This is a genomic window from Gelidibacter sp. (genome assembly GCF_035515035.1).
In the GTDB taxonomy this organism is placed as follows: Bacteria; Bacteroidota; Bacteroidia; order Flavobacteriales; family Flavobacteriaceae; genus Gelidibacter.
The window spans coordinates 1-43,452 of the sequence record NZ_DATJCA010000115.1 but is presented as its reverse complement, the minus strand read 5'-3'; the positions used below and the strand labels follow the sequence as shown (position 1 = coordinate 43,452).

Annotated in this window: 24 protein-coding genes and 1 pseudogene; 19 read left to right on the top strand and 6 right to left on the bottom strand. The window is 39.4% G+C overall.

Going from position 1 to position 43,452, the window contains the following annotated elements; translation table 11 throughout:
* The 18 genes from VLZ86_RS09915 to VLZ86_RS09830 form a co-directional block, all read left to right on the top strand.
* Positions 1 to 2,114, top strand: a 2,114-nt coding sequence (locus VLZ86_RS09915; RefSeq protein WP_325450860.1) for a GH92 family glycosyl hydrolase, incomplete at its 5' end; no start/stop codon positions are given.
* Positions 2,115 to 2,120: 6 nt separating this feature from the next.
* Positions 2,121 to 3,998: a sodium:solute symporter family protein gene (locus VLZ86_RS09910; RefSeq protein ID WP_325450858.1), complete on the top strand. Its 1,878-nt coding sequence runs from the start codon at positions 2,121 to 2,123 to the stop codon at positions 3,996 to 3,998.
* Between the two features lie 236 nt (positions 3,999 to 4,234).
* Positions 4,235 to 5,200, top strand: a complete 966-nt coding sequence (locus VLZ86_RS09905) for a glycoside hydrolase family 130 protein (RefSeq protein WP_325450856.1) — start codon at positions 4,235 to 4,237, stop codon at positions 5,198 to 5,200.
* Positions 5,201 to 5,299: 99 nt separating this feature from the next.
* Positions 5,300 to 6,370 carry a carbohydrate-binding family 9-like protein gene (locus VLZ86_RS09900; RefSeq protein ID WP_325450854.1) on the top strand — a complete coding sequence of 357 codons (1,071 nt, stop codon included), beginning with the start codon at positions 5,300 to 5,302 and terminating at the stop codon, positions 6,368 to 6,370.
* A 93-nt stretch (positions 6,371 to 6,463) separates the two neighbouring features.
* The gene (locus tag VLZ86_RS09895; RefSeq protein ID WP_325450852.1) at positions 6,464 to 7,627 is read left to right on the top strand and encodes a glycoside hydrolase family 18 protein; all 1,164 of its coding nucleotides are present in this window, start codon (positions 6,464 to 6,466) and stop codon (positions 7,625 to 7,627) included.
* Between the two features lie 24 nt (positions 7,628 to 7,651).
* Positions 7,652 to 8,767 carry a family 10 glycosylhydrolase gene (locus VLZ86_RS09890; protein ID WP_325450850.1) on the top strand — a complete coding sequence of 372 codons (1,116 nt, stop codon included), beginning with the start codon at positions 7,652 to 7,654 and terminating at the stop codon, positions 8,765 to 8,767.
* Positions 8,768 to 8,773: 6 nt separating this feature from the next.
* Positions 8,774 to 11,020: a GH92 family glycosyl hydrolase gene (locus VLZ86_RS09885; RefSeq protein ID WP_325450848.1), complete on the top strand. Its 2,247-nt coding sequence runs from the start codon at positions 8,774 to 8,776 to the stop codon at positions 11,018 to 11,020.
* 12 nt (positions 11,021 to 11,032) lie between these two features.
* Entirely contained in the window at positions 11,033 to 12,052 is a 1,020-nt protein-coding gene (locus VLZ86_RS09880) for a N(4)-(beta-N-acetylglucosaminyl)-L-asparaginase (RefSeq protein WP_325450846.1), read from the top strand.
* A gap of 69 nt (positions 12,053 to 12,121) precedes the next feature.
* Positions 12,122 to 14,452 carry a family 20 glycosylhydrolase gene (locus VLZ86_RS09875; protein ID WP_325450844.1) on the top strand — a complete coding sequence of 777 codons (2,331 nt, stop codon included), beginning with the start codon at positions 12,122 to 12,124 and terminating at the stop codon, positions 14,450 to 14,452.
* Positions 14,453 to 14,454: 2 nt separating this feature from the next.
* Positions 14,455 to 15,801, top strand: coding sequence for an alpha-L-fucosidase (locus VLZ86_RS09870; RefSeq protein WP_325450842.1), 1,347 nt, complete (start codon positions 14,455 to 14,457; stop codon positions 15,799 to 15,801).
* 334 nt (positions 15,802 to 16,135) lie between these two features.
* Positions 16,136 to 18,469 (top strand): GH92 family glycosyl hydrolase, encoded by a 2,334-nt coding sequence (locus tag VLZ86_RS09865; RefSeq protein ID WP_325450841.1) that lies wholly within the window; start codon positions 16,136 to 16,138, stop codon positions 18,467 to 18,469.
* The gene (locus tag VLZ86_RS09860; protein ID WP_325450839.1) at positions 18,466 to 20,688 is read left to right on the top strand and encodes a GH92 family glycosyl hydrolase; all 2,223 of its coding nucleotides are present in this window, start codon (positions 18,466 to 18,468) and stop codon (positions 20,686 to 20,688) included. Before VLZ86_RS09865 ends, VLZ86_RS09860 begins: the two co-directional genes overlap by 4 nt.
* A 94-nt stretch (positions 20,689 to 20,782) precedes the next feature.
* On the top strand, positions 20,783 to 21,961 hold the full coding sequence (locus tag VLZ86_RS09855) for a PNGase F N-terminal domain-containing protein (protein WP_325450837.1): 1,179 nt from the start codon (positions 20,783 to 20,785) through the stop codon (positions 21,959 to 21,961).
* A gap of 222 nt (positions 21,962 to 22,183) precedes the next feature.
* On the top strand, positions 22,184 to 25,540 hold the full coding sequence (locus VLZ86_RS09850) for a glycoside hydrolase family 2 TIM barrel-domain containing protein (RefSeq protein WP_325450835.1): 3,357 nt from the start codon (positions 22,184 to 22,186) through the stop codon (positions 25,538 to 25,540).
* A 26-nt stretch (positions 25,541 to 25,566) separates the two neighbouring features.
* On the top strand, positions 25,567 to 28,683 hold the full coding sequence (locus VLZ86_RS09845) for a glycoside hydrolase family 2 TIM barrel-domain containing protein (protein ID WP_325450833.1): 3,117 nt from the start codon (positions 25,567 to 25,569) through the stop codon (positions 28,681 to 28,683).
* Positions 28,684 to 28,771: 88 nt separating this feature from the next.
* A complete protein-coding gene (locus VLZ86_RS09840; RefSeq protein ID WP_325450832.1) occupies positions 28,772 to 29,434 on the top strand; it encodes a sulfatase-like hydrolase/transferase in 663 nt (220 codons plus the stop codon).
* A 56-nt stretch (positions 29,435 to 29,490) separates the two neighbouring features.
* Positions 29,491 to 30,345, top strand: coding sequence for a sulfatase-like hydrolase/transferase (locus tag VLZ86_RS09835; RefSeq protein ID WP_325450830.1), 855 nt, complete (start codon positions 29,491 to 29,493; stop codon positions 30,343 to 30,345).
* A gap of 18 nt (positions 30,346 to 30,363) precedes the next feature.
* Complete coding sequence (locus tag VLZ86_RS09830; RefSeq protein WP_325450828.1) at positions 30,364 to 31,968, top strand: sulfatase; 1,605 nt, start codon at positions 30,364 to 30,366, stop codon at positions 31,966 to 31,968.
* 24 nt (positions 31,969 to 31,992) lie between these two features.
* On the opposite strand, the gene VLZ86_RS09825 is transcribed toward VLZ86_RS09830, so the two are convergent.
* From VLZ86_RS09825 to VLZ86_RS09800, 6 genes and pseudogenes are all read right to left on the bottom strand, one after another.
* The gene (locus VLZ86_RS09825; RefSeq protein ID WP_325450826.1) at positions 31,993 to 32,613 is read right to left on the bottom strand and encodes a hypothetical protein; all 621 of its coding nucleotides are present in this window, start codon (positions 32,611 to 32,613) and stop codon (positions 31,993 to 31,995) included.
* Between the two features lie 219 nt (positions 32,614 to 32,832).
* Positions 32,833 to 35,025 carry a beta-N-acetylglucosaminidase gene (locus VLZ86_RS09820; RefSeq protein ID WP_325450824.1) on the bottom strand — a complete coding sequence of 731 codons (2,193 nt, stop codon included), beginning with the start codon at positions 35,023 to 35,025 and terminating at the stop codon, positions 32,833 to 32,835.
* 96 nt (positions 35,026 to 35,121) lie between these two features.
* Positions 35,122 to 36,855: pseudogene (locus tag VLZ86_RS09815) on the bottom strand (glycoside hydrolase domain-containing protein).
* Positions 36,856 to 37,003: 148 nt separating this feature from the next.
* Positions 37,004 to 39,301: a family 20 glycosylhydrolase gene (locus VLZ86_RS09810; protein ID WP_325450822.1), complete on the bottom strand. Its 2,298-nt coding sequence runs from the start codon at positions 39,299 to 39,301 to the stop codon at positions 37,004 to 37,006.
* 129 nt (positions 39,302 to 39,430) lie between these two features.
* A complete protein-coding gene (locus VLZ86_RS09805; RefSeq protein ID WP_325450820.1) occupies positions 39,431 to 41,077 on the bottom strand; it encodes a beta-N-acetylhexosaminidase in 1,647 nt (548 codons plus the stop codon).
* 183 nt (positions 41,078 to 41,260) lie between these two features.
* Positions 41,261 to 42,217, bottom strand: coding sequence for a M20/M25/M40 family metallo-hydrolase (locus VLZ86_RS09800; protein WP_325450818.1), 957 nt, complete (start codon positions 42,215 to 42,217; stop codon positions 41,261 to 41,263).
* A 392-nt stretch (positions 42,218 to 42,609) separates the two neighbouring features.
* Between VLZ86_RS09800 and VLZ86_RS09795 the strand changes: the two genes are divergently transcribed.
* On the top strand, positions 42,610 to 43,452 hold an 843-nt coding region (locus VLZ86_RS09795; protein WP_325450816.1), incomplete at its 3' end, for a kelch repeat-containing protein.

Here is a 43,452-nt window from a genome sequence, read left to right as displayed (position 1 = left end):
CTGTGCCTTTTGGAATGTTGCAAGTAAGTCCGGTAAACGGGGTAAGTGCATGGGATTGGTGCTCAGGTTATCATTATTCTGATGATACTGCCATTGGTTTCAGCCATTTGAGTTTGAGTGGAACGGGAATAGGTGATTTGGCCGATATTATTTTTATGCCCATCAATAAGGCGGTCGATTTAACCCTAAATCCAATCTCAAGAGATAGTATTGCCTATAGATCTACATACAATCATAACAACGAAACTGCATCACCTGGATATTATCAAGTTTTTTTGGAATCCCATGATATCAATGTAGAATTGACTACTTCAGAAAGGACAGCTTATCATAAATATACTTTTAAAGAGGGCGATGAGCAAGCAGTGGTGATCGACTTAGGTTTCGCTATTAATTGGGACAAAGCGGTAGCGACGTCGTTGAAAGTTGAAGACCGATACACCATTAGCGGCTACCGCCATAGTACAGGTTGGGCGCATAACCAAAAAGTGTTTTTCGTTGCTAAATTCTCAAAGCCAATTTCGGATTATAAGATCTATGTGGATGGAGAAGTCTTTGAAGAAGGCGAAAATGCAGGTGTTAAAACTTCGGCCCAATTATTCTTTGATCCTGCAGAAAAGAGCACCGAATTATTTGCCAAAGTAGCTTTGTCATCTGTAAATATTGAAAATGCAAAAGACAATATGGGCCTTGACGGTTTTGATTTTGATAAAACTAAGGCAGCCGCCAATAAGTTATGGGAATCCGCATTGTCAACCATCGTTGTTGAAACACCAACCGATTCGTTAAAGACTATTTTCTATACGGCACTTTACCATGCGCAATTGGCGCCAGTGACTTTTAGTGATAAAAACGGCCAATTCCGAATGGAAAATGACAGCATTGTTACTGCCAAAAATTATACTGCTTATTCCACCTTGTCACTTTGGGATACCTTTAGAGCAGAGCATCCACTTCTGACTTTTATAGCCAAAGACCGGGTTTCAGATATGATCAACTCCATGTTGGCGTATTATGAAGTCAGAAAGATATTGCCTGTTTGGACGTTATACGGAAATGAAACCAACACCATGACTGGCTACCATTCCATTCCGGTGATTGTTGAAGCTTACAAAAAGGGAATTCGCGGCTTCGATGTTGAAAAAGCCTATGAAGCGATGAAAAATACCATGATGCAGGATGAACGTGGACTGGATCATTATAAGAAATATGGCTATATTCCATACAGCTTATTGGATGAATCCGTGACCATCACCTTAGAATATGCTTATAACGACTGGTGTGTGGCCGAAATGGCTAAGGCATTAGGGAAAGAAGAAGACTATCACTATTTCTTAAACCGATCAAAAGCCTACCAGTATTTATTTGATGCCGGATCCGGATTTATGCGTGGAAAATCGGTAGATGGGAAGTCATGGAACGAACCTTTTGATGCTAAACATTCCAACCATAGGGAGCAAACTGATTATACTGAGGGTAACGCTTGGCAACACAGCTGGTTTGTGCCTCAGGATGTGGATGATTTGATCAAAATCCACGGCGGAAATGACGCCTTTACAAAACGATTGGAGCAATTATTTACGGAAAGTTCTGAAATTACAGGCGATAATATTTCCGTAGATATCACTGGTCTTATCGGCCAATACGCACACGGGAATGAACCAAGCCATCATATTGCCTACATGTTCAATCATGCTGACCAGCCGTGGCGTACACAATATTGGGCGCGCCAGATTATGGATACCCAATACAACACTACGCCTAACGGTTTGAGTGGCAATGAAGATTGCGGACAAATGAGTGCGTGGTACGTATTGAGCTCCATAGGCTTGTATCCTATGAATCCTGCATCGGCAGAATACGAAATAGGAACACCAATTTTTGAAAAAGCAACGATAAAATTATCAGAAAATAAGACTTTTGTGATTGAAGCAGAAAACGTTTCGGATAAAAACTTCTATATCCAATCTGCAACCTTTAATGGAAAAGATTTTAATCAGACAAGAATCTCACATGAAGATATCTTAAAAGGCGGCACGCTACATTTTGTGATGGGTGACCAACCCAATAAAAATTGGGGAGTTAAAAAAAGTATACAACCATCCAATAACTAGCGGCAAATGGATATCATTGACGTATCAATTATTGCAGTCTATATTGTATTAACATTAGGCGTAGGAATTTGGATGTCTAAAAGAGCTTCTAAAGGCTTGGATTCTTATTTCCTTGGTGGCAATTCCATAAAATGGTATTATTTAGGATTGAGCAATGGCTCTGGAATGTTTGATATTTCTGGAACCGCCTTAATGGTGGGTTGGCTATTCCTTTATGGCACGAAGAGTTTTATGCTCATGTGGCTTTGGCCCATATGGAATCAGATTTTCATTATGATGTTTTTGGCCGTTTGGATCCGACGTTCTAATATCATGACCGGATCTGAATGGATCCTCACGCGATTTGGCGATGATAAAGCCGGACGGGCATCCCACAAAATCGTGGCGCTTTTTGCAGTCATTGCATCCATTGGGTTTATTGCTTATTTCTTTGAAGGCGTAGGTAAATTCCTGACCGTTATTTTACCTTGGGATTTGGCCTTGCATGTGGGGACTTCAGAACTATTGACTTCTGAGCAATCTTATGCTTTGATCATCATTTTTTTAACCACTATTTATACCATTAAAGGCGGAATGTTTTCCGTCGTGGCCACAGAGGTATTACAATATGGGATTATGGTGTTGGCAGGAATTTTGGTTGCTGCCTATTCGTTTTTTGCGTTTACCGACATTGAAGTCACAAGCGTGCTCACGGATGAGTGGAAAAGTATTTTTTTCGGTTGGGAATTGGATACCCATTGGAGTGAAAAATACCAGGCTTTTAATGATTTAGTCGATTCAGAAGGCTATAAAATGTTTGGCGCTTTGATTGGTATGAGCCTTTTTAAAGGATTTTTTGCCAGTATTGCAGGACCAACACCAAGTTTTGACATGCAGCGTATCCTCTCAACCAAAACGGTTAAAGAAGCAGCATATATGAGTGGTTTTACCAATCTCGTTCTGTTTATCCCGCGGTATTTATTGATTGGAGGCGTGGTCGTTATTGCTTTGGTCGTTTTGGCACCTGAGATGGCTGCAAATCCTAATTTGGATTGGGCTGATTTGGAGATTTTACTGCCTCAAGTGGTAAATTTCCATGTTCCTGTTGGAATCAAAGGATTGCTTTTGGCGGGATTATTGGCAGCATTTATGTCCACTTTTTCTGCTTTCGTCAATGCTGGACCGGCGTATATTGTAAATGATATTTATAAAAAATATTTTAAGCCAGAAGCAACGGATAGGCATTATATAAAAGCCAGTCATATTGCATCTTTCGCCGTGGTTGGACTTGGTGTATTTATGGGCTTCTTTGCCGATTCCATCAACTCATTGACCTTATGGATTACCAGTTCGCTGTTTGGAGGTTACGTGGCGGCCAATTTCTTGAAATGGATTTGGTGGCGTTTCAACGGTTGGGGTTATTTCTGGGGCATGCTCTCGGGGTTGATTATTGCCAGTCTGCAATTTTTATTGGATCAAAACAAAGGGCAATTTACAGAAGGCACTTTGCTTTATGATCTGTTACATGTATCGGCAATATATTTGTTTCCGGTCATTTTTGGAGTATCACTTTTAGGTTCTTTCTTGGGCACCTATCTTACAAAACCAACAGATATGGCCGTGCTGAAATCCTTCTATGCCAACGTTCATCCGTGGGGCTTCTGGAAACCTGTTTTAAATGAATTAAAGAAGGATAATTCAGAAATTGAACGCAATTCTGAATTTTGGTCGGATATGTTAAATTGTGCCATTGGGATTGTATGGCAATCCAGCATGATTGTACTGCCCATTTACTTTATTATCCGCGATTATCCTAAGGCTTTTGTTTCTTTAGGCGTATTTTTGATAACCTCGATAATTTTAAAGTTTACGTGGTTGGATAAGGTGCGGAAGATTCCGAATTAGGGATGATAGGAATTAGGGATTTGGCATGAGGGATTAGGTTTAGTTATGATTGGTGAGTGGTGTGTATGAGTGGAGAGAGAGAGAGAACTACATGGCCAATGCTGGAAGACCGATGATCGATGGAAAACTGAGGACTGCTGACCGTTGACTGCCGACTGAGGACTTACAAAGTAGTAAGAACAAAAATTAGTGGATTAGAATAATAATAAAAAATAAAAAATAATCAATATAAACTTATGAGTACATTTCCTTGGCAAGATAAACCGGAAGGCTGCAATGATGTAGTTTGGAGATATTCTGAGAATCCTATCATCAACAGATACGATATTCCATCCTCCAACAGTATTTTTAATAGTGCCGTAGTGCCTTTTGGCGATGGCTATGCTGGTGTTTTTAGATGTGATAACAAAGCGGTGCAAATGAATATTTTTGCTGGTTTCAGTAAAAACGGGATCGATTGGGAAATCAATCACGATCCAATAGTGATGCAAGCAGGAAATACAGAAATGATCGAATCCGATTATAAATATGACCCACGCGTTGTATGGATTGAAGATCGTTATTGGATTACTTGGTGTAACGGCTATCACGGACCAACCATCGGGATTGCTTATACCTACGATTTCAAAGAGTTTTTCCAATGCGAAAACGCCTTTTTGCCTTTCAATAGAAACGGGGTTTTGTTTCCAAAGAAAATAAACGGCAAATTCGCGATGTTGAGTCGCCCAAGTGATAATGGCCATACACCATTTGGCGATATCTACATCAGCTATAGTCCGGATATGAAATATTGGGGAGAACACCGTTGTGTCATGAAAACCACTGCCTTTGTAGATAGTGCTTGGCAATGTACCAAAATTGGTGCAGGTCCGATTCCTATCTTAACGGATGAAGGTTGGTTGATGATCTATCATGGGGTAATTACTACCTGTAACGGTTTCCGTTATGCCATGGGTGCTGCACTTTTAGATGAACACCAACCCGATAAAGTAAAATACAGAACCCAACCGTATTTATTGGGACCTGCTGAACTTTACGAAACAACCGGCGATGTGCCCAACGTGGTATTCCCTTGTGCGGCGTTACATGATATAGAAGAGGATAAATTGGCCATTTACTATGGTGCGGCAGATACTGTGGTCGCCATGGCATTCGGGAAATTGAGTGAAGTCGTTCAGTTTACAAAGGATAATAGTTTATAAGTTCATTAGACCTGTAAGGTTTTCAAAACCTTGTAGGTCTAAATATACTCGAAGGAAAACGAGGCTAAAAACCATCAGTTATTAAAACTAGGACATGAAATGATTTTAAAGATTAATTTATTGACTCTATTATGCGCAGTTGCCACTATGACAACTTTTGCGCAATCACAGACCACCATCATTCCAGAAAGCTATATCGCTTATCATTGTCCTGAACCTATTGAAATAGACGGGAAGGATACCGATGCCTCTTGGAATAAAGTAGATTGGACCAACCTCTTCATCGACATTGAAGGCATAAAAAAACCAACCTACGACACGCAAGTCAAAATGTTATGGGATGCTACTTATTTCTATATTTTAGTGAAAATGGAAGAACCACACGTTTGGGCAGACATTACCGAACATGACGCCATTATTTTCTACAATAACGATTTTGAAGTGTTTATAGATCCTGATGGCGATACCCATAATTACTATGAAATCGAGGTAAATGCGATCAACACAGTTTGGGACTTGTTTATCAACAAACCCTATCGTGAAAACAATGTGGTTTTAAACGATTGGACCGCAACAGGAATGAAAACTGCCATCACCATCGATGGCACCTTGAACAATCCGAAGGACACTGACAAAGGTTGGATGCTTGAAATGGCAATTCCGTGGGATGTTTTCAAAAAAGCTTATTTCGAAGAAAATGTGCCTAAAGACGACTTTTGGCGGGTCAACTTTTCAAGAGTCAATTGGGACCATGACATTACCGAGGGAACATACGGACGAAAAAAAGATGCCAAAGGCGATTATCTTCCAGAATACAATTGGGTCTGGTCTTCACAAGGCGTCATCAATATGCACGAACCTGAAAAATGGGGCTATGTGTATTTCTCATCAAAAGAAGCTGGCGAAAAAGATACGTTTGAAATCCCCAACGATGAAAAAATCAAATGGGAAATGTACAACCTATTCCGAGCTCAAAAGAAACATTACGAAACAAATAAACAATGGGCGACTTCGGTTGAACAACTGTACTCATCCCCAATAGTTGTTGAAGGAAAAACCATCCGTCCAAAAATTGAAACCCATAGTTTTGGATGGACCATTTCAGCTAAAAGTCCGTTTACAGATAAAACGCTGATCATAAAAGAGGATGGCGAATTTCTAAGTCAATAAACTGAGTATTGACGAAACCTCTCAGGTTTTTACTTGTCCGCCGAAGCTTCAGTGTAGGAGGAAAACCTGAGAGGTTTAAAAAGGTAAAACATTATGAAACTAATCAAATACATTTTTTTAATCCCGCTTTTTTTCGCGTGCAACACCTCTGAAAAAAAGGAAGAAACAAATAAGGAGGTCTCAAATCAGGAGCAAACTATTGAAAAAAGATCTGACGTAGATTTAAAAATCATTGGTTATGCCGCAGGATACGAAGATTACGATTTTTCAAAAATTGACGCCACAAAACTCACGCATATTAATTTTGCTTTTGCCAATATAGTAGACGGTAAAGCAGCCTTTGAATTGGAAACGGATGCTGCTAAAATCGCCACATTGATTGGTCTTAAAGAGCAAAACCCCGATTTAAAAGTCCTGTATTCTGTGGGCGGATGGGTTTGGTCTGATCAGTTTTCAACTATGGCAGCTTATGACGAATCACGAAAGAAGTTCGCGGAAAGCTGTGTGGAACTTTTAAAGAAACATGACTTTGATGGCGTGGATTTAGATTGGGAATATCCAGGTCAACGTGCAGAAGACAATGATTTCCGTCCCTCCGATAAAGATAATTTCACCTTGCTCTTGGCTGAAATCCGTCAAGCATTGGATGTGCAGGGCGAAAAAGACAAGACACATTACCTTTTGACCATAGCCACTGGAGCTGATCAAGCCTATATCGATCACACTAATTTGGGCGAAGCGCATAAGCATCTCGATTTTATAAATGTGATGTGCTACGACTTTTACCAAGGGTGGATGTTCCAAACGGGTCACCACGCCAATTTATACCCATCAGACAAAGAAAAGTACGGCGGGAATAGTGGGGTAGAAGCCATTGACCGACATATTGAAGCGGGCGTTCCAGTTGAGAAACTCGTTTTAGGCATTCCTTTTTATGGCAGACAGTGGGAGAAAGTTGCACCCACAGAAGTTCCCTTATATGCCTCGGCTAATCAAGGCGGATATATTATTTCCTATTGGGAAATTCTTGAAAAACTAAAATCGGGCAAGTACGAAAAAATGTATGACGAATCTGCACAAGCAACTTACCTCTGGAATCCCACCGAAAATATTTTTATTTCATATGATACACCTAAAGAAATCAAGTTAAAGGCAGAGTATATCAAAGAAAAAGGTCTGGGTGGCGCCATGTTTTGGGAATATAGTTTAGATAAAGATCAAGAACTATTGAACACCCTTTTTGAATCCTTGTTTTAAAAGTTAGTATAAAAATCGACCGCCATGAAAACCAAACTCCTCCTTTTTGCGACCTTACTTTTAACCGTAGTTGGCTGCAATCAAATGGAAAGAAAACAGCAAAATCTTTCTGAGGTTTCCGCGTCAACCGATGGTTCTTTTAAATTCGGTACCTGGATCACTTCCAATAAAAATAAAGCTGATGCTGATTATACTGCCGAATTTAAAAGATATAGGGAAGGTGGTATTGATGAACTTCTTATTAATACATCAACTGATGCTAAGGAACTTGAACGTTTGGTTACGTTAGCAGCCAAAGAAGGTTTAAAAGTGCATGCGTGGATGTGGGCTGTGAATCGACCGGGCGATACTGTGGCTCAAAAACATCCCGAATGGTATATGGTCAGTAGAGATGGTAAATCCTGTTTTGATACCCGTCCGTACGTCAATTATTACCAATGGTTATGCCCTACGCGGACGGATTCGAGAAATCATATTTTAAGTTTGGTTGAGAACATGGCAAAAGTAGAGGGCATTAAAAGTGTGCATTTGGATTATATCCGATTCCCTGATATCTTCTTACCAATCGGTTTACTTCCGAAGTACGATTTAAAACAGGACACAGAAATGGCAGAATTTGATTTTTGCTATTGTGAGGTCTGCATCAGTGAGTTCGAAAAAATCCATCATAAAAATCCGTTGGAAAGTGAGAATACAGCGATCGATATGGAATGGAAAAATTTCAGGTTGAATGCCATTCGTAATTTGGTGAATGACGCTTATAATATTGTTCATAAACATAATAAAACTTTAACTGCAGCGGTTTTTCCCTATCCTGAAATGGCAGATCATATGGTACGTCAGCGTTGGGACAAATGGAATATTGATGAAGTCTATCCGATGATTTACCACGGATTTTATAATGAGGAAATCGATTGGATCGGTTATGCTACCAAACAAGGCGTCACCGATTTGGAACCTAAAAATGTCGGGCTGAATACCGGCGTTTTTCTACCACCATTTACATCTGCGGAAGAATTAAAAGAAGCCATTCATTACGCCAAAGATAATGGTGCCAAAGGAGTAACCTTCTTTGATGGACCGCAATTGACGGATGCTTATCTCCAAACTATTAAGGAAACCAAAGAAAGTTTTAAATAAATACAAATGAAGAAATTTGGTCTTATAACGCTATTTTTTGCGATGTTTTTGCTTCAGTGCAAGGAGTCTGCAGATTTATCAAACCAAGTTAAGTTAACCAGTTTTGTAAATCCGTTTATAGGAACTGACGGTCCAGGAAATACCTATCCAGGCGCCACCGTTCCTTTTGGGATGGTACAATTAAGTCCTGATATCGGGATTTCTGGATGGGACCGAATTGCAGGTTGTTTTTACCAGGACTCCATTATTACTGGATTTTCACACATGCACTTATCCGGAACGGGTGCCGGAGATCTCTACGATATTCTGGTTATGCCTACCAACAGTCGGTTTTCAGAACGCATAGAAGCGAATCACTTTAAACCGTTTTCAAGCTTTTCACATGAAAAGGAATCTGCATCGCCTGGCTATTATTCGGTCGACTTATTGGATTACGGAATTAAGGCCGAATTGACCGCCACCGAAAGAACCGGCATTCATAGATACACGTTTCCAAAAGACGACAGCACGCAAATTCATATCGATTTAGGCTATTCCTTAAATTGGGACCGTCCCACCGAAACGCATTTTAATGTGGTTGACGACACGACCATTGAAGGCTATCGGAAATCTACAGGATGGGCAAAAGACCAACGCGTCTATTTTGTAATTAAGGTTTCGAAACCTTTTAAATCGTATCAATTATTTAAAAATGATTCGTTAGCGAAGTCGCCAGTTACTGGAAAGAACACTAAAATTATTTTAGAATATGCCACTGAAGAAGGCGACCAAATCATCTTAAAAACGGGATTATCTACAGCAACTATTGAAGGGGCGTACAAATCGTTGGAAGTGGAAGCACCACATTTCGATTTTGATGAAATAAAAGCTCAAGCAGAAAGCAAATGGGAAACCCAGCTCAATAAAATCGATATCACCATTGCCGACGATACAAAGAAGCATATTTTTTATACGATGCTCTATCAATCCATGTTGGCGCCGACCTTATTGAGTGACCATAACAGCAATTATAAAGGCGCCAATGATAGTATCATGAACGCGCAAGGATTTGATAGATACGATACCTTTTCGTTATGGGATACCTATCGCGCAGCACATCCATTATACACCATCATGCATCCCAACCGAGTGTCGGACATGGTGAATTCCATGCTCGCCCATTATAAGGAAACAGGCTTATTACCGGTGTGGTCCATGCAAGGCAACGAAACCAATATGATGATTGGTTACCACGCCGTTCCGGTAATTGTGGATGCTTATTTTAAAGGGATTAAAGGTTTTGATGCCGATTTGGCTTACGAAGCATGCATCGCAAGTGCTACAGATGCTTCCAGACAAATTGACGAGTATATGGCTTTAGGTTATGTGCCAGCAGGTGACGAGGAAGATGATTGGTCGGTTTCCAAAACTTTGGAATATGCCTATGACGATTGGTGTATTGCGCAATTCGCGAAAGCCTTGGGAAAAACAGACGATTATAATACCTTTATAAAACGTTCTGAAAACTGGCAAAATGTCTATAATGCCAACAGTACTTTTATGCATCCAAAATTGAAAGACGGCACTTTTATTTCAGATTTTCATCCGAAAGATTATTCCGCTTATTTCTGTGAAAGTAATGCATGGCAATATTTTTGGTCGGTGCAGCACAATATAGAAGGACTTGCCGAACGTGTTGGAGGAAACGACGTATTTGAAAGGAAACTCGATTCGATGTTTTCATTAAATCCGCTACCAGACGATAAATTGCCCATTTTCAGTACGGGAATGATTGGTCAATATGCGCATGGTAATGAGCCGAGTCACCACGTTGCCTATTTGTATAATTACATTGAAAAGCCGTGGAAAACGCAAAAATTGGTTCGAGAGATTTTAGAAACACAATACCAGAATGAACCAAGCGGGCATTGCGGCAATGAAGACTGCGGACAAATGTCGTCGTGGTTCGTATTCAGTGCCTTGGGCTTTTATCCGATGAATCCTGCACAAGGCGTTTATGCTTTTGGGTCACCACTTGTTGATGCAGCAACCGTTAATTTAGACAACGGGAAAACCTTTACAATAAAAGCATTGAACAACAATAAAGACAATATATATATTCAAGCCATCACGCTTAATGGCGAAGATGTAGAGCGGAATTATATTACACATAAAGAGATAATGGCGGGCGGAGAATTGGTTTTTACCATGGCAAATACACCTAATAAAAGCACCAAAAATTCTATGGCGCCATCGTCCAAATTATACAATTAAAAAAAGTACTGAATGTCAGACAGAAGAAATTTTATTAAAAAAGCAGCCTTAGGAACTATTGGGGTTAGTGCGGTATTGAGCTGTAACAATTTAACCAGTAAGGAACCGACGGTCGCCACCACTGCACCAAATAAAAAAGCAGTGAAACCTTTGGTGATTTCCACTTGGAACCACGGTTTGCCAGCCAACGAGGAAACTTGGAAGCAATTAAAAAACGGAAAATCGGCGTTGGACGCCATTGAAGCGGGCATGAAGATTCCTGAAGCAGATCCTGAAGTGAGAAGTGTAGGTTACGGTGGTTTCCCTGATAGAGATGGGAAAGTGACTTTAGATGCCTGTATCATGGATCATAACAGCGATTGTGGTGCGGTCTCCTTTTTACAAGGCATTAAACATCCCATCTCGGTCGCCAAAAAAGTACTGCAAAACACCCCTCATGTGATGTTATCTGGAGAAGGTGCCCTTCAATTTGCATTGTCTGAAGGTTTTAAAGAAGAAAATTTGCTCACCCCAGAATCAGAAAAAGACTGGAAAGAATGGCTGGAAGAATCGAAATATAAACCTGTCATCAACATTGAAAACCACGATACGATTTCCATGTTGGTCATTGATGAAGATGGTAATATCTCAGGAGGTTGTACCACGAGTGGTGCAGCTTGGAAAATGCACGGTCGTGTGGGCGATTCGCCAATAATTGGTGCAGGCTTATTTTTAGACAATGAAGTAGGCGCGGCTGCCGCTACAGGTTTGGGCGAAGCGGTGATCAGAACTGCAGGAAGTGCTATGGTGGTGGAATTGATGCGTCAAGGGAAATCGCCACTTGAAGCCTGCAAGGAAATTGTGGAGCGGATTTATAACAAACACAAAAACCATAAGGACATGGAATACCTCCAAGTCGGATTTATCGCCTTGAACAAAAATGGCGATTATGCGGGCTATAGCTTGCGCTCCGGATTCAACTACGCCATATACGATGAAGCCAACGGCAACCGCATGGAAGATGCCACATTTAAAATGGCCTTGGAAGAGTAGAAAAGATATGATAGTAATTGGGAGAGCTCTAACAGAGATATCTATATCGTAATTATAAATTTTATTAGAATGAATGTATTTAAAAAATTGGTTGTGCTGGCTCTAGTAATCCTAACAGCATCTTGTCAAGAAAAAAAAGAGATGAGGGTTTTTACTGAAGCTGACATTGCCATCATCCCAAAACCAGTCAGCATGCAATTGGAAAATGGCGTTTTTGAGTTTAATGACCAAACGCATTTTGTGATTTCTGACCCATCTCAAAAAGAAATCATTTCCACCTTATCAGACAAATTTAAAGCTGCAGCTGGATGGACTTTGGGAATTTCAGAAAAGGTACCTCAAACTAATTTTATCGAATTTATTGTAGATGAGAATTTAAATGATGAGGCCTATGAGCTGGTTGTGAATTCTGAAAAAGTAACCATAAAAGCAAAGAACTATTCAGGGTTTTTATATGGATTGGAATCGATCAGACAATTATTGCCACCCCAGATTGAAAGTAAATCCAGCGTAAAAAATACCGATTGGGTAATTCCAAATCTGACCATAAAAGATGAACCACGTTTTAAATGGAGAGGTCTGCATTTGGATGTGGCGCGCCATTTTTTTAAAAAGGAATACATCAAACAAACCATCGATATGTTGGCCATGCACAAAATGAACGTATTCCATTTTCATTTGGTGGACGATCAGGGCTGGCGAATTGAAATAAAAAAATATCCTAAACTGACTGAAATCGGTGCCTTCAGAAATGATCAAGAAGATGCCCATTGGGATGGCCGTCGAGTGACAACTCCGGAAGATGAAGCCACTTACGGCGGGTTTTATACACAAGAAGACATCAAGGAAATTGTCGCCTATGCCCAATCAAAAGGCGTAAGAGTTGTTCCCGAAATTGAAATGCCGGCACACGTTATGAGTGCCATTGCATCCTATCCAGAATTGTCCTGTTTTGAAACCCCTATTGGTGTGCCATCGGGCGGGGTTTGGCCAATCACTGAAATTTACTGCGCAGGAAAAGAATCGACTTTTGAATTTTTAGAAAACGTCCTGTTGGAAGTTATGGAATTGTTTCCATCGGAATATATCCATGTTGGTGGTGATGAGGCTACAAAAACCAATTGGAAAAAATGTCCGCATTGTCAAAAACGAATGAAAGATGAAGGTCTGGCTAGCGTGGATGAATTACAGAGTTATTTTATCAAAAGAATGGAACGTTTTATTTCTTCACACGATAGAAAACTGATCGGGTGGGATGAAATTTTAGAAGGTGGTTTGGCTCCAGAGGCTACGGTGATGAGCTGGAGAGGTTTTGAAGGTGGTATTGAAGCGGCAGACCAAGGTCATGATGTGGTCATGACGCCAACCTCGTATATGTATTTTGATTATTATCAAGGTCCGCAAAATGTGGAGCCTTTGGCGTGGGGTGGCTATATTCCTTTAAGCAAAGTGTACGAATTTGACCCCGTAGTAGAAACGATGACACCAGAGCAGGCGAAACATGTTTTGGGTGGGCAGGCCAATGTATGGTCGGAGCAAATTAAAACGGAATCGCACTCCCAATATATGATCTATCCGAGGTTGGCGGCATTGTCTGAAGCCGTTTGGAGCCCTAAGGAATCAAGAGATTGGGACGATTTTTCACAAAGAATTCTTACGCTCTTCGAACGTTATGAGTATTTAGATGTCAATTACGCGAAGAGTGCTTTCTTGGTCATGGCTGATGTAAACATAGACATGGGTACCAAAGAAGCCTCTGTAAGCCTGAAAAATGAATTTACCGATGCAGATATTCGATATACTTTAAATGAAGATCAACTTTCAAGAGAACCTATAAAATACACCGAACCTTTAAAAATTGATAAGACCACAACCATACATGCGTCATTGTTTAAAGATGATAACCCGGTTGGCGTGCCGTTTAAAACGACGGTCGTATTTCATAAAGCCGTGGGTAAAAAAGTGACGTTTAAAGAAATTTATGACGATCGCTATCAAGGTGATGGTGAGTTTGGTATGGTCAATACCTTACGTGGTACCAAAAACTTCCAAGACGGCCGCTGGCAAGCGTGGTTAGCCAAAGGTATGGAAGCTGTGGTAGACTTGGGTGAAGAGATGCCCATTCATGAAGTTATTTTAGGAACCTTGGAAAATCAAGGCCCTGGGATCTATTTTCCCACTGCCGTAAGCGTCTATGTTTCAAACGATGGAAAAACCTATAAAGAGGTAGGTGTCGAAAAAAGAGCTTTTGCTAAAAATCCGGCATCCGATTTAAAAGATTTTAAAGTGTCGTTTGAAGAGCAATCAGTAAGATATGTAAAAGTTGTTGCAGAAAGTTTAAAAACACTTCCCAATGGTGGTGATGTGTGGTTATTTGTGGATGAAATTGTAATTAATTAGATATGAGGTATTTTAAAATTATAGCAATCCTATGTTTCATAGTGTTCAATCAAGCTACGGCACAAGAAAAGCTAACAAAGGAAGAACGTTTGGAGTGGTTTCAAGATGCTAAACTGGGCATTTTTATGCACTGGGGATATTATGGCGTCAATGGAATTGGTGAATCCTGGTCTTTGTACCATAAGCAAATCACCTATGATGATTATATGGCGCAAGGGAAGAAGTTTACCGCCAAAAATTATGACCCAGAAGCTTGGGCAAAATTGTTCAAGAAAGTTGGGGCCCGCTATGCCGTCTTGACCACAAAACATCATGACGGGGTGGCGTTATGGGATACCAAAGTGAGTAAATTGAACGTCGTGGAAAAAACACCAGCTAAACGCGATTTAGTTGGTCCATTGGTTGATGCTTTAAGAAAAGAAGATCTAAAAGTCGGCTTGTACTATTCTTTGATCGATTGGTCGCATCCTGATTATGATGTCGTATTTCCGCGTCCTGATACGCGAAAAAATTATCCGCAGGAAAATCAGAATCAACTATCGCCATGGCAACGTTTTCTCAAATTTAATCATGATCAATTAAAAGAGTTGAGCACCAATTATAATCCAGATCTATACTGGTTTGATGGCGATTGGGAAAAATCAAGCGAGCAATGGCAAGCGGAATCTTTAAAAGACACCTTATTGGCGTGGAATCCAGAAGTGATTGTCAATTCCCGACTCAAAACTTACGGAGATTATAGTACGCCTGAACAGGGTGTTCCTATCGTAAGACCTGATGGGGCATGGGAATTTTGTATGACCATGAATGATAATTGGGGTTATTTCCCTTCAGATACCAATTATAAGCCGGTATCGCAAATCATAAGAACTTTTGTGGAAGTCATCGCATCGGGTGGGAATTTGTTATTAAATATCGGCCCTAAACCAGATGGTACCATTGGAGACAAGGAAATGGAACGATTGGAAGCTTTGGGCGACTGGATCAGAAAACACGAATCGGCGGTTTTTAATTCTAAAGCAGGTTTGCCTTACGGACATTTTTACGGCCCGACCTTATTGAACAAAGACGAAACCAAAATTTATTTGGCACTATTTGATACACCTAAGAACTATATTTCTTTGAAAGGGATTCAAAATAAAGTTAAATCCATCAAAGTTGTTGGAAACGGTCAAGACCTCAGTTTTGAAAGAAATGGTGGTGCGGCGTGGAATAATATTCCTGGGATTTTAAGGATTGAAGTGCCTCAAGCAAAGAATTTAGATGCCAATGTGACCATTTTAGAAGTTGAGCTGGAAGATCCGTTAAAGCTATACCGAGGTCATGGTCAGGCGGTGGAGTTGAATTAGAAAAAAGGAATTAAGACCGCTTCGCTGTTAGAATCAACCTGCCTGCCGGCAGGCAGGGAATCAAGACTGGTTCGTGAAGCTTTGGAGTTTGGGACGGTTATTTTTTTCTGAAATTTTAAGACCAGTGATTTAAAACTGAAAACAGTAAAATGAAACACATCCACTATGGACTGAAGTACCCTACCAGACTGCAGTCAAGTAAAGGTTTTTAATACAGACTGAAAGTCTGTTAATTCGTGGAATGGAAAGTTTCACATTATCATTTACGGAATAGATTTGTGAAAATCTGTGATCCCGATAGCTATCGGGACGTGTCTAAAAAGTATAGCGTAAAATGTCAAATTTAATTTTAAAATATTCGTGGATCCTGTTGTTTGCTTTTTTATTGAGCAATACAAATGGAGATGCACAAAACAACGCCTATATCGCCAATAAGGATTTGGTCGATTTTGTAAACCCTTTAATGGGAACAGATTCATCCTTCGATTTATCCAACGGAAACACCTATCCCGCCATTGCCACACCTTGGGGCATGAATTTTTGGACGCCAATGACTTCTAAAATGGGTGATGGTTGGACTTATAAATACCGTGAAAATAAAATCCGCGGAATTAAACAGACCCACCAACCAAGTCCGTGGCTGAATGATTATGCCGCATTTTCATTGATGGCGGTAACGGGCGATTTAAAATTTCAGGAAGATGAGCGGGAATCTTGGTTTTCGCATAAGGCAGAAACGGTAACGCCTTATCATTATTCGGTTTATTTGGCCGATTATGATGTGGTGGCTGAGGTTACTCCGACAGAAAGAGCGGCCAGTTTTAAATTTACCTTTCCAGAATCTGAGAATTCCTATATCATCCTCGATGCTTTTAATAAAGGATCCATGGTGAAAATTATTCCTGAAGAGCGTAAAATCATTGGCTATGCACGGAATAATAATGGTGGGGTTCCAGAAAATTTCCATAATTATTTTGTGGCCGAATTTGATACTGATTTTGAAATCAACCACACTTGGAAAGATGGCTGGCAATTAGTTGAAAATACAACGGATAGTGAAGGCGAACATGTGGGAGCGATCATCGGATTTAAAACAAAAAGAGGAGCTGTCGTTCATGTGAAAGTGGCTTCGTCTTTTATTAGTCCAGAACAAGCACAATTAAATTTGTCAAGGGAAATTGGCGCGGATACATTTGAAGAGACCAAGAAGAAAGCAAAACAATCTTGGGAAACCGAATTGAATAAAATTCAGATCGAGGATGATAATATCGATAATCTGAGAACTTTTTATTCTTCTTTATACCGAGTGTTATTATTCCCGAGAAAGTTTTATGAGTTTGATGCCAATGATGAGGTGGTTCATTATAGCCCGTATAATGGTGAAGTGTTACCCGGCTATATGTTTACCGATAACGGATTTTGGGATACCTTCAGAGCGGTTTTCCCATTTTTTAATATGATGTATCCAGAGCTTAATGGCAAGATTATGCAAGGCTTGGCCAACACTTATAAAGAATCGGGTTGGTTGCCGGAATGGGCAAGTCCCGGACATCGCGATGTGATGATTGGCTCCAATTCGGCACCTATTATTGCGGACGCCTATTTAAAAGGTGCCAAAAACATGGATGCTGAGCTGTTGTTGGAAGCGGTGTTGAAAAATGCCACCGTGGCCGAGGGTAGACCAGTAAATTCAGTAGGAAGAGCTGGTTTGACTTATTACAATCAATTGGGCTATGTGCCTTACGATGTAGATATCAATGAAAATGCCGCCAGGACTTTAGAATATGCCTACGCCGATTTTACCATTGCTCAAATGGCTCAAAAAATGGGTCAGCCTAAATTGGCTGAAAAGTACTTTAAACAATCAATGAATTATAAGCATTTGTTCGATCCTTCAACCAAATGGATGCGTGGAAAGAACAAAGATGGCAGTTTCCAAAGTCCGTTCAATCCTTTAAAATGGGGAGATGCGTTTACGGAAGGCAATAGCTTGCATTATACTTGGTCTGTTTTTCATGACATCCAAGGGCTGATCGATCTAATGGGTGGGAAAGATCAATTTGTTGGGAAATTGGATGAGGTTTTTGAAATGCCACCAAAATTTGATGATTCCTATTATGGATTTACCATTCATGAAATTAGAGAAATGCAAATCGTAAATATGGGGAATTATGCCCACGGCAACCAACCCATCCAACACATGATTTATTTGTATAACTACGCTAATCAACCGTATAAAGCTCAAGAAAAAGTCAGGGATGTTATGGCCAAATTGTATGCGGCCACGCCTGATGGGTATTGCGGTGATGAAGATAATGGACAAACATCCGCATGGTATGTGTTTAGTGCTTTGGGCTTTTATCCGGTGACGCCTGGTGTTGATGAATATGTGATAGGAAGTCCGTTGTTCAAGAAAGCAACTTTGCATTTGGAAAACGGCAACACTTTTGAAATCACCTCCAAAAACAACTCAGAATCCAATGTCTATATTCAGAGTGCTGAATTGAATGGGAAACCATATAACAATACATTTTTGAAATTTGATACCCTTCAAAACGGAGGGGCTTTAGAATTTAATATGGGCAAATCCCCGAATAAAACTTGGGGAACTGCCAAAGAAAGCGTGCCCTATTCATTAAGCACCTCAAAAAACAAACCTAAAAGATGAAACATTTCTGGTCATTATTCACGTTCTTGATTTTAAGTAGCAATTTTGTAATTATCGCACAAGAAGAACCTGCCGATTATGTCAATCCAATTATTGGTACCTCTAATTATGGCGCCACCTTTCCTGGACCTATAGCACCAAGAGGGATGGCGAGTATCAGTCCATTCAACGTGGCTGGACCGCAAAATTTGCCTCTGGAAAAAGACAGCCAGTGGTTGTCCAATCCTTATGTGCATGAAAATACGTTCTTAACAGGCTTTAGTCATGTCAACTTAAGTGGGGTAGGCTGTCCTGATTTGGGTGTACTATTGTTAATGCCAACCACGGGCGATTTGGAAACGGATCATTTAAAATATGGTTCCACCTATAATGAATTAGCTAAGGCTGGCTATTACAGTACACAAATTGACAAATACGACGTCAGGGCAGAGTTTACGGCGTCCACAAGAGTTGGCGTGAGCAAATTCAGCTTTCCAGAAGGTCAAGCAAATATCCTATTGAATTTAGGGGTTGGTCTGACCAATGAAGAAGGCGCCATGGTGCAAATTGTATCGGATACCGAAATCCAAGGGATGCGTTCGGTTGGATCGTTTTGCTACAACAGCCCAGAAGCGGCATATCCTGTTTATTTTGTAGCGAAATTTTCGAAACCTGCGGATAATTTTGGTGTTTGGAAAAAACCGGCGATTTATGAAGGAGTAGAAGCGCAATGGATGGGTTATAATGGGAAAACGAGAATTATGGAGAAGTCAACTAAAATGGTAGTTGGCGATAGCATTGGAAGTTATTTCACTTATAACTTCGACAAACCAGAAACTGTTGAGGTTAAAATTGGTGTGAGTTACGTCAGTATTGAAAATGCACGTGAAAACTTAGAACAAGAAACGGGAGGGAAATCTTTTGAAGATGTGTACAAGGAAACTTATAATGCGTGGAATGAAACGCTTTCAAAAATTAGAGTGGAAGGCGGAACAAAAGACGATAAGACCATTTTTTATACGGCTTTATACCACACGCAAATCCATCCCAATACCTTGAACGATTGGAATGGCGATTACCCAGAAATTAAAACAGGAAAAATAGGGAACACCAAAGGCACCCGCTATACGGTGTTTTCATTGTGGGATACCTATCGCAATGTACATCAATTACTGTCGCTGGTATATCCAAAGCAGCAATCTAATATGATACATAGTATGTTAGATATGTACGATGAAAACGGCTGGCTCCCAAAATGGGAATTGAATTCCACCGAAACCTTTACCATGGTGGGCGATCCTGCAAGTATTGTCATTGCCGATACTTACTTAAAAGGTATTCAGGATTTTGATGTTGATAAAGCTTACGAGGCCATGTTGAAAAGTGCCGATCAGCTTGATAATAATCCATTGCGACCAGGCCTAAAGGATTATATCGAAAAAGGATATTTAACAACCGATCATGGCGGATCGGTGTCAACCACCCAAGAATACAATGCCGCCGATCATGCCATCGCATTATTGGCAAATGCATTGGGCAAAAAAGACGATTACAAGCGATTTAGAAATCGTTCGCTATCCTATAAAAAGCTTTTTGATAAAAATTTAAAAATGTTGCGACCAAGATTGCAAAATGGCGAGTGGTACGAACCTTTCGACCCAAATGCAGGGGCCAATTTTGCTGAAAATGTTGGTTTTATTGAGGGTAATGCATGGCAGTATTCGTTCATGATTCCGCATGATGTGCCTGGTTTGATAAAATTAATGGGTGGTAATAAAGGATTTACCAACCAGTTGCAAAAGATTTTCGATACCAAGCAATTTGATATGGCTAACGAACCGGGGATTGCGTATCCGTATCTGTTCAATTATGTGAAGGGTGAAGAATGGCGCAGTCAAAAAATGGTTGAGGAACTGCTCCGGAAACATTTTAGAAATACGGCTGATGGACTTCCTGGAAATGACGATACCGGTACCATGTCCGCTTGGGCAGTCTATTCCATGATGGGCTTTTATCCTGTATCACCTGGCGATCCAAAATATACCATTACCAAACCTTTGTTCGATAGAATCACTATTCAATTAGATTCTAAATATTATAACAACGACGCCTTGGTCATCGAAAAAGTTGGCACTGGCCGAATAAAACAAATTTTAATAAACGGTAAAAAACACAAGGGCTATTTTGTTAGCCATGACGAAATGGTGAACGCTAAAACACTTAAAGTCATTTTAGAATAAATAATCTTGCGGAGACCTTTCAGGTTTTAACCTGTCCGCCGAAGGAGGAAAACCTGAAAGGTCTGGCTAATTAACAAAAGAAAAATCCTGATACATGAAACTCAAATCCTTCCTCATTACATTCCTATTTGCAACACTCTTTTCAGCCAACGCACAAAAACCTTCAACCTACAAGGTCTTTGAGAAACAACCTATAAACTTTATTGGCGAAAAAGGTACAGATGGGGAAGCTGTCAGATTAATGGACGGCCGTTTGGTCTATAAAAAAGTAACGGTACCTACATTTGCAAACGGAACTGATGTAAAAATCAAATTGACTGTGCGTTCCGCTGGCGATCGTTGGGACAAATCCGGTTCTTGTTTTGTGGTCACCGACCCGGAAAAACTTTCCATTCTTTCCATTGCGGAAAAGGATAAGAAATTCCCGACCGATTCTTATGTCGATGATAAATACGCGGGATTCGTCACTGGAAAAAATTATAGTCCGGTTGTGGAATTAATGCGATTTATGACCCCGTTTGGTGTTGGCTATTACAGTGATAATAAGGTAAAATATAGACGACCTGTTTATATCCCTTCATGGGAAAAACAGGTGGTTTGGGAACATGATATCACCGAGTTGGAAAGCTTGGTCACCGGTACATTTTATGTGGGGGTTTGGATTGACAGTTGGACTGCCGAAGGCTATGACTTTGATATGGAATTGACCTATTCTAACAGAAAACAGCAAAAAGTGTCGGTGTTACCCATAGTGAATACAATTCCTTATGTTGGCGGGCAGCAAATACCTGATAATTTTGCTCATAAAGACCTGGAGCAAACCATTCGTTTAAAAAAGGATGCAAAAAACGTAAAACTCCATTATATCACAACAGGACACGGTGGGCATAGCGGCGGTGATGAATTTATTAAAATCAAAAACAGTGTCTATTTGGATGGTATATTGGTATTGGATACCATTCCGTGGCGTGATGACTGTGCCTCATTTAGACGTTTCAATCCAACCTCAGGTGTGTGGATCAAGAAAGATTCGGCGTCCTATATCAGTCGAGAAACCAATAAATACGAAATTAAGGAAATTGAAGAGCGTATTGCATCTTCAGATTTGTCACGCTCCAACTGGTGCCCAGGATCTTTTGTGGAACCCATGGTAGTAGATTTGGGTAATTTGAAAGCGGGAGCTCATAATATCAAAATTAAAATCCCGGCAACGCCTATTGATGGTGATAAATTAAATCATTGGCTGGTTTCGGCGTATTTGACTTATGAATAGATTGTTGATTTTTGAAACGGATTAAATATTAAATCTATAGAAAATAGGGTAGTATATTTATTATGTCATACATAATACTATTCGTGAAATAATGCTTAATTTTAGCGCGTTTATAGTAGTGTCAATCGTTAGAGATTTAGAAAGTCATTAATTTATTGTCAGTTTTCAGATCTGCTATAAATAATTATTAAAAGTTTAATTAAATATTCTATATAAATTCTTATGATAGTTTTAAAGAAATCGATTTCTGCAGTTTTCCAATTGGTCCTTTTGTTTCTTGTGGTTTTCAAAGTTAATGCCCAAGAAAAGAATCCTATTGCGGATTACGTGCATTATATTATGAATGAGGCAGTAATCAGCGAAAATAAGATGGACGCCCATGCCTCCTTCACCTCATTTACTTCAGAAAAGGCTGCGTTGAGCAACACACCAAAATACCATCAATTATTGGATGGGATTTGGAAATTCAATTGGGTAAGAAATCCGAAGGATCGCCCAACCACTTTTATGGATCCAACCGAAGATGTTTCCTCTTGGGATGATATCAAAGTGCCATCCAACTGGGAAGTAGAAGGCTATGGCATTCCAATTTATGTCAACCACCAATATGAATTTGCTGATTATAAAGCCCCAGTTGCTGATGATATGGAATTTGTGGACAAAATTTATCCTGCACATCCTGGAAAAGTACCCAGTGAATACAATCCAGTAGGTACTTATGTTCGTGATTTTACAATAGATAAAGATTGGGATGGCAAGGAAATGTTCCTGCATATCGGAGCCATGAAATCAGGTGGCTTTGTGTGGCTCAATGGAGAATATATTGGTTATTCTCAAGGCAGTAAATTACCGGCAGAATTTAATATTACCAACGCAGCAAAACCTGGTAAAAACAAAATCGCCATTCAGATTTTCAGATGGACAGATGGATCGTATTTAGAGTGTCAGGATTTCTGGAGAATTAGCGGCATTGAACGCAGTGTGTATATCTATGCACAGCCAAAAGTAAGGATCAAGGATTTTGAAGTCGTTTCCATCTTGGATGGTGCTTATAAGGATGGTATTTTTGAACTCTATGTGGATCTTGAAAATCATCTTTCGAAAACGACCAACGGCAACGTTTCTTACAAGTTGTTGGATGCAGATCAGAAAGTTGTTACTTCTGAATCAAAATCATTTGCAGCAAAAACTTCAAATAATGATCCAATTGAATTCTCTGCCACACTTCCAAACGTCAAACAATGGAGTGCGGAACATCCTAATTTATACACGCTTCTGATTGAAACAAAAGATCAAAAAGGAAAAACGCTTGAGGTGACCACGTCAAAAATAGGTTTTAGAAGTGTGGAAATTAAGCAAGGTTTGCTTTTGGTCAATGGGCAGCGGATTACTTTAAAAGGCGTGAATACCCAAGAAGCCAATCCTGAAACTGGACATGTTGTAGATGAAGAATTGATGATGAAGGACATCCGTCTTTGGAAAGAAAATAATATCAACGCGGTGCGTTTGAGCCACTACCCACAGCAAAGACTGTTTTACGAACTTTGCGACGAGTACGGTTTGTATGTGGTTGATGAAGCCAATATTGAATCGCACGGCATGTACTACGGAAAATATTCATTGGCAAAAAAACCAAGTTGGGAAAACGCGCATGTGGATCGTATGGTGCGTTTGGTAAAACGCGATAAAAACCATCCTTCTGTGATTATTTGGTCCATGGGGAACGAAGCTGGAAACGGCGTCAACTTTTTTGAGGGTTATGACCAAATGAAGAACAATGACAAGACCAAACGTCCGGTGCAATATGAGCGTCCTTATAAAGATTATGACGGCAGTATCTGGGACATGGATTCCAATACGGATATTTTAGTACCCCAATATCCAACGCCGGCAACTTTTGAAATGATAGGAAAAACCAAAACTGACCGTCCCTATATTCCGAGTGAATATGCGCACGCGATGGGGAACAGCACTGGGAATTTTAAGGAATACTGGGATATTATTGAATTATATGACAATCTACAAGGTGGATTTATCTGGGATTGGGTAGATCAGTCCATTTGGAAAACGGATGAAAACGGGGAACGATTTTATGCCTATGGTGGTGATTTCGGAGAAAATATGCCTTCAGATAATTCGTTTTTGAATAATGGCATTGTATTCCCTGACCGTACGCCGCAACCAGCATTACACGAAGTTAAAAAAGTCCATGAGTTCATTAATTTTAAAGAAAAAGGGATCAATCATCATGATGAATTACGCGTGTTACTTGAGAATTTGTACGATTTTACCGACTTGGATCAATTTGATTTTACTGCAGAAATAAAAGCAGATGGAAAAGTTTTAAAAACAATTCCGTTTGAGACTATTTCGGTAGAAACCCATACAGGGAAGTTGATTAGAATTCCTTTAAAGGACATCGATTATAAAGAAAATACAGAATATTTTGTTGAAATTTCAGCAAAGACAAAAGCGCCTTGGGGACTGCTTCCAAAAGGATTTGAAGTCGCTCATGAGCAAATTCCTTTATCTGAAAAATATAAAAAGGAAATTACTGAGATCGGGAATACCGGAACTTTGAAAATTAAGGATTCGAAAAACAATCTTGAGATTTCGAACCAAAACTTAAACTTGATTTTCGATAAAGAAAAAGGACAAATTATATCCTATGTTTTTGAAGGCAATGAACTGTTGAAAGACGGCAATGGTCCAAAACCAAATTTTTGGCGCGCGCCAACCGATAATGACTTCGGTAGCCAGATGCAGGCTAAAAATATCGAATGGAAAAAAGCCTCACTGTTCATGAAAGTTTCGAAATTGACTTCTAAATCAAACCAGGACGGTAGCGTAACCATTGACGTGACCTATAATTTACCGGGCGTTGATACCACATTTGAATCGCAGTATCAGGTTTTTGGAAATGGTGTAATCAAAATTGATAATACGCTCAATGAAACCAATTATTCAGGAGACATTCCTCGTGTGGGCATGCGGATGCAACTACCAAAAAAATACGAGCACATGACCTTTTTTGGTCGTGGGCCGTGGGAAAACTATATAGACAGAAAAGCCTCTGCATTTATTGGTTTGTATGAGTCGAAAGTGAAAGATCAGTACGTGCCTTATGTTCGTCCTCAAGAAAATGGGTATAAGGTTGATGTGCGTTGGTCAGCTTTTTCTGATGCCGATAATAATGGTTTATTAGTCGTTGCAGCAAATCAACTTCAAGGTTTGGGCATTGGTGCATTGCATATGCCTAATGAGGATTTTGATACCACTTCCGGCATTGCCTATAGCGGCACCGATGTCTTGGAAGACGAATTTAAAACAGATGGCATTCCGCAGATCAATGCTTCCAAGCATATCAATGATATTAAAGAACAGGATTTAGTGCAGTTAAACATCGATTTAGGACAACGTGGACTTGCAGGAGATAATAGTTGGGGAGCAAGACCGATGGATAAATACCAAATGAAAGGCGAATCCAAACATGCTTATAGTTTTTATATGATTCCCTTCAAAAAAGGGTCTGAAGATGATTTTATCACTTGGAGTAAATTGTATGGGAATCTGAAATAATTGTGTAAGAGAAAGAAGATCAAACCATGAAAAAGATAAATTATATATTAAATGCGGCATTTCTGTTGGTAATAGGAAGCCCGTTAGGTCAAGCACAAACGCTTGATCCCGTCATCGAAAATCCAGATGTCGTAGGCATTAATAAGTTGGATGCTCGCGCCACTTTTTTTCCATACAATTCTTTAGAATTGGCCAAGGAAGATGATGTGTCAAAAGCGGACAACTATATGTTGTTAAACGGGATTTGGCAATTTAATTATAGCGATACGCCTGAAGTACGGCCAACCGATTTCTATAAAGAAGATTTCGATACCTCAAATTGGAATACAATAAAAGTACCTTCTAATTGGGAAGTAGAAGGCTTTGGGATTCCTATTTATGTGAATGCCACCTATCCGTTTCAAAAGGGAGAATTGAATCCACCGGAAATTCCGGATGGCGATAATCCTGTAGGCTCTTACAAAAGAACCTTTGAGGTTCCGAATAATTGGAACGGTAAAGATGTGTTCATTCATTTTGGTGCGGTAAAATCGGCGTTTTACATCTGGATCAACGGTAAAAAAGTGGGATACAGCCAAGGTTCGAAATTGCCCGCAGAATTTAATGTGACCAATTTTGTTAAACCTGGAAAAAACAGTATTGCATTGGAAGTGTATCGTTGGAGTGACGGAAGTTATCTGGAATGTCAGGATTTCTGGAGAATTTCAGGGATTGAACGTGATGTGTATTTATACGCAAGACCAAGTATTCAGTTAGCCGATTATTTTGCAAAAGCTGGATTGGAAAACAATTATACCGATGGCGTTTTTGATCTGTCCGTGGATTTGAAAAGTATCGATCCTAAAAAGCAAAAAGGAAGCATCGCCATTGAGATCACAAGAGATAACCAAGCGGTGTATAGCACGTCTTCGGCTTATGAACTCAGCCCAAATTCGAAAGAAACTTTTAACTTCAAAAAAATCCTTCCCCAAGTAAAAACCTGGTCGGCGGAAATCCCGAATCTCTACCAACTCAACATTGTCATCAGAGACAGAAAAGGAAACGTTATTGAAGCCATTTCCAGAAAATTAGGCTTTCGTACCTCTGAAGTGAAGAATGGCAATTTCTTGGTCAATGGAAAACCAATTTTAATCAAGGGCGTTAACCGTCATGAACATGATCCAAATACGGGACATGTCATTTCCCGAGAAGATATGCTTAGAGATATTCAAATCTTTAAGGAATACAACATTAATGCGGTAAGAACTGCGCATTATCCCAACGATCCCTATTTTTATGAACTGTGTGATGAATATGGCATATATGTGGTGGATGAAGCCAATATTGAATCGCATGGCATGGGCTATGCATTGGATAGAACCTTGGGGAATAATCCAGCATGGTTAAAGGCGCATTTAGAGCGCATCAATCGCATGGTGGAACGCGATAAAAACCATCCATCCATTGTGATTTGGTCCTTAGGTAACGAAGCTGGAAACGGTTATAATTTTTATGAAGGCTATTTATCTGCTAAAAGAATAGACAATACCCGACCTGTGCAACACGAACGTGCCGTCCATGAATGGAATACCGATTTGTACGTGCCAATGTATGAAACTCCGGAAGACGTAGAGGCTTATGCCAAAAATGACAGAAGAACCAAACCGTATATTCAATGTGAATATGCACATGCTATGGGAAATAGTATGGGCGGATTTAAAGAGTATTGGGATTTATATGAAAAATACGATAAACTACAAGGAGGTTTCATCTGGGATTTCGTAGATCAAGGGCTAAGAACCATTAAAAATGGTCGGGAAATTTTTGCCTATGGCGGTGATTTTGGACCAGAAGGCACACCAAGTGATAATAACTTTCTAAACAACGGCTTGGTGCAACCAGACCGAAGACCTAATCCTCATATTCACGAAGTTGCACATATACATCAAGAAATTAAGTTTTATAAAAATGATCTTGCCAATGGCGTAATTGATCTTAAGAACTGGTGTTTTTTTAGGGATTTGTCAAACTACAAACTAAATTGGGAAGTGATTGCCAATGGCGAAATTGTAGAATCAGCAACCATTGACGATATCGTAACCGAACCGCAAGCTAAAAAAGCTATCAAAATACCTTTTAAAACGGCATTTAAAAAGGATGTAGAATATTTCCTAAATGTGTCTGCGGCATTAAAGTCGGACGAGCCTTTATTGAAGGCAGGATATGTTGTGGCTTACGAACAGTTTAAATTGCAAGAAGGAACAATTCAAGCTCCTGAGAAAGCCACTGCATCCGTAAGTTCAAAAACGCAACGAGATGTAATTACGGTTACAGGAGAAAACTTCACCATTACTTTTGATCAAAAATTGGGTACTATCACCGATTATAAATATAATGATGAAACCGTGTTAGAGAAGGGACCACAGGTCAATTTTTGGCGTGCGCCTACCGATAATGATTATGGTGCAGGAACCCAAAAAACCTATAAAGTATGGAAAGATGCAGGGACGTCAGGAAAGGTCGACACTTCTGTAAAACAACTTTCAAAAAGTGAAGTTGAAATTATATTTACAAGAGATTTATTCGATGGCGATGCCAAATTGATTGAAACATTTGTTGTGGATGGCAACGGAGTGATAAAAGTATCCAACCAATTGAAAGCGCTAAAAGGGGAGTATCCAAATTTCTATAAGTTTGGAAACACACTGCAACTTCCAGAGGGCTATAAGAACATCACTTTTTATGGCAAAGGTCCTTTCGAGGCTTATGCAGACAGGCAACATGCCGCAAAAGTTGGTCTGTACAAGCAAACCATTGAGGAGCAATATTTCCCATACATCCGACCACAAGAAACAGGAAATAAATTAGATGTGCGTTGGGCAGCAATTACCAGAGCAGATGGATCAGGAATTAAATTCATGAGTGAAAAGCCTTTCTCGGTTTCGGCACTTAATTTCCGTGAGGACGATTTGCATACAGGAGATGCGAGAGCCCAACATCACGCGGGAGAAATTGATTCGCGCAAAGAAGTGTTTGTTAATATTGATGGCTTCCAACAAGGTTTGGGGAGTATCAATAGCTGGGGAAGATTGCCCTTACCAGAATACATGCTGACGTATAAGGACTATTCTTATTCGTACTGGATGGTGCCAATTGAGAAATAATAGCTGTGAAATGATTGTATAGAAACATAATAATATCAACCTTTTTAAATAGTTAAAAGGTCGATATTTAATTTTAAATAAAAATTGAATGAACTTACGTTATAGTCTTGTTACGTGTATGATAATGATTTCCGTTTTTGGATGTCAGAATGCCAAGGTTTCAAAACCTGAAAATCAGCAAACCAAGCAAAAACCTAACATCATTTACATTTTGGCGGACGATTTAGGTTATGGCGATTTGGGCGTGTATGGCCAAACCAAAATAGAAACGCCCAATATTGATGCCTTGGCTAATGAAGGGCTATTATTTACTCAACATTACACGGCATCACCTGTTTGCGCACCGGCAAGAGCATCCTTATTAACAGGTTTACATGGTGGACATGCCAGTATTAGAGGAAATGATGAATGGAAAGAACGTGGTGACGTTAGGAGTTATCGTGCTATGATTGCAGATTCAACCTTGGAAGGGCAACGACCGATGCCAAAAAACACGGTCACCATCGCACAATTATTAAAAAAGGCAGATTATAAAACTGCTATAGTAGGCAAATGGGGATTAGGCGCGCCCCATACCGAGTCAATTCCCACAAAAATGGGCTTCGATTACTTTTTTGGATACAATTGCCAAAGACAAGCACACACCTACACGCCGGTTCATTTGTATGAAAATGAAAACCGTGTCTATTTAAATAATGACACCATTGCGCCACACGAGGGTTTGGCTAAAGGTAGTGATGCGTTTCTTTAGAAGCATATGCTAAGTACACACAACCCGTTTATAGTCCGACGTTGATTTTTGATAAAATGATGGGTTTTATAGATGAAAATAAAAAGGAACCGTTCTTTGTGTATTGGGCAAGTCCAATCCCACACGTACCCTTACAAGCGCCTCAAAGCTGGATCGATTATTACGTTAAAAAATTTGGCGATGAACAGCCGCATCATTTTATTGAGGGCGAAGGCGCGGATTATTTTCCGACACGTTACCCGCACGCTACCTATGCTGCGATGATTTCTTATTTGGATGAAAATGTGGGTAAATTGGTCGCGTATCTAAAGAAAGAAGGACTCTATGAAAATACGCTAATTGTGTTTACCTCTGATAATGGACCAAGCTCGGCAGGCGGTGGTGATGCCGTTTGGTTTGATAGCGCGGCGCCATTTGATAGTAATTATGGCAAAGGCAAAGGGTTTTTACATGAAGGTGGCATTAGAGTTCCCATGATTGCGACTTGGCCGACTAAGATAAAAGCTGGATCTAAAACAGATCATATTTCTGCATTTTATGATGTTATGCCTACACTTAACGAGATTGCTCAGGTGCAAACGGACTATGAATCTGATGGGATTAGTTTTTATAACACGCTTATGAATTCCGAGAAGCAAGATGAACATGACTATCTCTATTGGGAATTTGCGGGTTATAACGGTCAAGTTGCCGTGAGGATGGGCAAATGGAAAATGATCTGGAAGAACATTAAAGGAGGCAATAAGGAAGTTGAGTTGTATGATTTGGATGCCGATATCCGAGAGGAAAACAACATTATGGACCAACATCCAGAAATGCTGGAAAAATTTTATGAGATTGTTAAAAAAGAACACAGAACTCCAGAGAATGCTTCTTTTCGAATTGAGGGTGTAGAACATTTAGTTAACTAAAAACCGAATAGACTAGTCATGAAGGTATTTAAACTCTTATACATTTTTATTTTCACATTGATAGTAATGGGGTGTCAAGATAAAAACACCACTAAAAACAAAAAAGAAGCAACTACAGAGAAACCCAACATCATTTTCATCATGTCAGATGATCATGCTTATCAGGCCATCAGCGCTTATGACAAGACCTTGATAAACACGCCAAATATCGATAGGATTGCTGAAGAAGGGATGCTTTTCACCAATGCGACGGTCACTAATTCTATATGTGCGCCGTCACGAGCAGTTATCCTCACGGGAAAACACAGCCATATCAATGGAAAAATAGACAACTTAAGTGAGTTCGATACCACCAATGTCACGTTCCCTCAAATCCTTCAAAAAGCAGGGTATCAAACCGCGATGTTTGGAAAGTTGCACTTTGGTAACAACCCGAAAGGTTTTGATGAATTTAAAATTCTGCCTGGTCAAGGGGAGTATTACAATCCTAAATTTATTACCCAAAAAGGAGATACCATTATTGAAGGTTACGTGACCGACATTACAACAGATCTGACCTTGGATTGGATGGAAAACCGAAGAGATCCAAAGAAACCGTTTATGTTGATGTATTTGCATAAAGCACCACACCGTGCCTGGTTGCCAAGTGAAAAGTATTATAAAGAATATACTCAAAAGACATTTCCATTACCAGAAACCTTATTTGATGATTATAAAACAAGAGGCACTGCAGCCAAGACTGCCGAAATGGGTATCTTAAAACACATGTCACTTATTAACGATAATAAATTAACGCCAGAAACGGTTAAGGAACTTGGTATTGAACAATGGAGCAAACTTGGGGAAAGTTTATATGGTATGAATGCTGAACAACGCGCCAATTGGGATGCTGTTTATGGTCCGATCAATAAGGATTTCAAAAAGCGCTATCCGACTATGAACGATTCCACGCTTACGGTTTGGAAATATCAGCGTTACTTACAGGATTATTTAGGAACGATTGCGTCGGTAGATGAGAATGTAGGGCGCGTATTGGATTACTTAGACGAAAAGAAATTGGCGGACAATACCATCGTCGTTTATACCTCCGATCAAGGCTTTTATTTGGGCGAACACGGCTGGTTTGACAAGCGCTTTATGTACAACGAATCGTTTAAAACACCATTATTGATCAAATGGCCAAATAAAATTAAGCCAGGTATTACTGAAGATGAAATGGTACAGAATTTGGATTTTGCGCAAACCTTTTTGGAAGTGGCTGGTGTTACTGCCCCAAAGGATATGCAAGGCGAGAGTTTGGTGCCACTTTTAACAGGCAAGAAGGAAGGTTGGGATCGCGATGCCGTGTACTACCATTATTATGAATATCCTGCAGAACACGCCGTTAAAAGGCATTACGGGATTGCCACTAAGGAATATAAAATCATCCATTTTTATTATGATGTTGACGAATGGGAATTGTATGACCGCAAAAAGGATCCAAAAGAAGTTAATAATGTGATTGATGATCCTGAATATGCCAAGGTAGTTAGTGAAATTAAACAGAAACTTCAGGAAACCCGTGAAAAGTACAAGGATTCAGAAACCCTGGACCACCATTATATTGAGCTTTATAAGAAATAATAGAAGTTTGTAGTAGATTAAGAATTAGTCAATTATTGATAAATAGTTGAATTCTTTTAACCTTTTGCTGTCTTCATCAAATATAAATTTCACTTCAAAAGAGTCGTTATCGGCATAAGATGCGACATAATTTTCGTTTATTTCTAATGGAAATAGTTCCGTAAAATCATCCAAAGTCATTCCTATATGTATGCCATAATTAAGTTCTAAACTTTTTGAGTTCAGTCTCATATAGGTAATACGCTCAACATATTTATTTTTTAAAATCTCAACCACATCACTATTTGAAGCCAATCGAATTAAGGAATCTTGTTCTTTGTCAAAATGCGAACCATTTAGTATCACATAGCTGTTTGAGGTTGCCTTCACAATAGAGTCGCTGTCAGAATTAAAATGTGGATTATCATTTAAGATATAACTTCTATGGAATTTGATGTTGTTTAATCGCTGCTCGTTAAGGCTGGAGTTAATCAAGATAGGAGATTCTACAAACAAATCGAGTCTTTCTGCCTTGGTTAAATCTTTATTTTCAACTGAATTGTTATTGTTCACTTTATTCTTACATGACATTGCGAGACTGCATATAAAAGCAAATAAAATGATCCTATTTTTACGCTGAATAGGGATTGATAAAGATTTTTTCATAAAACTGAATTTTAAATAACCATGTCTCTAAGATAGCCATAGTTTTAAATGAGCGTGCTATTTGTTGAATGTATTTAAATCCGAATTATAAAATTATCCTACGCCATACCGAAGTTTGTTATAATGTGGAATTAGGTTGCTTATTTCAAAAAATAAAGGCAAAGCATTACTATTTGCTTTGCCTATTGTTTAATAGGATATACGGGGTAATTTATGATTTTAATTCAATTTAACATTGAAATGATCAAGTTTGGCTTCTACCGTTTCAGAGAAGGTGTTGCTAATCCTTATATATTTAACTTCACTATTTACAGAAGCTCTAATAGTATCCTCTTTCACTTCCGTCTTTATGATGCTCCACTCGCTGCCATCTATCGAAACTTCAATAACAAAATGCTCGTAAACTGCAGCGGGAGTTAGTTTGTAAAAAATGCTTTTTACTTGTCCTACTTCCTGCAATTCAAATCCGAAATATGATTGTGGCTCAAAACGAAGGACTTCCAGCGGAGGATTCAACGCCAGCGTTCTATCGCGTAAACTTATTTGTTGATTTTGAAGTTGGGCAATATTAGTGAATAATTGATGCGGATTGTAATTGGCCTCTACTTCTAAATTTTTATCAAAAGTTTGGTTATAAACCTTGGTTAAATGTGCAAATCCCTTATCAATTAACGGAGAAACTACTAAAGTTCCTGTTTTAACTCCAGGCTGGTAAGGATTCTGGTTTTCGGTCCGGTCTATGGCATACATTTTCGCCTTTATCGCCTTGAGTGCTTGATAACTTCTTTCAAAATCGTCCGTTTGTTTATCTTCCAATGCTTTGTACATATTCAACATGGTAAGCCCAGATTGACCGAGGAGTTGGAATTGTTTTACCCACGGGCGGATTTCATCCAAAAGCACTGGATTGTCCGTGCTACTCAATAAAATATAGGAGGCTTCAACCATGGCTTGAAATTCGTTTTGAATGGTCTCAAAATCATCAATCTCTTGATTTAATTCAAGATGTTGTAAAAAGATATTTGCCTTAGGCGCAAAATGGACGGATTCCTCACGTCGGTACTTATGGCCATTCGGACCTAAATCACTATTATGCCTTGCGAAAATTTCCAAAGCTTTATAGCTTTCAGGCATCACTACTTTTAAAGCTTCCAACCAGTTTTTATCCGATTGGTAAGCAGTCATATTCCATGCATAATCCGCCACGCCGTAAATAGCAATTTTTGATGCTTCGGCATGTTCCATCGGATTGGCAACAAAACCTGAAACGTCATCAGCGATATCTTTTGCATTACCGTAGGTTGGGCCTAAAAGCAGATGATTTCTCACATAATCAGAAACAGGGAAATTCCACCATATAAAGGCCTCCCGTTGAATTTTGGCATTGATCCAATCCATCGTTTCTTGGTCAATATCTGACACGACCGTATTGCCCGTCCACATAATCCTAATGGAAGGATCCAATTCTTTTCCTAAGGTTTCTAAATAGCCACTTTCGGGTTTGGACCAGCCTTTATTATATTCGGTAGGGCACATGATCAATGGTTTGACATCTTTTTTCACCTTTACGAAAGCATTATGCAAATAATTCAATAATCCTGCTTGTTGATTTGGATTGGTGCCTTCTCCTGAGATGTCGTCAAAAAAGACAGCATAGGATCGGATGCCCAAATCGTACATCATTTCAAATTTACGGAGTAGGGCAGTGCGGTCTTCATCATTCCATTGAATGTCTTTTCCAGGATGAACGGCCCATACAAAATCGACATGATTTTGCGCAGCTCTATCAATCAGCTTTTTTAATTGGACGGCTTCATCCGCTGGATAAGGTTTTCTCCAATTTGGCGAGCTATGGTAAGGATCATCTTTTGGACCATAGATGTACGTGTTGAGCTTATTTTTACCATAAAAATCGATTTGACGCATACGGTGCTCAAAACTCCAAGGTGTGCCATAGAAACCTTCCACAACACCTCGCGCAGTGACATCGGGATAATCTACAATTTCACCTTGAGGAAATTTATCTGATGCCAATAATTCTATCAACGTTCTTACCCCGTAATAAGTGCCACGTGCATCTCTGCCTATAACGGTGATTTTTTTATTACTGCTATTGATAAAATAGCCTTCTGGACGTTGAGGTACTTTTTTCAGGAATTTTTTGTGGAACCGATCATTAATGTCCCCAACGGTAACCGTAAAGCCTTTGTTTGAAGTGTTTTCCTCATTAAAAAATTTAGAAAGTAGGTTTTGAGTGGCATTGTCTACGTTTTTCTGCTGCAACTTAAATTGAGTGGGCGTGTCTATATAATTAGAAATTACGGTTTGTTGAGGCGTAGGGTTAATGATTAAATTTTGTGCAAAACCAAAACAGGTCATCAAAAAAAATAATCCAGAAAGTGAAATTTTCATTAAAATAGTGTGCGTTGTTAATTTTTTTGTTTTAATCACGTCAATATTGGGTGTTAGAATAGTTCTTACAATCTTTTTTAGAACCTTTTATATTTGTTAATTTAGTTTTTCAGCTAAGATATCGAGTACATTTTTTGCATCTCTAAGCATGGCTTCAAAATTTGCTGGCTTTTCGGTCAGGTTAAATTGCGCCACAACTTTATCTAGATGGTCCAGTTCATCCAACAAGTTTTTTTCTGAAAGTTCTTTTCTCAGAATTCTAATTTTTTCAGCATCTTGAATGCCTTCTCTAAGTCTTTCAAAACGAATGGAACTTCTATTGTCAGGATATACAATGTAGGTATCGCCAGCAGGCCAGGTGATGAACCGGGAATCTTGCAGCGGATTTTCGGTCCAGCTATTATAAGACCAACGCAAAAAACCATCAAAATCGGCAGCCATAGTGTACCAACCAATAAACGTGCCTTCTGCTGGGGCCGAAAAGGTAAACGTATTTGGGAAACCATCTGCACAGGATACATAAAAGGTGCTGATGTAGCCATTGGCTCTTCTTATAACCAAATCGGCTTCATCAACCGGGTCTCCAAAAGCAACGGACATATCCTTTAATTCATCGGGATACAGCTTGTAGCTTTTATGGTTGTCGGCAAAAGAGACGCCAAATTCTGGCGCATGTTCATTAAGTAACTGTAGCATGGCCTTCATCTCTTCCGGGCCGCGTTCATCCATGGCTATTCTTGTAATGGTATTCCAGCCTTTTTGCTCCAAATGGGCTTTAAACTGTTCCAAAAACGGAATCCATAAGTCGTTATAAGCTTCACTTCCTGGAGCCGCTTTTATTTTTACTTCCTTGTTTTCAGCTTCATCAACATAGTAGAATTCATTGCCCCATGGCACCATCGAATAACAGCTAATTTGATTTTTAATGCCTAAATCCATCATCATTTGGACCCAGTTATCAAAAATCGTGTAATCATAAGTCCAAGTGCCATCAGCCTTCTTTCGCCATTCAATCATGGCTTCAAATTGGTCATAAGTCTGTCCGCCTCAAGGTCGTTTGTTGAGAGAAACGGTAATCACTTTCTGGCCCGCACCTGCAAGACGTGTCATAATAGGTTTTAATAAATTCCAATGTTCTTGTGACCAAGGTTCTACACCGTGAAATCGTGCTACAGCGTAAGGATTTTGCCATAGGTCCAAATGGAATTTCCAATCGGATGCCGGTGGTACTACTTTATCAATCACGCGAATTGAAAAATCCATAGATTTGGTGTCCTGCCCTTTGATGTCTATCGTGAAAGTACTCTTATAGGTTCCTGCCTTAGCGTCTGTTGGAATGTCGATAGTGATCCAGATAGGACGTGTTTCTTGGGCTTTAATGGCGTATGAAGAGATAGGTTCTAAAGCGTCTGCAGCCAGGGAGGCAGCGTAGTCTTCGGGTTTTCTGTAACCACAACCTTCGGCATATTCGTCGGTAAGGACGTATTTCACAAAATTTATTTTGGCAATATCCGTTGGTAAGGTTTCACCTGAATCCGACTTAAATTCTGACAGCTGCGTATGTACTTCGGTTAAAGAATCTTTACTCCAAAGAACGATTTGCGCAGAAGTTCTTTCTCCTTTCCAAGCAGTTCCAGACCATGAATTTTGTGGTTCAATTTTTGGGATTTCACTTCTTACAAAACGAATGTCCGTTGAGGTGACCGAAGCTTGTAATCCGTTGGGAATAGCAGTCCAATTCTCATCGGTGTTTGGCCAAGGATCCTGAGGCTCTTCGTAGGTTTGCGCTACGATAAAGTCTTTGTTAGCATTCTGACATCCGAAGTTCATTAGAATTGTAAAAACGAATAGGGATTTAAAGATTAATTTCATTTAATTGATTTTATATGTAGAGCTCCAGAATATTGAGCATTAATTCGTGATTTTTTTGATCCCAACTTTTTGAGACAGGACTTTTGAATAATATTTTTTCAATTACTTACTCCCCAATAACAGCACCTTTTAAAACTTTCTTTTCGCCACCAGGTGCGGTATACCAAACTTCTAGTAATCCACCTCCAGTGGCCTCATGATAGTTGATGGTCAGCGGGTGCCATCCTTTTTTAAGCGCCACCATGCCGTTTTTTTCCATTGCCGAATGGTTGCCGCCATTATCCACGACAAACTTATCACCGATATATAACAGACTGCCATCATCAGATTTAGTGGCGAACTCATACAGACCGTCTTCCTCAGCATAAAAATAACCTTTGAACACCATTGAAACGTGCTCTTTGCCATCGTAGTCAGTATAATCAATGCTATTAACTGAGGTGAACATGGCCTTGTTTGGTAAAACAATATCATCCACCACAGAAAATTGTTTAACTCCTGCCCAACGCTTTATACTTCCCAAATTTGGAGTGACCTCTAAAGGTTCTAAATAGGTTTGCTTTTCTATTAAGGCTGATCGGGTGTCACTTTCAATGTCACCTCTATAGGCAATCGTATTTAGAGTGACTGTTTCTGCAAATTCTAATGGGTCTGTATATTTATTAGATTCCTTGGTAGGCACACTGCCGTCGGTCGTATAATACACCTCCATGCCTTCCAATGGCGCTTGCAATGCGACAGTTGCTTTGTCCAGAAATGCAACTTTGTCCTTAAAGCCCGACACCGCTGGTATGTGGTATTTGATATCCAAGGCATCCAATCGGTCGTATTGAAGCAGCATTCTTTTTTCAAAATCCTCATGGTCCTTATTGTCTTTTGAAGTCCATGCTGTTTCTGCCAAGGCCAACATCCTCGGAAAGGTCATATATTGTAAACGTTTAAAATTTGGAATCATTTCTGACCATAAATTAGCTTGAACGCCTAAAATATGTTTGGCTTGGTCATTAGTGAATTCTTCAGGAATAGGCTCATAGTTATACACTTTTTCAAAAGGGGTCACATCGTGTTGGGCATCAAAATAATATTCAAAACACGGGGTGAGCACCATGTCGTTGCCGTTGTTAGCCGCAATATCTCTCATGGTTGGAGCCCAATTGCGCCACCACATCATCGTAGCGTCTTTAGATAGTCCGCCTTCAACAATTTCATCCCAACCCATGAGTCGCTTGCCTTTAGATTTTAAGAAGACTTCCATTTTTCTATTGAAAAAAGATTGCAATTCATGTTCATTCTTTAGGTTGTTGTCCTTAATTGATTTCTGACATAACGGACACTCTTTCCAGGATTGGATATTCACTTCGTCGCCACCAATATGAATGTATTCCGATGGGAAGAGTTCTGCTATTTCCGATAGAATATTCTTAGTGAATTCATAAGTGGTTTCCTTTCCTAAACAGGCTGGCGTTGAGAAAAGTTCGCCCCATCCCGCTTCGTCAGTACATGATAAATAGGGATAATTATCAATGGCCGATTTAAAATGCCCGGGCATATCAATTTCGGGGATAACCTCAATTTGACGCTCTGCGGCGTAGGCTATAATTTCCTTGATGTCGTCTTGAGTAAAGAAACCGCCGTACATTTTTTGGCCCTCACGGCTGTGATAATGCTGTTCGTCTATAATATAGGAAGGATCGGTTTTAGCTAATTCGTTACACGCAATGTCATGGGAACTTTCCACGCGCCAAGCGCCTTTTTCCGTCAATAATGGATATTTTTTAATTTCAATACGCCAGCCTTGATCATCTGTGAGATGCATGTGGTAGGTATTCAGTTTATAAAGGGCCATATAGTCCAAAAAGGTTTTTACCTCATCGAGACTGAAAAAATGACGGCTGAAATCCATGTGCATCCCACGCCAAGCAAATCGCGGTGTGTCTTTTATTTTAAGGCTCGGAACCACCCAATCTTTTTCATCGCTGTTTTCTATTTCTATACTTGGCGGAAGTAGTTGACGTAAGGTTTGTACGCCGTAAAAATAGCCTGCGGCATCACTGGCTTTAATGGTGATTTTTTTTGGAGTGACTTCCAGAGTGTATGATTCACTTGCAATGGCGTCGTCATTTAATAAAACAATCCCTCTATCTTCTCTCGTATCTATTATTGCTAATGGGTAACTTGCAGCATTCTGGAACAAATCCGATAAGTATTTGGCTGCGGGTTTTTGGTTATCATTTTCAATAGATATTTTAGTGTCTTCTGTAAATGTAAAGCTACCTTCTTCAATAACCATGTCAGAAGGTTTTGGAACTATGGACACTTCTTCTGCCGTAAAAGTTCTTGTTTTTACGGTTTCGCAGCTATTGAGAATGAGTAATAGTGCCAATAACGATAAGAAATTTTTCATTTTTTCATTTTTTTAATAAGATTTAAATCCCTAGTCTCCGATTCGTTTCAGTTTTCAAATTGAGGTAAAAAATAATATATCGCATTGGCCTTGAGCAAACCAGAAACCAGAAACTCTAAACATCAAACTTTATTCCCCTTCAATTTTAGATGCATTGGCATCCTTAAAATAATTGATGCCTAAATCGTCCCAATGGTTTTGCATTTTTTTAAGTGCAATTTTAAAGCTGTCGTAATCTTTGTTTTCCAATTCTGTCCAGCCTACTTCAGCATATGCGGCAATTCTTGGGAAAGTTTGGCGTTCCACATCGGCATTGGTTGGCGTCCATTCGCTCCACATTTGACAACCAGTGCCATAAATATTTTTGTGGTACTGCGCATCCAAACCTTCTGGGATAGGATCAAAACTATAGGCTTTTTCTAAAGGTATGGATTCATAGCTATAATCTAAATAAGTTCTGTTGTGAAGGGAATTTACAATGGCATACCCGTTTTTCGCAGCTTCGGTCAACAATTCCAAATCGCCTTTCCAGAAATGAACAATCGCATTTTTTGCCAATTCAGTTTCTGCCTCTCGGTCGTCTTTCTTTTCTTCAAAATCTGTATGGATGTTTTTACCCAAAATTTCGTTCCAACCCATCATGCGTCGACCGTTATCTTCAATGTATTTTGAAATTTTATTGGTGAAGTTAATCTGTAAATCAGCAGGCGACTTAATATTATGTTCTCTCATGTATTTTTGAACAGAAGCCGATTTCTCCCAAACTTCATATCCTACTTCATCACCGCCAATATGGATGACTTCCGATGGGAACAACACAAATAATTCGTCTAAAACGTCTTTAATAAAAGTGACAACTTCTGGTTTGGTCACATCATAATTGTCGTACAAGCGTCCAAATGTTATCGGTACGTCAATAGCTTTTCCTGCAGTTCCTAGCCAGGTATACGCTGCAATGGCCGCACTTGAATGTCCTGGCATTTCAAATTCTGGAACAATCGTAATGTTGCGTTCAGCTGCGTAAGCTACAATGTCTTTAATCTGTTCTTGCGTATAAAATCCGCCGTGTGGTTCGCCTGAAGTTTTTCCGCTTTTCCAAGTTTCTATTTCACTATCGGCACGAAAGGCACCAACTTCAGTTAAGAGTGGATATTTCTTGATTTCAATTCGCCATCCTGCATCGTCAATTAAATGCCAATGGAAGGTGTTCATTTTTAACAATGCCATTTGGTCAAGCATTTGCTTTACAAATTCCTCCCCGTGAAAATAGCGTGATTCATCAAGCATATAGGCACGCCATTTAAATCTCGGACTATCTGTAATATTGACCGAAGGCACCAAATATTGATTGTCTTGAGAACCTTCTGGAGTCTCAATCGAGATCAATTGTTTCAAGGTTTGCACTCCATAAAAATAACCTGCAGCGTCGTTGGCCAAAATGCTTATTTTTTTAGGTGAAACCATTAATTTATAAGATTCTGGAGCTAAATCCTCATTTTTTTCAAAACTGATGGAAGCGCCATAATCTGTAACTACTGGAGTTTTAAAACCTGAACTTTCGGATATATACGCTTGAAGGTCGGCCGCAGCGGTTTTCTGTTCTTCAAGATTTGCGAAAATTTGTTGTCCGTCTTTGATCGTAAAAGAACCTTCATTTAATTCTAAAGTCGAAGGTTTTGGAAGAAGAGCTATTTCAGATGCCGTAAAAGATCTGCTTTTTTGAGTGCAATTACTGAATGTAAAAAGAGCGATTAAAGCTAAGAAGGTGGATTTCATTGTTATAATGGTTATAAGTGTTTCGTATTATTTCTTTACAAAAAATCAAGTTTAAAATCTATGAATATAATGAGAACTTTAAAAATGATTTCGACGGATGGCTACTCCAAAAGGGTGACCGCATTTTACTTAATAGAACTAAAAAAACATTTTTTTAAAATCCCGTTGCATAATGTTGTTGATTTATTCTTGTGGGATAAACTCCATGTTATAATCGGTGGTGGCAAAGGTCATTAAAGCTTCATAAATATAATCACTGACTTGTTTCTGCCCTGGAACGTTGATCAAATCGGCAGTGTCTTCTGGTCGATGGTATTGTGGATGCGCGCCCGTGTGAATCCCGAGAACAGAAATATCTTTCTTAAAAAACGACACGTGATCTGACCCGCCCACCGAACCGGCATGGACAATTGGGGTTAAGTCTAAAGATTCCCCTAAATTCTGCATAAAATCGACACCTCCCGGGAAGGTTCCTGCGCCATTCATGTACACATGTTTTTCAGTGTTCAATCTGCCTACCATGTCCATATTGATCATCAGTTTAATCTGTGAAAGCGGTACTAATGGGTTATTTATAAAGTATTGGCTTCCCAACAACCCCTGTTCCTCTGCACCAAATGCGATAAAAATCACACTGCGTTTTAGCTCACTTTTGTTAGCAGCGACTTTCTCGGAAATTTCCAAAAGCGCCGCAGTGCCGCTGGCATTATCATCGGCACCATAATGAATGGTATTCCTTTGATCCGATTTTGAAGACGGACCACCCATTCCCAAATGGTCATAATGAGCACCTAAAATAATATATTCATTTTTCAGGAGTGGATCATGGCCTTCAAGGTACGCCACGACATTATACGTTTTTGCCAAAGGTTTTTCGGGTTCTCCTTTATCGACACGCAAACGGGCCTTAAACGTCTGTTTGTAATTTTTAGCAAGTGGAAGAAGGCCCTGTTTTTTAAAATCCTTAATAATGTATGTTACGACATCGCGGTTGGCTTTCGTACCAGGATAACGGCCCGCATTTTTTTCTGAAGCTAAAAACAGGATATGATCTTTGATTTCATTTTCAGTGATTTCTGCTTGGGAAAAGGAAGCAAAATAGGTTAAGAATAAAAATGAAAACAATAGTATTTTTTTCATGGTGTTTCTTTGTTTTTATATTTATTTAAAAGCCGTCTATAACGCAGTCGAACAAGATTCTGATTTTAAGTCTATAATTTTGAGCACTGTTGTGAAACCTTAGCGAAAGACTGCAGGATCAAAAGGGCTATAAAAGTGGAAAGTTTTTTTAGAAGTGTCATGAGAAATGGTTCGATTTAAATTGTCTTACGTAGAATTATATAGACGCTTTAGACAAATTTATAAATTAATATGTAATACATAATACAATTAATTCTATTTTATTATATTTAGCAATATTTTTTGAAGATGTGGGTTGTTGGCATTCTATTAATTTGAATGACCTACAAATTTCAATGAAATTTAACTGTTATCCGAAGAAAGCAGGACTATTTTTATGTAATCTCTTTAAAATGAAGAAAATTCAGCAAATGACATTTCTATTGGTCATTCTTTTTTTATGGATGCCCTGCTTTAGTCAAGAAATCTCGAAATTAGAAGTTGTAGACCTTCCCAATTTGCCTGCAGAAACTTCTACAAGTACATCCATTGGTTATGCGGGAATGTTGGGTGGTGTGCATAATGGCGTTCTTTTAGCAGCTGGAGGTGCAAATTTTCCTGAGGGTTTACCTTGGGAAGGCGGAAAAAAAGTATGGACTGATGCTATTTTTATTTATGACAATGGGCAATGGCGTTTGTCTGCATCCAAATTGCCGATGCCGTTGGGTTATTCTGCGTCTGTAGCAACAGCTCAAGGGATTTTGTGCATTGGAGGTAATAATGAAAACCTCATCAGTGATCACGTTTTCTTATTGGGCTATAATAACGCCAGTAAAGAAGTTGAAATTATTGAATACCCGAAACTTCCCGAGCCTTTGGCGTTTTCATCGGCAGTGGTAGTAGATGATTTTGTATATGTCGTAGGGGGTACCAATGCTAAGGGCAGCACCAATTCATTTTACAGATTATCGTTAAAAGGCCAACAACAATGGGAGAAACTCACGGATTTTCCGGGTCCTGCGAGAGCTCTTCACACAACAGCCGTTCAAGAAACGCAAACCACTAAAAAATTATTTGTTATTGGGGGTAGAAATGAAAGGGTAGGTCAGAAATCTGAAGCTTTAACTTCTTATTTATCCTATGATTTTAAAAACCAGGTCTGGGCGGATGAAGGTGATGTGCTCATAAAGGACGCCCCAAGAGTATTGATGGGTGCATCCGCAGAGGTTATGGGATCTATGCATATTATGGTTTAC

Excerpts from the sequence above, each read along its gene's own strand:
- VLZ86_RS09820 (WP_325450824.1), bottom strand. The coding sequence starts at position 35,025 with ATGAAAATTTCACTTTCTGGATTATTTTTTTTGATGACCTGTTTTGGT.
- VLZ86_RS09830 (WP_325450828.1), top strand. The coding sequence starts at position 30,364 with ATGAAGGTATTTAAACTCTTATACATTTTTATTTTCACATTGATAGTA.
- VLZ86_RS09835 (WP_325450830.1), top strand. The coding sequence starts at position 29,491 with ATGATGGGTTTTATAGATGAAAATAAAAAGGAACCGTTCTTTGTGTAT.
- VLZ86_RS09825 (WP_325450826.1), bottom strand. The coding sequence starts at position 32,613 with ATGAAAAAATCTTTATCAATCCCTATTCAGCGTAAAAATAGGATCATT.
- VLZ86_RS09880 (WP_325450846.1), top strand. The coding sequence starts at position 11,033 with ATGTCAGACAGAAGAAATTTTATTAAAAAAGCAGCCTTAGGAACTATT.
- VLZ86_RS09890 (WP_325450850.1), top strand. The coding sequence starts at position 7,652 with ATGAAAACCAAACTCCTCCTTTTTGCGACCTTACTTTTAACCGTAGTT.
- VLZ86_RS09840 (WP_325450832.1), top strand. The coding sequence starts at position 28,772 with ATGAACTTACGTTATAGTCTTGTTACGTGTATGATAATGATTTCCGTT.
- VLZ86_RS09800 (WP_325450818.1), bottom strand. The coding sequence starts at position 42,217 with ATGAAAAAAATACTATTGTTTTCATTTTTATTCTTAACCTATTTTGCT.
- VLZ86_RS09850 (WP_325450835.1), top strand. The coding sequence starts at position 22,184 with ATGATAGTTTTAAAGAAATCGATTTCTGCAGTTTTCCAATTGGTCCTT.
- VLZ86_RS09885 (WP_325450848.1), top strand. The coding sequence starts at position 8,774 with ATGAAGAAATTTGGTCTTATAACGCTATTTTTTGCGATGTTTTTGCTT.
- VLZ86_RS09875 (WP_325450844.1), top strand. The coding sequence starts at position 12,122 with ATGAATGTATTTAAAAAATTGGTTGTGCTGGCTCTAGTAATCCTAACA.
- VLZ86_RS09905 (WP_325450856.1), top strand. The coding sequence starts at position 4,235 with ATGAGTACATTTCCTTGGCAAGATAAACCGGAAGGCTGCAATGATGTA.
- VLZ86_RS09910 (WP_325450858.1), top strand. The coding sequence starts at position 2,121 with ATGGATATCATTGACGTATCAATTATTGCAGTCTATATTGTATTAACA.
- VLZ86_RS09870 (WP_325450842.1), top strand. The coding sequence starts at position 14,455 with ATGAGGTATTTTAAAATTATAGCAATCCTATGTTTCATAGTGTTCAAT.
- VLZ86_RS09810 (WP_325450822.1), bottom strand. The coding sequence starts at position 39,301 with ATGAAAAATTTCTTATCGTTATTGGCACTATTACTCATTCTCAATAGC.
- VLZ86_RS09895 (WP_325450852.1), top strand. The coding sequence starts at position 6,464 with ATGAAACTAATCAAATACATTTTTTTAATCCCGCTTTTTTTCGCGTGC.
- VLZ86_RS09860 (WP_325450839.1), top strand. The coding sequence starts at position 18,466 with ATGAAACATTTCTGGTCATTATTCACGTTCTTGATTTTAAGTAGCAAT.
- VLZ86_RS09865 (WP_325450841.1), top strand. The coding sequence starts at position 16,136 with ATGTCAAATTTAATTTTAAAATATTCGTGGATCCTGTTGTTTGCTTTT.
- VLZ86_RS09805 (WP_325450820.1), bottom strand. The coding sequence starts at position 41,077 with ATGAAATCCACCTTCTTAGCTTTAATCGCTCTTTTTACATTCAGTAAT.
- VLZ86_RS09855 (WP_325450837.1), top strand. The coding sequence starts at position 20,783 with ATGAAACTCAAATCCTTCCTCATTACATTCCTATTTGCAACACTCTTT.
- VLZ86_RS09845 (WP_325450833.1), top strand. The coding sequence starts at position 25,567 with ATGAAAAAGATAAATTATATATTAAATGCGGCATTTCTGTTGGTAATA.
- VLZ86_RS09900 (WP_325450854.1), top strand. The coding sequence starts at position 5,300 with ATGATTTTAAAGATTAATTTATTGACTCTATTATGCGCAGTTGCCACT.